Raw genomic sequence first — 54,895 nt, forward strand, 5'->3', positions numbered from 1 at the left:
TTCCTGGCGTTCCTTGAACTCCGGTGACGCGGCGACCTTGAAGGCCACGGCCTTGCCGGCGATGACGTGCTCGAGCGGGCCGCCCTGCTGGCCCGGGAACACGGCCGAGTTGATCTTCTTGGCGATGTCCGCGTCGTTGGAGAGGATGATGCCGCCGCGCGGGCCCGCGAGGGTCTTGTGCGTCGTCGACGTCGTTACGTGCGCGTGCGGCACCGGGGACGGGTGCAGCCCCGCCGCCACGAGCCCGGCGAAGTGGGCCATGTCCACCATCAGGTACGCACCGACCGAGTCGGCGATCCGGCGGAACTCCGCGAAGTCCAGTTGCCGGGCGTACGCGGACCAGCCGGCCACGATCAGCTGCGGTTTGTGCTCGTGGGCGAGGCGTTCGACCTCGGCCATGTCGATGCGGTGGTCATCCTCGCGGACCTGGTACGGGATGACGTTGTAGAGCCGGCCGGAGAAGTTGATCTTCATCCCGTGGGTCAGGTGACCGCCGTGGGCCAGGTTCAGTCCCATGATGGTGTCGCCCGGGCGGATCAGGGCGTGCATGACCGAGGCGTTCGCCTGCGCGCCGGAGTGCGGCTGGACGTTCGCGAACTCCGCACCGAAGAGGGCCTTGACCCGGTCGATCGCGAGCTGTTCGACGACGTCGACGTGCTCGCAGCCGCCGTAGTAGCGCTTGCCCGGGTAGCCCTCGGCGTACTTGTTCGTCAGCACCGAACCCTGCGCCTGCATCACGGCCCGGGAGGTGTGGTTCTCCGAGGCGATCATCTCCAGGCCGTCGCGCTGGCGGCCCAGTTCGGCGTCGATCTGCGCGGCGATCTCCGGGTCCAGGGCGGACAGGTCAGCGTCCAGCGACGGGGACACGACCTGCTCGAACACTGCGGTGTTGGTGCCTNTCGGCGTCGATCTGCGCGGCGATCTCCGGGTCCAGGGCGGACAGGTCAGCGTCCAGCGACGGGGACACGACCTGCTCGAACACTGCGGTGTTGGTGCCTGCGGCCGCGGCGCCGCTCACAGCTCGCCGCCGTTTTTGGAGGCGTAATCCTGGGCGGAGAGCAGCGGACCCTCGGATACGGCGGCCACTTTGAAGAGCCAGCCGGCGCCGTAGGGGTCGCTGTTGATCAGCGCCGGATCGGACACGACGGCGTCGTTGATCTCGGTGACCTCGCCCGTGACCGGGGCGTACAGGTCCGAAACGGACTTCGTCGACTCGACCTCACCGCAGGTCTCGCCCGCGGTCACCGCGGAGCCGACCTCGGGCAGGTCAACGTAAACGATGTCACCCAGCGCGTCCGTGGCGACCGCCGAGATGCCGATGGACACGACGTCCGATCCGGCATCCCGGGCAACCCACTCATGCTCGTCGGAATACTGAAGTTCGGGAGCTACTTTTGCCATGAAATTTCCTAAGTTCTAGAGGGTTAAAAAAGACTGAAGTGATCCGGGAGGTGCGAGACGCGCGGGGGCGGCCCGCCGTAGTTTTCGAAAGCGTGCGTCAAAGCGACGGAGGAGCAGCACGCGTGAAAACTAGGGCGCGCCGCCCCCGAAGCCAGCCACAGACCGGGGACGGCAGACGCCGAGCTACTTCTGGCGCTTGTAGAACGGCAGCGCCACAACCTCGAACGGTTCGGGCTTGCCGCGGAGGTCGATGTCCAGGGCAGTGCCGGGCTCGGTGAAAGCGACATCGACGTAGGCCATCGCGACCGGGTAGCCCAGCGTCGGGGACGGCTGGCCGGAGGTGACCTCGCCGACGACGTTGCCGTCCTTGAGGACCGGGTAGTGGCCGCGGCCGGCCCGGCGCCCGAGGCCCTTGAGCCCGACGAGCCTGCGTCCGGTGCTGGTGCCCGCGCCGGCTTCCTTCTTGGCGGCCAAGGCCGCCTTGCCGACGAAGTCGCCTTCCTTGGACAGCGCGACGACGGGGCCAAGCCCGGCAGCGAACGGGTCGCCCTCGAGGGAGAGCTCGTTGCCGTAGAGCGGCATGCCGGCCTCAAGGCGCAGCGAGTCGCGGGAAGCGAGCCCGGCGGGGGTCAGCTCGCCCTCCTCGGCGATGGCGATGAGCGCCTGCCAGAGGGCGGCGGCGTCGTCGTTGGCGACGAAGATTTCGAAGCCGTCTTCCCCGGTGTAGCCGGTGCGCGCCAGGAGGAGGTCCTTGCCGGCGCCGCCGACCATGAACGGGACCTCGACGGCGGCGTAGTACTTCAGGCCGGTGACCAGTTCGTGCTGGGCGGCCGGAACCAGACGGAGCAGGATGGCCTCCGCCTTCGGGCCCTGCACCGCGACCAGCGAGATCTCGGCGGAGGCGTCCTGGACCGTGACGTCGAAGCCTGCGGCGCGTTCGGCCAGTTCCGCGGCCACGACCTTGGCGTTGCCCGCGTTGGGGACCACGAGGAACTTGTCGGTGCCGTCGGCGGCCGCCGGGCGCCGGTAAGTGATGAGGTCGTCGATGATTCCGCCGTCCTCGTTGCAGATCAGCGAGTACTTGGCCTTACCGACCGCCATCGCGGAGATTTTTCCGACGAGGGCGTAGTCAAGGAACGCTGCGGCGTCCGGGCCGGTGACCCAGACCTCGCCCATGTGGGAGAGGTCGAACAGGCCCGCGGAGGTGCGGACGGCATGGTGCTCGGCGAGCTCCGAGCCGTACTTCAAGGGCATCTGCCAGCCGCCGAAGTCCGTGAAGGAGGCGCCGAGCTTCTTGTGCTCTTCGTAGAGCGCGGTGTAGTTCTCAGTCATCGTTGGCTGTCCTTAATTGGCAGAGTCTGCGGAGTCGTCGGAGTGATCTTCGAAGGCCTCGAGCGGCGGGCAGGAGCAGATCAGGTTCCGGTCGCCGGCGGCGCCGTCGATCCGGCCGACCGGCGGGAAGTACTTGTCCTGCTTGAGCGTGTGGACGGGGAAGACTGCCTGGGACGGGGAAGACTGCCTGTTCGCGGGAGTAGCCGCGCTCCCAATCGGTGCTGATCACTGCGGACGCGGTGTGGGGTGCGTTGCGCAGCGGGCTGTGCTCCACGGTGAAGTCGCCGTGTGCCACCTGGTCGATTTCCTTGCGGATGGTGATCATGGCGGTGATGAACCGGTCGATCTCGCCGAGGTCCTCGGATTCCGTGGGCTCGACCATCAGGGTCCCGGCCACCGGGAACGCCAGCGTCGGGGCGTGGAAGCCGTAGTCGATCAGGCGCTTGGCGACGTCCTCGGCGGTCACGCCGGTCTTGGCCGTGAGCTCGCGCAGGTCCAGGATGCACTCGTGCGCCACGAGCCCGCCCTCACCGGTGTAGAGCACCGGGAAGTGGTCGTTGAGGCGGGCCGCGATGTAGTTCGCGGCGAGCAGCGCGGACTTGGTGGCTTCGGTCAGGCCCTGCCCGCCCATCAGCTTCACGTAGGCCCAGGAAATCGGCAGCACACCGGCCGAACCGTAGCGGGACGCGGAAATCGGGGTGCCCTCGGCGCCGTTCGCCGGGTCGGCCGCGTTGCCGGGCATGAACGGGGCCAGGTGCGCCTTGGCCGCAACCGGGCCCACGCCNGCGGAAATCGGGGTGCCCTCGGCGCCGTTCGCCGGGTCGGCCGCGTTGCCGGGCATGAACGGGGCCAGGTGCGCCTTGGCCGCAACCGGGCCCACGCCGGGTCCGCCGCCGCCGTGCGGGATGCAGAAGGTCTTGTGCAGGTTCAGGTGCGAGACGTCGCCGCCGAACATGCCCGGCTGCGCCAGGCCCACGAGGGCGTTGAGGTTCGCGCCGTCAATGTAGACCTGGCCGCCGGCGGCGTGGATGGCGTCGCAGACCTCACGGACGTCGGCGTCGTACACCCCGTGCGTGGACGGGTAGGTGATCATGATCGCCGAGAGGGCGTCCTTGTGCTGCTCGATCTTGNGCGTCGCAGACCTCACGGACGTCGGCGTCGTACACCCCGTGCGTGGACGGGTAGGTGATCATGATCGCCGAGAGGGCGTCCTTGTGCTGCTCGATCTTGGCCTGCAGGTCGGCGTGGTCGATCGTGCCGTCGGCGGCGGTGGCCACGACGACGACCTTCATGCCGGCCAGGACCGCGGAGGCGGCGTTGGTGCCGTGCGCGGAGGCCGGGATCAGGCAGATGTTGCGCTGCTCGTCGCCGCGGGAGAGGTGGTAGCCGCGGATCGCGAGGAGTCCGGCGAGCTCACCCTGGGAGCCGGCGTTCGGCTGGATGGAGACCTGGTCGTAGCCGGTGATCTCGGTCAGGTCAGCTTCCAGGCCCTCGATCAGCTCGCGCCAGCCGGCGGTCTGCGATTCCGGGGCGAAGGGGTGGATGGAGGCGAACTCGGGCCAGGAGATGGCTTCCATCTCGGCCGTGGCGTTCAGCTTCGGCGGTCTGCGATTCCGGGGCGAAGGGGTGGATGGAGGCGAACTCGGGCCAGGAGATGGCTTCCATCTCGGCCGTGGCGTTCAGCTTCATGGTGCAGGATCCGAGCGGGATCATGGTGCGGTCCAGGGCCAGGTCACGGTCCGAGAGGCGGCGGATGTAACGCAGCAGCTGGGTCTCGGAGCGGTGGGTGTTGAAGACCGGGTGCTGGAGGTAGTCGGAGGTGCGTTCGACGGCGGTGTCCAGGGCGAAGCCTTCAGAAGTGTCCGCGACGGTGGCACCGAAGGCGGCGGCGACGTCGGCGACGATAGCCGCCGTCGTGGCTTCATCGGCCGAGATGCCGACAGTGTCGGCGTCGATGGCGCGCAGGTTGATGCCCTTGGCGTCGGCGGCGGCGATGATCTCGGCGGCCTTGCCCGGGACGGACACGGTTACGGTGTCGAAGAACGAGGTGTGCAGGACCTCCAGGCCGGCTGCTTTGAGCGAGGCGGCAATGGTCCGGGCGTGGCCGTGGACGGTCTCGGCGATGGCCTTCAGGCCGTCCGGGCCGTGGTAGACGGCGTAGAAGGAAGCCACGATCGCCAGCAGCGCCTGGGCGGTGCAGATGTTGGAGGTGGCCTTCTCGCGGCGGATGTGCTGTTCGCGGGTCTGCAGCGCGAGCCGGTAGGCGGGGACGCCGGCGTTGTCCTTGGAGACGCCGACGAGGCGGCCGGGCATGGAGCGTTCCAGGCCCTTCTGGACGGCCATGTACGCGGCGTGCGGGCCGCCGAAGAACAGCGGGACGCCGAAGCGCTGGGCGGAGCCGACGGCGATGTCGGCCCCCTGTTCGCCCGGGGAAGTGATCAGGGTCAGGGAGAGCAGGTCCGCGGCGACGGTGACGAGCGCGCCGCGCTCCTTGGCCTCGGCGATGACGGCGGAGTGGTCGAAGACCCGGCCGGAGGCGCCGGGCTGCTGCAGCACGATGCCGTTGATGTCGCCGCCGGGCAGGCCCTGGGACAGGTCGGCGACCTCGACCTCGAAGCCGAGCGCCTCGGCGCGGCCCTTGACGATGGCGATGGTCTGCGGGAGGCAGTCGGCGTCGAGGACGGTTTTGCCGTCGTGGGCCGTTTTGTTCTTGTTGGCCCTCCGCATCATCAGCACGGCCTCGGCGACGGCGGTGGCTTCGTCCAGCAGCGAGGCGTTGGCGATGGGCAGGGCGGTCAGGTCCTGAACCATGGTCTGGAAGTTCAGCAGCGCCTCGAGCCGGCCCTGCGAGATTTCCGGCTGGTAGGGCGTGTAGGCGGTGTACCAGCCCGGGGCCTCGAGGATGTTGCGGCGGATCACGGCGGGCGTGACGGTGTCGTAGTAGCCCTGGCCGATCATCTGCACGGCAGTCTTGTTCTTGGCGGCCAGCTTGCGCAGTTCGGCGAGCACTTCGACTTCGCTCAGGGCTGCGGCGAGCGCGAGGTCGGAGTCCTGCCGAATGTCCTTCGGCACGGCGGTGTCCACGAGCGCATCGACGGTGTCGTAGCCGACAGCCTTCAGCATGGTGTCGATGTCGGTCTGGCGGCGGGCGCCGATGTGCCGGTCGACGAAGGACGTGGAGGCTGAGGTAACAGTCACAAGGAACTCCATAACTAAGGCGGCGCAGGGTACGCCACATTGATTCGGGTTCCTCCCCGCTCTGTATTGGACCTGAGAGTTTCCGCGCAGCCGCTTTCGCGAGGCTCCGCTTGCACCGTCGGTGAGCACAGCGCGCTACATGGCGCGCTTGCTGCTTTCCAGAGTTGCCTTGCCGCGGCGGTACATGGGCCTGAGAGATTCCTGGGGAGGGTTTGCTCCTACGGCGCCTGCGTGTACCTACTGGCAGGACTCTCCCGCCGCAGATCAGAGGCTATTCAATTACTCGTGACCACAGTCACAGCCTCCATTGTCCTATGCCGGAGGCGCGTCCGCAAACCCCATTTCTCCAGCGCGGCCTCTCCGCCCCCAGACCCCGCCGCCCCCTCCGACGCTCCCTCACTTCCGGCGCGGTTTTCCCCGACACTCCCTCACCTTCGGCGCGAATTTCCCCAACACTCCCTCACCTCCGGCGCTTTTTTCGAAACGCCCCCTCACAGGATGTGCGGGAGGGTCCCCGGAAGGGCACCGGATCTGCGGGAGCGCCCCGGAAGGGCACCAGACGTGATGGAGCGTCCGCCGAAAGCGCACCGGACCTGAGGGAGGGTGCTGCGGGACGGGAGGGCGGAAGGTTAGTTGCGCAGGCGCTCGACGGCGGCGAGCAGGTCCTCGACGCCGCCGGCAAGTTCCGGAGCCGAGCCGCCGGGTCCGCGGTCGAGCATGGCGTTGAAGTAGAGCCCGTCCCCCATGTAGAGCACCGGCCGGGCCATGGCCGGTCCGACGTCGGCCGCCAGCAGCGCCAGCCAGCTCGCCTGAACCCCGGCCATCCGCCGCAGGGTTTCGGCGTGGGCGACTTCGGCCAGCCGGGTGGCGGCCACGAAGACACGGTCCAGCGGGGTATCCGCCCAGACCGAGGAGCGGATGAAGTAGGCCGCAGCCCCCTCGGGCGCGGCGGCCATGGCGGCGAGGTCTTCGGCCAGGAGGCGGTCGAGGCGCTCCAGGAGCACCGCGATCATCGCTTCCTTGTTCGGGAAGTGGTAGAGCAGGCCGCCCTTGGAAACCCCGGCGCGGGCGGCCACGGCATCCAGCGTCGCGGCCCGCTCCCCCTCGGCAATGAGCAGCGCTTCGAAAGCATCGAGGATCGCCTCGCGGGCTACCGGTTTTCTGGCCATGGCTTCCATCATGCCTTCTCACGGGCGAACTTCTTAACTGTACCGTCCAGACGGTACAGTTATTTTATGCGCAGCGCACCCCAGACCTCGCCCCTCCGGTCCGCCAGCCCTCCCCGGGCACCATGGCGTGACTGGCTGGCGCTCTCGCTGCTGATGTTTCCGGTACTCCTCGTCGCGGTGGACAACACCGCGCTAACGTTCGCACTCCCGGCCATCGCCAGCAGCCTGGACGCCACCGGAGTGCAGCTGCTGTGGATCGTGGACGCCTACCCGCTGGTGTTGGCCGGGCTGCTGGTGGCGATGGGCAGCCTGGGCGACCGGATTGGTCGGCGCCGGCTGCTCTTTATCGGCAGCACCGGTTTCGCCGCCGTCTCGGCCGTGACGGCGTTCGCCCCGGCAGCCGAATGGCTGATTGCCGGCCGGGCGGGGCTGGGCTTCTTCGGAGCCATGCTGATGCCTTCAACCCTCTCCCTGATCCGGAACATCTTTCCCCAGCCCAACCGGCGGCGGCTCGCGGTGGCTATCTGGGCGGCGGGCTTCTCCGGCGGCGCCGCCCTGGGCCCGATCTTCGGCGGCTGGCTCGTGGAACACTTTTGGTGGGGCGCGGTCCTGCTGGTGGCCGTGCCGATCATCCTGCCGCTGCTGGTCCTGGGCCCCACGCTGATCCCGGAGTCGCGGGACCCGAACCCCGGCAGGGTGGATGCGCCCAGCATCGCCCTGTCCCTGCTGGCCATGATTCCTGCGGTCTACGGCATCAAGCTGTTCGCCACCCACGGCGTGGCACCGGAGCCGCTGGCTGCCCTGGCGGCAGGCCTGGCAGCGGGATACGCCTTCGTCCGCCGCCAGCGGGCGCTGGCCGCCTCGGCTTCCGCCACTCCCCTACTGGACCTGGGCCTGTTCGCCAACCCCGTATTCAGCACCGCCATTACGGCCAACGTCCTGGCCCTGTTCTCCTACAACGGCTTCATCCTGTTCCTCGCCCAGCACCTGCAACTGCTTGAGGGACAGAGCCCCTCGGAGTCCGGACTGGCAATGGTTCCGGCCCTGGTTGCCACCGTCGTCGCCGGCCTGCTCGTGGTGCCGCTGGTACGCCGGGTCCGCCCCGGGTTCGTCGTGGCGGGCGGCCTGCTCCTGAGCGCGGCCGGCTATGCCGTCGTAGCGCTGGGCGACCACAGCGGCGGCCCAGGCCTGCTGCTGGGCGCCCTGCTGGTGCTATGCCTGGGCGTCGGCGCGGCCGAGACGATCTCCAACGACCTGATCCTGGGCGCGGCGCCGGCGGCGAAATCCGGCGCAGCCTCCGCCATCTCGGAAACGGGCTACGAGGTCGGCTCGCTGCTCGGCACCGCGATCCTGGGTTCGATCCTGACCGCGTCCTATCAGCGCAACCTGCAGCTTCCCGCCGGACTGGCCGGAGCGCCGTCGAACGCCACAGCCCAGGCCGGCGAAACCCTCGCGGGCGCCTCCGAACTGGCCCAGGCCCTGCCGGCCCCGCTGGCAGAGGCGGTGATGACCGCCGCCCGGGCCGCTTTCGACTCGGGCGTCCACATCACCGCCGCGATCGCATTCGCCCTGATGGCCGGCGCCGCGGTGCTGGCCGGCGTCGTCCTGCGAAAGGTGCCGACGGCGGCCTGACCTACCGGCTGGGTCCCCGCCAGGCCGGGAATCCCAGCCACCCGAAGCCGTCGAGGGTTAAACGGCAAACGTCCGGCGCCGGGAAATCCTGGCGCCGGACGTTTGGAAGAGGTACTGCTACTTCTTGGGCTCCGCGGTGGTGACGGAGGCCGAGGCGCGCATGGTTTCGGCGTTGACCATCCAGGCGTACTGCTCAAACTTGGCGATGAACGCGTGCAGCAGGTCGGCCGTGGTGGGATCTTCCTCGTCCACCTCGTCGTGCACCTTGCGCATGGTGCCGACGGCGGCCTCCAGGGCGGCGACGATCTTGTCGATGGCGTCCTTGGTGTTGATCAGGCCGGTGGGGAATTCGGCGAGTGCCGTGGTCTTGGAAACCGTGGAGCTGCGGCCGTCAGGCAGGGCGTGCAGGGCGCGCATGCGCTCGGCCATCTCGTCGGCGAAACCTCGGGCGGCCTCGATGATCTCGTCAAGCTGCAGGTGCAGGTCGCGGAAGTTAGTGCCCACGATGTTCCAGTGCGCCTGCTTGCCCTGAACGTGGAGTTCGATCAGGTCCACGAGAACGGCCTGCATGTTGCTCGCCAGGGTAGGTGATGCTTTCATGAATCCTCCTTGATAGGAACGTCTGGATGGGCGTTATGCCTCAGACGCTACCCCAGGGAGGAGGCGGCGGGCGACGGTCCGGTGCGAATTTCACGATCAGCTTACTAAGCGAGCTTACTAAGCAGCCGTGACACCTAAACAGCCTGGTTCAGCACCGGTCCTTGCGGGAAGATGGCCCGGGTGATGCCGCCGGCCGTAGCCTGCGACAACTGGGCGAGGTAATCGTTGCGTCGGCGCGGGGTAATCCGCGACTGCGGCTCAAAGCCCTGGTCCGGGTCGTCCGCGTAATGGGCCGTGAGCCCGTCGCGCATCAACCGGATGGCCTCCGCGCGTTGCTGCGACACGGCGGCGTGCGTGGAGCCCAGTTCCGCGGCGAGGTCCTTAACGGTCCGGTCACCAAAGTAGATTTCTTCGACGACGTAGCGCATCCGCTCCGGCAGGGATTTCACAGCCGCCCGGAGGTACTGCAGGCGCTCGTCGGCGAGGACCGAGCTTTCCGGCGACAGCGTTTCGGCGGCCAGCGTGTCGACGACGGCGTCGTCCAGGGGGGTGAGGGTGCGGGAGGCGTCCGCGAGGGCAGCTTCGACGACGCTTTGCTGGACGCCCAGCGCCGAGGCGATCTCCTCCACGGACGGCGTGCGGCCGAGTGCGGCCGCCAGGGTTTCCTGCACCGACATGGTCTCTTTGATCCGCCGTCGGGCCGAGCGCGTGGCCCAGTCACTGGCGCGCATCTCGTCGGCGAAGGCACCGAGGATGCGGCGGCGGGCGAAGGCGCCGAAGGGCACGCCGAGGCCGGGATCAAAGGAGTCGGCCGAGGTAATCAGGGCCACGGCGCCAGCCGACGCCAGATCATCGCGCGAGAGGTGGGACGCCTTCGAGCACAATTCTGAGACGAGGTAGCCGACCAGCGGAAGATGCTGGATGACCATCTCGTTGCGTTCCACGCGATTCAATAGTGTTGTCCCCCCATGAGACCGGATCAGGAGTTTTAAAACCCTGAGAGCCGCACCCTCAAACGGTCCCGCACTCCCCCCATGGGAGGCGGTGTTCGAAGCCCGGGCGCAGCACCCAGAACGAAACCTATCACCTGATCCGGAATCTGCGTGTACCCTCAGGGAAAAGCTTGGCGGAAAATGCGGAAAGCCGTAATTTGGCCGGGATGACGGGGGAAATTGGGCCCATGGGTGCAGGGGATCTTTCGGCGGCGCTGTGGCAGGAACGCCGGCAGCTCGAGCTGCTGCTGTTCCGGCTGGAAACCCAGCGCCTTCACCTCACCGCCGGCAACATCGAATGGTTGTCCTTTACCGCCTCGGAGGTGGAGTCCGTCCTGGACCGGCTGCGCTTCGAGGCGCTGGCCAGAAACGTCGAATCGGCGGCGGTTGCGGCCGAGTGGGGGCTGCCGGCGCAGGCGACTCTGATCGAATTGATCGCCGCGGCACCGCCGGGCGCCTGGCCGGATGTCCTGCGGGACCACCTCGAGGGACTGCGTGCCCTGCTCATCCGGCTCGAGGACGCTGCTGCGGCCAGCGAGCGCATGATCCTGGGACTGGAGCTGCCGGCCGGCACGGGCGACCCGGCCGCGATGGTCGAGCAGCTGACGATGGCCGGGAACGTCGAACGCGCCCTGTCCATCACGCGCCGCGCAGCGCAGCCGTTGTTGATGCAGTACCTGGGCGACGACGCGAACTCGCACTGATTGTCGATGCCGGCGGTGCCGTAGCCGGGACAGCCGGGCGGGGTCAGTCCCGGGCGGGCGGGGGCAGCAGCCCGCGCAGCGCATCCTCGGTGCCGGACCCGGCTTCCGCGCCGGCTTCGGCGGCCGCCAGGTTCGCGGCGGCGATCGCTTCGATGACTTCGCGCCGCTGGATCGGGACGCCGCGGGGCGCTTCGATGCCGATCCGGACACCGTCGCCGCGGCCTTCAAGAACAGTGATGACGATGCCGTCGCCGATCATGATCTGTTCGCCCGGCTTGCGTGTAAGTACCAGCATTCTCTCAATCTACCCTTCGTGGCCGGACGCTGCGGCCCACGGCAACGGACGGGTCGCGGGCCGGCCGTCGATCCAGCCCACCGGCAGGCCCAGGGCCTCGACGCTTTCGGGCGTGCCGGTGTCCGTTGCCCCGACGACGGCGACGGCGGCCACGTCCAGGCGGGAGCGCAGCACGCCGACCCACCGGGCCGTGTCCTCGGTCTTGCGGCCGGCATCCACCACCACCCACAGCTGGTCCGGTGACAGCGAGGCGATCGCCTGCAGCCGGGCCAGGGTGTTGCGGGCCTTGCCCAGCCCGAAAGCGGCCATGACCGTCTGTTCGGTCTCCACGGCGTGCGCACGCGCCGCCGTGGCGCTCTGGCGCCCGTCCAGGTGCAGGTGGCCGTAGGCGCTCAGCTCCCCGGCGGTGCGCACGTCCGCTCCGCCGGCGGCGATGGACATGGCCAGCGCCGTGTCCAGGGCGTCGTCGCCGAGGCCGACCAGCACGACCAGGTCCCCGGTGCCGCGCAGCGGCGCCGGGACGATCTCCTGCAGCGGAACAGGAGCACGCACCGGTGCGGGGGCCGTCCGTGGCTCGGACGGGGAGGCGGCGGACGCCGGCCTGGCGGCGCCGTCGGACTCCCCCGCGGTGGCGGTGGCGGTGGCGGCCACCGTGGCCGGGGCGGGAGCCGCCGGGCGCAGGCCGGAGCCCAGCTGGTCCAGCAGCTCGGCGAAGCCGGGCTTCTCGGTGGAAACCCCGGGGGCGGCGGTCCGGTGCAGGGTCAGCTCGGCGGCATCCGCTTCGGCCAGCAGCGCCGCGATCGCGTCGCCCTGCAGCTCGTGGCCGGGGGCGGCGGCAGTCTTCGGCGCGGCCGCGTTGAGCCGGCGGTTCTGCCCGCTGTCCGCTTTGGCCGCGTCCTCCCCCTCGGCCAGGATGTCGGCGTCGGGCACCACCTCGCCGGTGACGACGTCGTGCGTGGGCTGGACCTCGACGATCGCCTCGTAGCGGTTGGCGGCGAACAGCCCGGCGATGCCGGGGCTGGTCACGCGCTCCGCGGAAACGATCCGCGCCGACGGCCCGTACTGGGCCTCGGCCTTGCTGCGGATTTCCTCCAGTGAGGCTCCTTTAAGCCGAAAGCGGTTCGGCATGGCGCACTACTCCTACTGTTTCGATCCGCACATTGGCGGAAGTGACTTCGCGATAGGACAGCACTGGCAGGGACCCGGGCTGCGACCCGACAAGCCGGTGGATGGCCGGACGCAGCGCGGGGGCGCAGACCAGGACGGCCTGGCGGTTTGCCGCAGCCGCGGAGTCCATGGCGTTCTGCACCGAGCGGAGCACGGCGTCGAGCCGGTCCTGCCCCATCACAATCTGGCTGCCTCCCTCGGCCGGACGCATGTCCTCCAGCATGGACTGTTCCAGCAGCGGGTCGATCATGATGACGTTCAGCACGGGCCCGTCCATGAATTTGGCGGTCAGCGCCGGGCCGAGCGACTGGCGCGCGGCCTCGACCAGCGACTCCGGGTCGGTGGAGACCTTGGCGCGCAGGGTCAGCGCCTCGTAGATCCGGGCGAGGTCGTTGATCGGGACCTGCTCGTCCAGCAGGCCCTGGAGCACGCGCTGCAGCTCGGCGAGGGTGAGCAGGGCCGGGGTGAGTTCGTCGACGGCGGACGGGCTCTGCTTCCGCACGCCCTCGGTGAGCACCCGGACGTCCTCGCGGGAGAGCAGCCGGGCGGCGTTGGCGGTGACGATCGAGGACAGGTGCGTGACCAGCACCGAGACCCGGTCGATCACGGTGGCCCCGGTCATTTCGGCGTTGTGCCGCATTTCCGCCGGAATCCACTTGCCGGCGAGGCCGAAGACCGGCTCGATCATGGCCGCGCCGGGCAGCGAGTCCAGCGCGTCACCCAGGGCCAGCAGCTGCCCGCCCGGGGCGGTGCCGCGGCCGGCCTCCACACCGGCGATCCGGATGGCGTAGGTGGCCGGGGGCAGGTCCACGCTGTCCCGGGTGCGGACCGGCGGGATGACCAGGCCCAGTTCCATGGCGATTTTGTGCCGCAGCGACCGGACCCGGGCCAGCAGGTCATCGGAGGCGCCGGAAACCATGTCGACCAGGTCCGGGGCGAGCAGGATCTCCACCGGGTGGACGCGCATGTCCTCAAGCAGCTTCTCGTTGGGGTCCAGTTCGGGTGCGCCCAGGGCCGCGGCTTCGGCGTCGCGGGCCTGTTCCGCCTGCAGCTGGCTCGCCTTGGTGCGGCGAGAGGCCAGGATCAGTCCGGCGCCCACCAGGACGAACGGAATGGGCGGCATGCCGGGGATGAAGGCCATGGCCAAGGCGGCGACGCCGGCGATCAGCAGGGCGTTGGGTGACTGCAGCAGCTGGGTGGAGGCCGTCCGGCCCATGTCCGCCTCGGCGTTGGACCGGGTGACGATCATGCCGGTGGAGACGGCCATAAGCAGCGCCGGGATTTGGGTGACCAGCCCGTCGCCCATGGTCAGGATGCCGTAGGTGTTCAGCGCGTCGCCGATCTCCATGCCGCGCTGCAGCATGCCGATGGCGATGCCGCCGATGAAGTTGATGATGATGATGATGATGCCTGCGATCGCGTCGCCCTTGACGAACTTGGAGGCACCGTCCATGGCGCCGTAGAAGTCGGCCTCCGCGGAGACCTCGGCACGCCGCTCCCGGGCCTGGGTGTCGGTGATCAGTCCGGCGTTGAGGTCGGCGTCGATCGCCATCTGCTTGCCGGGCATGGCATCGAGGGTGAAGCGCGCCCCGACCTCGGCGACGCGTTCGGCGCCCTTGGTGACCACGACGAACTGGATCACCACGAGGATCAGGAAGACGACTGCGCCGATAATCATGGAGCCGCCCACGGTGACCTTGCCGAACGCCTCAATGACCTGCCCGGCGTAGCCGTTGCCCAAGACCAGCCGGGTGGAGGCGACGTTCAGGCCCAGCCGGAACAGCGTGGCCACGAGCAGCAGCGAGGGGAACACGGAGAAGTCCAGCGGCTTCTTCACGAACATGCTGGTCAGCAGCACCAGCAGCGCCAGCAGGATGTTGCAGACGATCAGGAAGTCCAGCAGCGGCGCGGGCACGGGAACGACCAGCAGCAGCACAATGCCGACAATGCCGATCGGCACCGCCAGCCGGGCAAGCCTGTTGTTCATGATGCGGTCCTTTCACAGACGCTGGTTCGAAGCGGGTTCACAGCGCGGCTCCCGCCATCCGGTGCAGCCCGGCGCCGGCGCCGCGGGCCTTGAGCGACATGACGAACGCCAGCACGGCTGCCACCGCGTGGTAGAAATCCACCGGGATCTCCTGGCCCAGCTCGCACGCGCCGTGCAGCGCCCGGGCGAGCGGGATGTCCTGGACCATGGGGACGTCCCTGGCCTCGGCTTCCTGCCGGATCCGGGCGGCCACGTGGCCGGCGCCCTTGGCGACCACCCGCGGCGCGGACTTCCCGGGTTCGTATTTGAGCGCGACGGCGACGTGCGTCGGGTTGACGAGGACGACGTCGGCGTCCCCGATCGCGGCGATCATGCGGTTCCGGCTCATGGACAGCTGCCGGGCCCGGCGCTGGGACCGGATCAGCGGGTCGCCTTCGCTGCTCTTGTTCTCGTCCTGGACTTCCTTCTTGGACATCCGGGTCTTCTTCCGGTTCCGTCGCATCACCACGAAGTAGTCCACGGCGGCCAGGGCGATGCCGGCGAAAACCGCGAACTGGACCAGGGAGGAGATGCCTCCGCCGGCGGCCGCGACGACCCCGGCGAGCGGGAGGCCGCCCGCGGTGAGCAGGACCGGGACCAGCCCCTGAACGACCGAGTACAGGACGAGGCCGACGACGGTGGCCTTGAGCAGGGCTTTGACGCCGCCCCAGAGCGCCTGGGTGCCGAAGACCCGTTTCAGGCCGCTGAGCAGCTTGAAGTGTTCAAAATCCGCCCGGAACTTCTTCAGGTGGATGCCGCCCTGCAGGGCGGACCCGGCCACCACCACGACAAGGACCACGATCAGCATGGGTGCGAGGATCCCGGCGAGCGAGCCGAGTCCGTCCTCGAGGGCTTTGACGGCCTTCGCCGGGTCCGGCGCCGCCATGACGCCCCGGACGCTGAAGACCTGGTCGGTGGCGGCGTTGGCAGCGCGGTCCACGGTGGCGGGGATCATCACGGCCGCGGCGCCGACGGCGAGCCAGGCGGTGAGGTCCTGCGAGCGGGAGAGCTGGCCCTTGGAACGGACCTCCCGCATGCGTTTGTCGGTGGCTTGCTCGGTTTTTTCCTGTGAATCCGACATCAGCCCACCCCCAGCACTGTCCTGGCGGCCTGGCCGGCGAGCGTGGAGACGATCCTGGGCAGGGCCAGGAAGAGGAACCCGGCGAGAGCCAGGGTCAGCATGATCTTGAGCGGGAAGCCCAGCGAGAACGCGTTCAGGGCCGGCGCCACCCGGGTGAGCAGGCCGAGCCCGACGTCGGCGAGGAAGAGGACCACCAGCAGCGGGCCCGCGATCTGGACGGCGGCGAGGAACATGCCGGTCACGGCGGAGATCATGGCCTGGACGGGCTGGGCGAGGTCCAGTCCCCCGGCCAGCGGCAGCGCGGTGAAGCTGCCGGTCAGGCCGCCGATCACGAGCTGGTAGCCGTCTGAGGCGAACAGCAGGGCCAGGGCGGCCATCTGCAGCAGCCGGGTGAACTGGGCGCCATTGACCATCATCTGGGGATCGAATGCCTGCGCCATCTGGAACCCGCTGAACAGGTCGATCAGGCTGCCGGCGGACTGCACGGCGGAGAAGACCAGCATGACCAGGAACCCCAGGGCCAGGCCCGTGACGAGTTCGAGGACCACCCCGGTGAAGAACCCGGCCGTGTCCCGGGCGGTGTAACCGCCGGCGAGCCGCTGCGAGACTGCCAGGCCCAGCCCGACGCCGAGCATCGCCTTCACCCGGCCGGGGAAGGCGTGGTGCGCGAACGGAGGAGCCACGACCAGGAACGCCGTCATCCGGACGGTGGCCAGCAGGAGGACTTCCAGCCACGTCTGGTCGATCGGGATGCCCACCTCACAGACCTCCGAGCAGGGCCGGAATCTTGGCGAACAGGTCATTGGTGAACGCGACCATTTCCGAGATCATCCAGTGCCCGCAGACCACCAGGGCCACCGCGACGGCGGCCAGTTTCGGGACGAAGGAGAGCGTGGCCTCCTGCAGCTGGGTGATGGACTGCAGCAGCGAAATCGCCAGGCCCACGACCAGGGCCGTCACCAGTACCGGGGCCGAGAGCTTGGCGGCGACGATCATGGCCTGGAGGCAGATGTCCAGGACGGCGTTGGCATTCATCCGGTGCCCGCATAGCTTTGCACCAGCGAGGTGATGATGAGGCCCCAGCCGTCGACGAGGACGAAGAGCAGGATCTTGAACGGCAGCGAGATCATCACCGGCGGAAGCATCATCATGCCCATCGACATCAGGGCCGCGGAGACGACCAGGTCGATCACGAGGAACGGGATGAAGATGACGAAGCCGATGATGAAGGCGGCGCGGAGTTCGGAGATCATGAACGCCGGGATCAAGGTCTGCAGCGGAACGGCCTCGGGCGTGGCCGGGTTTTCCATGCCGGCGGCGCGGGTCATCAGGGCGATGTCCTCTTCCCGCGTGTGGGCAAGCATGAACTGCTGCAACGGGCCGGAGCCGGCGCTGAGGGCGCCGTTGAAGTCGAGCTTCCCGTTCAGGTAGGGCTGCACCCCGAGTGTGTTCATCTCGTTGATGACCGGCCACATGACGAAGATCGAGAGGAACAGCGCCAGCCCGGCCAGCACCTGGTTGGGCGGGATGGAGGGCAGCGACAGGGCGTTCCGGGTCATCGCCAGGACCACGAAGATCTTGGTGAACGAGGTCATCATCAACAGCAGGGCCGGCGCCACTGACAGCAGCGTGATCCCGATGAGGGTCAGGACGGCGGTGGAGGGCTTGCCGTCCATGCCGTTGATCTCGATGTTGACGCTGCCGGTATCCGGGCTGGCCGGCGGGGTCGGCGGCACCGGCGGGATGGGGGCGGCGTGGCCGGCGGAGGCATTCAGCCACAGCAGCAGGACCGCCAGGAGCACGGCGGAAAAGCCGTACGCCAGCACCCGGAGTGTTCTGGAGGTGAGGGGGCGGATCAATTGCGGCGTCCGCTCCTGAGAGCGGCGGCGGCCTGCTTCCAGGTGGAACCGGCCAGGATCGATCCGTGCAGCGGCGGGTGGACCACCGGCTGGCCGGCGCGGCCCGGGGCGGTCCGGGCGTGGGCTTCGCGGTGGATGGAACTGCGGCGGGACAGCGGCCGGTCCGGTGAACCGGTCTCGGCGGCCACGGCGGCAGGGGCGCCGGCGGTCGATGCGCCGGCGAGGGCCTGGGCGAACGCAGCCGCGGCACCGCGCCCGGGAGCCGGCAGCACCGCTTCGACGGCCTCTTCGGGTGCGTCCCCGGTGTGCAGCACATTGACGGCGTGGTCGGTGACGCCGAGCAGGAAGCGCTTGCCGCCGGCGTCGACCACGACCACGGAGGCGCGCTGGCCAACGCTTTGGCGACTGACCACATTCAAGGTGGCGTCAGCACGACGTCGTCCGGTGCCTTTGCCCAGACGGCGCTGCAACAGCCAGATCAAGCCCAGCACCGCGCCCAGGGCTACGGCTACCCGCAGCCCGAGGATCAGCGAGTCCATTCAGCTAAGCCCCTCGGCCACGTCGAGGATGCGGGTGATCCGCACGGCGTAGTCCTGGTCCAGGACCACCACCTCGCCGTGGGCGATCAGCCGCCCGTTGAGCAGGACGTCAGCCGGAGCCCCGGCGGAGCGGTCCAGTTCGATGATTTTGCCCGGCTCCAGCGAGAGCACGTCGCGCACCGACATGCGGGTGCGGCCGATCTCCACGGTCAGGGCCATTTCGATGTTGTTGATCCGGCCGAGCCGGCCGGCCACCGTGTCGCCGCCGCCGAAGGGGTCGCCGCCGCGGTCCTGGCCGGCGCCGTGCTCGCGCAGCCGGACGGCAAACCAGGCCGCCGGGCTGGTGCCGTCGGAAAGTTCGAAGATGGCGGTGTCCGGGTCCGTGAGAAGGCCCGACGCGTCGGATTCGCGCAGGTCGGAGAGCACGCCGGCGCCGAAGACGGAGCTGGCGCTTTCCATCGCCGGGCGGAGCACGTCGGTGACGGAGACGACGCCGAGCTGGCCGCCGGCCATGCCGCCGGCCGCCTCGTCGAGGAAGGTCCGGTCGCTGAGCATGAGGGCCAGATCCGCGGTGACCGACCCGACGAAGGTGGCGGTGACGGCCTGGCGGGCATAGGGGGCGGCGGCGCGGGCCGGGACCAGCGCCTCGACCTTCAGCGCCACCGGGCTGGGCAGCTCCTCAACAAGCCGTGCCGCCGACGATTCGTGCTTGGTCAGGGTGATGCTCATTGGTGGTTCTCCTCGATGGTGACAATGACGGCGGCGGCCCGGGACCCGTTGCGGGCGGGAGCGGCGGTGGCCAGCCGGGTGCCGTCCAGGGTGACGTCGAACGGCCGGTTTTCCAGGTGCGGGAGGGTCAGTACGTCCCCGACCGCCAGGCCGAGCACCTGGCTGGGGGTGACAAACGACGTCGAGAGCCGCACCGAGAGCTCCACCGGGACGCGTTCCAGCTGGGAGCTGACGCGGGCCGCCGCGTTGCCGCGGTCGTCCGTGGGGTTGACCTTTTTCAACCGGCCCAACAGGATGCCGGCCGGCACCGCCAGGGTGGCGGGGGCGCTGATGTCGCCGACGTTGATCGTAAACGCGGCCACGATCATCAGCTCGCTCGGCGGTGCAGCCTGGGCAAACTGGGAATTGTACTGCACCGTGTCCACCCGGATGGTTTCGCTCAGCAGCGGTCCCAGCGAGTAGCCCAGATCCTCGAGGGCCTCGTCCATGAGCCCCTTGACCAGGGCCTGTTCGATCTGGGTGAATTTCCGGTCCGGCATGGTCGTGTCGGCGGAGGCGCCAAGCATGCGGTTGATCCAGCCCAGGGCCGAGGGGGCGGGGAACTGCACCACGAGTTTGGGGTCGTGCGACTCGACCGTGCACAGGACCATGGCCGTGACGGCCGGCAGCGACGCCGCGTACTCGTCGTAGCTTTGCATGCGGACGTCTTCGAGCCGGACCACGGACTTCACGCGGACCTTGGCAGTCAGCTGGGTGCCCCACTGGCGGGCGAAGGTTTCGAAGGCGAGTTCCAGGACGCGGCTGTGTTCCCGAGCCAGCGTCGCGGGACGCCGGAAGTCATAGACGCTGACGGTCCGCTCCCGTGCCACTTCCCGCTCATCCAAAACACTCACGGTTGCCACTATCGGCCGCCGGTCCGACGGCGTAAGCAATCCGGAGCAGGCAGTTCCCGCCGGGTCCCCGCCGTCGTCCTGCCCGGTCGCCTGCCGGGTGCCCGTTGCGGCGGCAGGCCCTATTTCTGGCTGAGCTTCAGTGCCTTCGGGATGAGGGCGCGGACGACGTCGGGCTTGTCCGAGATCACCACAATGTCGACTCTGCGGTTGCGTTCCATAAGCGCCGGCGTCGAATCGTCATTGACCTGGCGGGCGGAGCCGAAAGCGACAGCGCCGATCCGCTGCTGCGGGATCCCGCCGCGGTCCACCATGTAGCGCAGCACGTTGACGGCGCGCGCCGAGGACAGCTCCCAGGTGGACGGGTACGCCGTGACGCCCTTGGCCGCGTGGCCCTCCACCATGATCTCCAGCGCCGCGGGGCGCAGGATCGGCGAAATGATTTGCAGCACCCGGGAGGCGCGGGGGGTCAGTTCGGGCCGGTCGGGGTCGAAGAAGGCCTGCGAGCCGACGAGCTTGACGGTCAGTCCGCGCTGGTCGATCTGGAATTCGACGTTCTGGCTCAGCCCGGCCGCCGCCAGCCCGGCCTTCATCTTCTGCTCCAGGGCCTTGAGCCGGTCGACTTCCTTCTTGGCGGCTTCGAGGGCCGCGTCCTGGGTCTTCTTGTCCTCCGACTGGACGGCGGCGAACGCCTCCAGGTCCTTGTCGACAAACTCGGGCGGGACCACCGTGCCGGAGGCTGTGTCCACGGTTTCCGAGGCGACGGTGCCGAAGCCCGTGGCGAGCGAGTTGCGCAGCTTTTCGAATTTGTTCGCGTCGACCGTGGACATGGCGTAGAGGACGATGAACAGGCACATGAGCACCGTGACCATGTCCATGTAGGAGGCCATCCAGCGTTCGTCGACGTGGTGCGCCTCGGGTTTCTTGCGTGGCCGCCGGCGGCCGCTCACGCGGCTGTGTCCATCGGCTCCGCACGGTCGTCGCCGCCGGGCGCCTTGCGGCCCTTGTCGACGCTCTTGAGCTGGTGCTCGGGGACCATGGAACGGAGCCGCTCGGCCAGCAGCAGCGGCTGGGCGCCGGACTGCACGGCGAGCATCCCCTCCATCACGAGGGTCATGCGTTCGATCTCCAGTTCGGAGAGCCGGGCCAGGCGCGAACTGAACGGCAGCCAGATGAAGTTGGCGGAGAGCAGGCCCCACAGGGTCGCGACGAACGCGGCGGCGATCATATGGCCGAGCTCGTCCGGTTTGGAGAGGTTCTCCAGCACGTGGGTCAGGGAGACCACGGTTCCGACGATCCCGACGGTCGGGGCGTAGCCGCCGAGGCTGGCGAAGAACTTCGACGAGGCGTGGTCGCTGCGGGACTTCGTGTCGATCTCGTCCTCCATCTGCATGCGGAGGTCCTCGGCGTCGGTGCCGTCGGCGATGTTCTGCAGGGCCCGGGCCAGGAACGGGTCCTTGACGCTGGCGGCCTCCTCCTCCAGGGAGAGCAGGCCCTCGGCGCGCGCCTTCTCCGCGAAGCGGACCATCTGGTCGATGCTTTCCTGGGGCTTCGCGGTCTTGCCGACGAACATGGCCGGCACGGACTTGAAGGCCTGGATGACGTCCTTGAGGGTGTTGCCGGCCAGGCCGATAGCCAGGGTGGCTCCGAAGACCAGGATCAGGGGCCCGGGCAGCAGCAGGGCGGTGATGCTGCCGCCTTCAATGAGCACCATGGCAATGACGGAGCCAAAGGCTAGGAGAAGTCCTACGGCTGTTGCGGGATCCATGACTTACTTTCTTGGTGGTTCAGGTGCGGAGGGGTCGACGTCGTCATCCGCCTCGGCCGGCGGGACCAGGCTCAGCGGGAAACCGGTAACCGCTGGAAAGTCCCGGGCTTTGCTGAGCACGTAGGCACGGTAGTCGGCAATCAGCTCCACCACCTCGGCGAGGCTTTCCAGCACCACGTAAGCGGCGCCGTCGAGCGTGACCAGGTGGGTGTCCGGGCTCTCGTGGATCCGTTCAATCAGGTCCGGATTGACCGCGAAGCGCGTTCCGTTGAGGCGAGTGACAACGATCATGGGCCGATTCTCTGGGACTGCCCGGCTGGTTGGCCGGACGACGGGATGGGGGTGTTCTCCCTTTACTGTCGGCCGGCCCGGCGGTTTCGTTAGCCGCCGTGCGACCCGCTCCCCCGTTGCTCTCTCACTTATGCCCGCCCTGAGCCGGAAATGCCATACGGCCGCTGCAACGCCCTGAGCGTTGCAGCGACCGCGGGACTTTTGCCGGCCTGGCCGCGAGGGTTTAGCGCTTGAGGTTGCCCAGTTCCTGCAGGACCTCGTCGGAAGTGGTGATGATCCGGGCATTCGCCTGGAAGCCGCGCTGGGCGACGATCAGGTTGGTGAACTCCTGGGACAGGTCCACGTTGGACATTTCCAGCGAGCCGCCGGCCAGGGTGCCGATGCCGGCGTCGCCCGCGGCACCGAGCTGGACGTTACCGGAGTTGGCAGTGGCGACGTAGGACGAGCCGCCGGCCTTCTCCAGGCCGGCCGGGTTGGTGAACTTGGCGAGGGCGATCTTGGCGAGGACCTGCTTGACGCCGTTGCTGAAGGACCCGATCAGCGAGCCGTCGTTGCCCAGGGTGAAGGACTCCAGCTTTCCCACCGGCGCTCCGTTTTGGCCGGCGACGGTCAGCGAGCTCATGCCGGAAAAAGCGGAGACCTGCGAAAGGTCGACGTTGACGCCGCCGACCGCCAGCGAGGAGCCGGACGTGAGCTTGCCGTTAGCGAAGGTCATGGTCGTCGAACCGGTCGTGGCACCGTCAAGCCCCTCCACGTTCCAGCTGTTGCCGCCGTTGGCGGTGAATTTCAAGGTGATGTCGCGGGCGGCGCCGGTGGCGTCGTAGACCTTGACGAGGCGCTCCAATTGCGTTCCTGCCGCGGCTTCACCGGGCAGGTTTCCGTCCATCGTGACCTGAGTGGTGGGGGTCGCGATCATGGTGTTCGGGTTGAGCGTGATGTCGCCGATGGCGCCCGCCTGGTCCACCTTGCCGTTGTTGTTGGCGGTCCAGCCCTGCAGGATGCCGCCGTCGGGGCTGACGAGCTGGCTGGCGGCGTCGAACGTCATGGACCCGGCCCGGGTGAAGAGCTGCTGCCCGCCCTTGCTGGTGATAAAGAAGCCTTCGCCGGAGATCATCATGTCGGTGGCACGGCCGGTGCTCTGCGAGGAGCCCTGGGCGAAGTTGGTGCTGACGCCGGCGACGCGGACGCCCAGGCCGATCTGTGCCGGGTTGCTGCCACCGGACTCGCCCTGCGGTGCGGAGGCGCCCTGAGTCATCTGCGACAGCGTGTCCTGGAACTGCGTGGAGGACGCCTTGAAGCCGGCCGTGTTGACGTTGGCGATGTTGTTGCCGGTGACATCCAGCATGGTCTGGTGGGCGCGGAGGCCGGAGATACCGGAGTACAGCGAGCGGAGCATGGGAACTGCCTTTCTACGGGAGGAAAACGGCTAGGAAGCGGCCGGTGCGGTGAGGCCGCTGATGGAGTCGAGGGGAACGGAGAGCTCGCCGACCTTGACGGTCGGCACTGCGCCGGCGAAGGAGACCGAGCTGGCGATCCCGGTGCCGGTGGTGCCGTCGGGGAGGGTGTAGTCGACGGAGTGGCCGATCAGCTGTGCCGCGGCGGAGCGCATCTGCAACGAGAAGCCCTCCTTGCTGTTGCTGGTGAGCTCGGTCATTTTTTCCATCATGGACAGCTGGATGGTCTGGGCCATCATCTGGTTGGTGTCCATGGGGGCACTGGGATTCTGGTTCTTCAGCTGGGCCACAAGGAGCGACATAAAGACGTTGGCGTCCATGGTCTGCACGGGCGCCCGGACGGCTGCAGCCTCCGGGGTCGTCCCCGCGGCCGTCACCGGCTGGGGGGCGATGGGCTGGATAGTCATGAGTCGGGTTCCTTTGGTCAGACGAGAATGTCGAGGGTGGTTTGCGGGCCGTTGAGGATCCTGGCGGTGCGCAGCGATGACTGGTCCGCCAACTGGTCCCAGCGGTGTCCGGGCCGGGATTCCCCGCGCCCGTCCTGGCTGCCGCTTCCGGAACCGCTCCGGGCGCCGCTGCCGGTGTCGGCACGTTCTGCCGCCCGCGCGGAGGCGTCCTGTCCCCCGCCGGAGGGGCCGCTGTGGTCGGAGACGTCCAGGCTGGCCCCGAATCCCGAATCCGCAAGCTCCTTGCGAAGGTCGGGCAGGATTGCCCGCAGCGCCTCGCGGCCGGTGTCCGCAGGGGCGAAGAGTTCGATTCTGACACCTGCGCCGTCGATGTGGGCGCGCACTGTCAGCGGGCCAAGGTCTTCCGGGCTGACCTTCAGGGTCATGACGTGCTGGCCCTGCGGCGCGGCCGCCAAGGTGAAGAGCGGTTTGGCCAGCTGCGGCTGGAGTGCCGGCTGCGGCGAGGACGCCGGGGACGCGGGCGCCCCGGCGGGCGTACCGGGTCCGGGCGTCACGGGTGCGGGGGCCGGGCCGGGTGCGGCCAGGGCCGATGCGCCGGCCGCGGCGAGTCCATCGGCCGGGACGGCCGTCAGCGGGAGGGCTTCCGTGGCCCGACCCGTGGGGCCGGCAGGTTTGTTCACGCCGCCGCCGGCCGTCGCGACGCCGGCGGGCGTGGCGGTCGGCGCGCTGGACGCGTTGAAGGTCCCGGGCATCCCGGGCAGGGCGACGGCAGGCGCAGCCGGGGCTGGCGCAGACGGGCCGGGCTGTCCGACGGCCGGCGCCGTTGCTGGGTCGGGGGCGGATGATGCGGCCTGAACGCCGTTCGACACTGAAGCGACGGCCGACGACGCTGCCGGCGGAACCGACGTAACGTCCGCCGACACCGCCGTTGTGGGGGCGGTCTGCAGGGCGGCCGCGGACCCAGCAATACCCGGCGGTACAGGGCTCGAACCCATCGGAGCGCCGGCAGGTGTGGCTGCCGGGCCGCTCACTCCCTCCGCTGTTACCGCACCGGCGGCAGCCGCAGCGGCGCCGCGAGCTGCGGCCGCGCTGCCGTATGCGCCGGGATTCATCCAGCCCAAAGCGGCAATAGCGTTGGCGGTGGCGAGGGAGGCCGACGCGGGATCTGCCGTCGACGTGTCGACCGGCGCGGGGCCTGACTGGGTCGCGTCCGTCGTCGTCTCAGTGCCGTCTGCGGAGGCCGGGGCCGGATTCGCCGGAGGCACGAGGCTGGAACCACCCAAACCTGAGGGAGTGTTGGGTACGGAAGCAGCCGAACCTGAGGGAGCGTTGGTGCTTGAAGGCACCAGACCTGAGGGAGCGTCGGTGGTGGAAGGCACCAAAGCTGAGGGAGCGTCCGGAGTGGGAGCCTCAGGGGTGGGGGCCGGGGTTGCGGAGGCGCCGACGGCGTCGCTCAGGACGGCACCGAAGGCACCGGCGTCGGACGCCCCGCCCTCGGCACGGCCGCGGCTGCCCTGCCCCGCACCCCGGGCCGGCGCCAGCGCAGTCGCCAGGTCCGGCCCGGCTACGCCCTTCACGCTCCGCCTCCAGCCGGGACGATCCGTCGGATGGAGGTCAGGTTGGAGTGCTGTTCCCAGGCATCGCGGATTTGGATGGTTTTGCCGGGCACCGGGGCGTCGATCGCCTTGCCGTTGCCGAGGTAGATGGAGATGTGGTTCCCGCCGAAGCTGATCAGCAGGTCCCCGGGCTTGGCCTCCGCGAGGGACGCCACCGGGGTGCCCTGCTTCATCTGGTCGCTGACAACGCGGGGAAGCTCGACGCCGAGGTCCTTGAAGACACGCTGGGTGAAACCGGAGCAATCCATGCCGGTGGCCGGGTTGGTGCCGCCCCAGACGTACGGCACGCCGATGTACTTCTTCGCCATCGCCACCACGTCGGTACCGGTGGCGGTCCCGGCAGCGACGGGCCGGGCGACGGCGGACGGGGCAGTGAGCCCGGCGAGCCCGCCCAGGCCGAGGCCTTTGCCTAGGCCCCCGCCCAGGCTGCTGGCGAGCGTGCCGGCGTCCGGGCCGGCCGAGGAGCTTCCGCCGAGGGCTGCGGTCAGCGCCTCGGTGAAGGAGCCGGTGTCACCCGTTCCGGTGGCGAGGGAGGCCGTGGCAGCGGACTGCAGCGCCGCGGTCTTGCTCTCGGCCTGGGCCGGCCTGGTCAGTTCGGCGATCATCGACTGGATGCCCTGGATTCGGCCCAGCGCTTCGGTCATGCTCATGGGCGCACCTGCTGGTCATCGCGGTGCCAACTGGTCGAGGAGATCTCGTCGAGGGTGGACTGTTCGGCGCGCAGGTCCGCGGTGCTGACCTCGGCGTGGTGCCGCGCCTGCAGCTTTTCCAGGCCGGTGGAGCGGGTACGCGCGGCGATGAATTCCTCGCGCGCAGCTGCCTCGTCGGTCTCGGCCAGCCGGGCCAGGCCCTGCAGGTCCGCGAGCATGCTGTGGGACGCGGACCGGGCCGCGGCCACGGCGCGCAGCGACGCGGTGCTGTCGATGTCCCCGTCCGTGGCGGCCAGCTGCCGGCGGGCGGAGGATTCCCGGGCCCGGACGGAACTGGACCGCGAGCGGGCGCGGGCCAGCCCGGAGGCGGCCTGGTCCTGCTGGATCTGGCGGAGGCGCAGCAGCCCCGCGAGCGAGAATTGCCGGTTCATGCGGCGGCTCCCAGAGTTGAGGTGAGGTAGCCCAGCTGGCGCCAGGACTCGTGGTGCGGGGTGGATTCCTCCATCGGCTGCTGCAGGAAGGCGCTGACGGCGTCCTCGTGCGCCAGGGCGGCGTCCACCAGGGGGTTGGTTCCGGCCTGGTAGGCGCCGACATCGATCAGGTCCTGGGCTGCCTTGCGGGCCGCGAGCACCTTGCGCAGCGCGGAGGCGGCGGCCAGGTGCGGGCCGGCGTTGACCTTGGACGCGACGCGGGACACCGAGCCGAGCACATCCACCGACGGGAAGTGGCCCGTGACGGCGAGCTTGCGGTCCAGTACGACGTGGCCGTCCAGGATGGACCGGGCGGCGTCGGCGATTGGTTCGTTATGGTCGTCGCCGTCCACCAGCACGGTGTAGATGCCGGTGACGGATCCGGTCTCCGCTGTGCCGGCGCGTTCCAGCAGCCGCGCCAGTACGGAAAAGGTCGACGGCGGGTAGCCGCGGGTCGCGGGCGGCTCGCCGGCGGAGAGGCCGATCTCGCGCTGGGCCATGGCCACACGGGTGAGCGAGTCCATCATCAGCACCACGTCCTTGCCCTGGTCGCGGAAGGATTCGGCGATCCGGGTGGCGGTGAAGGCGGCGCGCATACGCATCAGCGCGGGTTCGTCGGAGGTGGCCACGACGACGACGGAGCGCGCCAGCCCGGCCGGGCCGAGGTCGTCTTCAAGGAACTCGCGTACTTCGCGGCCGCGCTCCCCCACCAGGGCGACGACCGAGACCTGGGCGTCGGTGCCGCGGGCGATCATGGACAGCAACGAGGACTTGCCGACGCCGGAGCCGGCGAAGAGGCCCATGCGCTGGCCCTTGCCCAGGGTGGTCATGGTGTCCAGGACCCGCACGCCGGTCTGCAGCGGGGTGTTGATCCGCGCGCGCTTCATGGCGTTGGGCGCCTCGTTGTCGATCGGCACGCGGGGGCCGCTGAGCAGCGGGCCCTTGCCGTCGATCGGCCGGCCCAGGCCGTCGAGGACGCGGCCGAAGAGCCCCGTCCCGGTCGGGACCAGGACAGTGCCGCCCTTGGCACGGACCGGGTCGCCGGCGGCGATTCCGGCCAGGCGTCCCAGCGGCATGCAGCGCACGGCGCCGTCGTTGGCGGCGACCACTTCGGCGTCGAGCCCGGGGTTCTCCCCCACCGTGATGAGGTCACCGAGCGCGCAGTCCAGGCCGGAAACCTCCAGGCCAAGACCCATCACGGAGGTGACGGTGCCGACGCGCTGGGGTGCGGCGGCGGCGAGTGCCGCGGCGAAGTCCCCGCCCTTGGGGCGCCACTGGGTGATCATGGCTGACCGCCTGAGGGGGTGCCGGGCGCGTCCGTCCACTGGTCGCCCAGCAGGGCCGCCTTCGCGCGGGCCAGGGCGCTGCCGAGACTGGCATCCAGCCACCCCTGCTGGTATTCCACCTTCGCGTCGCCGCGCTGCAGGGTCGGGTCGGCGAGCAGCGGAAGGCCGGCCGGCTCGTCCTGGCCTTCGCGGGCGAGCACGTCGATGTCAGCAGGGTGCAGCCGGATGGCAAGCACGGTCGCGGCGTCGCTGCCGGACAGCGCCCGGGCCAGTGCGGCGCGCGCCGTGCGGGTTCCCTCGGCCAGTTCATAGCCCAGGATGGCTTCGGCCAGCTCCAGGGCGGTGCGTGCCAGCACCTCTTCGGCGTCGGTCAGGGCCTGGACGTTGCGGTGTGCGAAGTCGGTCCGGGCCACCGTGAGCGCGCGAACGGCACGGTCCAGGTCCTGCTGCCCGGCGGCGAGCGAGGCGGCCTGCTCCGCGGCCATCCGGTCCCGCCAGCGGCGCTGTTCCTTGGCCGCGGCGCGCACGCCCGCGGCGTAGCCGGCGGCGTGGCCCTCGGTGTAGCCGGCCTGTTCGTTCGCCGGCCCGGTGGAGCGCAGCGAGGGGAAGACGATGCGGGCCGGGACGCCGTCGGCGACGGCGGCCCCGCTGAACGCGCGGTCAGTAGACATAGTCTTCTTCGTCCCCGCGCTGGATGGTGATCTGGCCGTCGGCCTCGAGCTCGCGGATGGAGCGGACGACGGCGGCCCGCGCCTCCTCGATCTGGGAGGCGCGCAGCGGTCCCAGCGCCGCGATCTCGGATTCGAGGATTTCCAGGTTGCGGCCGGAGACGTTGGTCGTGATGGTCTCCAGGACCTGCTCGGAGGCGCCCTTCATGGCGACGGAGAGCACGGAGGCGTCCAGGCCGCGCAGCACCAGCTGCACGTCGCGGCGTTCCAGCTTCACGATGTCGTCGAACGTCACCATCTGGGCGCGGATTTCCACGGCGAGGTCCGGGTCCAGCAGGTCCAGGCCGTCCAGGACGGAGCGCTCGGTGCCGGCGTCGGTGCGGTTGATGATCTCCAGCAGCGGCTGGATGCCGCCGACGACCTTGGATGCCTGCTGGGAGACGGCGGCGCCGCCGCGGAGCTTCAGCGTGTCGGCGACGATGCCGATCGCTTCCGGCGCGCCGGAACCCATGGTGGCGATGCTGAGCGCGACGTCGGCGCGGAGCGAGCCGGGCAGCCCGGACATCACGGCCGAGGCCTTGCGCGGGCTCAGGTGCGCGAGGACCAGGGCGATGGTCTGCGGCAGTTCGCCGTCGATCAGCGCCAGGATCTGCACCGGCTCAATGTCCTCGAGGAACTCGAAGGACTTGCCGGCCATGTTGACGGTGAGCCGGTTGATCAGGCCCGCGGCCTTCTCCGAGCCGAAGGAGGCCTCGAGCAGGCCCTCGGCGAGCTCACGGCCGCCGCGCGCCTGCCGCTGGCTGCTCAAGGCGGCCTCGTGGAAGTCCTTCATGATCTGTTCGGACACTTCTGGATCGACCCTGCGGAGCCGGACGATCTCGGCGGCGATTTCCTCCGCTTCCGAGTCCGTGAACTGCGCCATGACGAGGGCGGCGTTCGGCGGGCTCATCTGCATCAGCACGACGGCGGCGCGCTGGGTGCCGGTCAGGGTCGAGTCGGCAAGTTTCATACCGGCTGCCTGTCATCCATCAGGCTGCGGAGGTAGTCCGCCGCCTTCTCCGGGTTGGCCGCGACCATGCTGTCGATCTCCTGCATGCGGCGTTCGGCCTCGAGGACCTCCAGCGGCGGGGCCGGCAGCGGCTGCGGCGGCAGGGCGGCCAGCGGGATGGCCGACGTCGCCGGGGCCGGGTCGATGGCCGTGACGGCGGGGATCACCGGAAGCATGTCCAGGCGTTCGCCGAGGTCCACGGGTTCGCGCTTCTGGCGGCGGCGCAGGATCACGGTGATGACTAGGGCCAGGATCAGTAGTCCGAGCAGGATGCTGCCGGCCGTGACCAGGGTGCTGAAGAAGGCCTGCTGCTTCTGCGCTTCGAGTTCGGCCTTGGCTGCCTCGAGGGAGGCGTTGGCCTGGTCCGCGGCAGCCGTGCTGAACGGGATGACCTCGACCGTGACGACGTCGCCGCGGGCCTTGTCCACGCCGGCGGCGGAGGTGACCAGGGCGGTGAGCGAGCCAAGGTTCAGCCCGCCCGCGGCGGTCTGGCTGACGGCCACCGAAATGGTCTGGCGCTTGACCGCACCCGGCGGGATGACCCGGTCCTCGGTGACCTTGTTGACGGCGTTGTTCTTGGTGGCGGTGGTGGAGTCAAAGTTGCCGTTGCCGCCGGTGTCGCCGGGCACGGCAATGTTGTCCGGACCCAGGACACCGGCCCCTCCCCCGCCGGAGCCGGAGTACTTCTCCGTCTTGGAGGACTCACTCAGCGGCAGCGCGCCGGGGGTGTTGGAGAAAGTTTCGCTCTTCTGCTGGGCGGATTCGCCGGTGATGTCCGCAGCGACCGCAACAGTGGAGTTGCCGGGGCCGACGACGCGGTCCAGCACTGCGCGAACGGCGTCGCCGGTACGCTGCTGGTAGTCGGAGGCCTGCTTCGAGGCGGAGCCCGCGGCGCCGCCTCCGACGGTGGAGAGCACGTTGCCCTGCGAGTCGACCACGGACACGTTGGCCGGTTTGAGGTTTTCGATCGCGGCGGAAGTCAGGTGCACGATGGCCTGGACCTTGTCCCCGGAGAGAGTGACGCCGGGCGCGGTCTCGACGAACACCGATGCGGTGGTGTCCGGGGTCTTGGAGACGAACACGGTCTTCTCCGGGATGGCGAGGCGGACCGCCGCGGTCTTGACCCCGTCCATGGCGCCGATGGTGCTGGCGAGTTCGCCTTCCAGGGCGCGCTTGTACGTCACGGACTGCTGGAACTCGGAGGACGTGACGCCCATTTTGTCCAGCAGCGAGTAACCGGTCGCCGCCGCCGTCGGAAGTCCTGCGGCGGCGGCCTTGAGCCGTTCGTCGTAGACCTTGTCCTGCGGCACGAGGATGGTGGAGCCGCCGTCGCTGAGCTCGTAGGGGACGTTGTCCTTGCGCAGCTGCTCGACGATCCCGTTCGCGTCGGTGTCTTTCAGGCCGGAGAACAGCGGGGCCAGGGTGGGACGGCTGAGCCAGGCGGTCAGCGCGATGATGCCGACCACCAGCAGGGCAGCGCCGATCGCGGCGAGGGTGCGCTGGCCGGTGGTGAAGCCCTTGAGGCCGTCGCCGAAGCGCTGGAAGAAGACGGTTATCTGCGGAGGCATCAGGCCTGCATCCTCATGATCTCGTTGAACGCGTCAACGCCCTTGTTCCGGACGGTGGCCACGAGTTCGAGCGTGATCTGGGCGCGGCTCGCGGCGAGGGTGGCGTTGTGGATGTCATCCAGGTTGCCGGTGACGGCCGAGACCGCGAGCTGCTTCGACGTCGACTGCAGCTGCTGGAGGTTATCGACGGCGCCGGTGAGCGAGGAAGCAAAGGAGGACCCGTCCGTGGCGGGGACCGCGGCGGCGCCGGAAAGGTAGTCGGTGGGCAGGACACCCTGGACCGGGGCGATGGGGGAAACGGGCATCAGGATCTTCCAATCTCAAGGGCGGCGAGATAGGTCTCGCGGGCGCGGTCCACAACCTGGGCGTTGGCCTGGTAGCCGCGCTGGGCGATGATCAGGGCGCCCATTTGCTCTGCCATGTCGATGTCCGGGTATTTGACGTTGCCGTCGGCGTCGGCCAGCGGGTGGTCCGGCTGGTACACGACGCGGCCTGCGCCGTCGCCCAGTTGCGTGCTCTTGACGTACACGCCGGTCCCCTCGGCGCCCTCGGCGGCCTCGACGTACTTGGCACGGAACGCCGGGCCGGACGTGGCGGAGGCGTTGTTCATGTTGGCGAGGTTGTCCGAGACGGCGTCGAGCCACTTGCGGTGCACGGTCAGGGCAGTACCGGCGATGCCGATCGCGTCAAATGTCATTAGTTCGTCCTCAGCGCGGAACGGACGGCGGTGAATTCCCCGCCGATGGCCCGGGCGGCGAACTGGAAGCGCAGCACGGTGTCGATGTTGGACAGGGTTTCGGTGTCCAGGTTGACGTTGTTCCCGTTGAGCTGGGTGGGCTCCAGCGACGCCGCGATGGTTGCCTGTGCGTGGCCGTCGCCCGACTGCACGGAAGCGGCGAGGGCATCCTCGAAGCTGACCCGCTTGGCGTGGTAATTCGGGGTGTTGACGTTGGCGATGTTGTTCGCGATGGTGCGCTGGCGCAGCGCCAACCCGTCCATGGCGCTGGCCAAGGCGGCGGAAGTCACGGATTCGAGCACAGAGTCCTGCCTGGGAAATTTGTGGGGTGGCCGATCCGTGGCCGGTAAACGAGCGATCCGTGCTCTTACTGTGGTTATCGGCACAGTTCAGCGCCGCGTTAGCAAAAAGTGTGAAAGGTTTCTTGGGGTTCTTCCTACGTACCCCTCCGGGCGTTGTCAGCCGTTGACGTCGAGGTAAATCGCGCCCGCGGGATCGCCGACGCCGGGCACCGAGCTGACCGCCTGCAGTTGCCGCCCGACGTCGTGCTTGGCCGCTTCCAGGCGCCGGGCCACCCGCTCCTGCGCCGCGGAGAGGGCCATGGCCCGGCGTCGCGCCTCGGGCGGCAGCGGGGTGTGCAGTGAGGGCGGCGACCAGCGCTCCACCGGGAGGGCGGCGACCGGCTGCGCGACCGCGGACAGCGGTCCCAGCGGATCCTTCAGAGTTTTTTCGGCCGCCACGACGGCCATCTCCAGTACGTCCAACACCAGCATCCAGGCGGCCAGTGCGGGATCTGCCCCGGCCGGCTCTGCGCTGCGGTTCCCCCAATGAGCCTGCTCAGCCAAAGCCCAGGCTCCCGCTGCCGGCACCGGTTTGGGCGTTCCAGGCTCCGGCTGCCGCAAACGCCGACGCCGGGGCTGCCGCCGGGGCTGGCTGGGTGGCCGGCGCGACCGGGATGGACGCGGCGGCTTCGTGCCAGGCCTGGCGCAGCGGCTCCAACAGCTCGATCGCTTCGCGGGTCAGGGCGGCGTCGCGCTGGATGTTGGCGTTGACGAGGGCGGTGAAGGCGTAGTTGTACAGGCCCAGCAGCCCGTCCGCGCCGTCCCACGCGTCCGTCTTGAGCGAGGAGATCAGTTCGGCGATGATGGCCTGGCCGTGGAGCAGGTTCTCGGAGGCGACCGGCCAGTTGCCGGTCTGTTGCGCGGTCTCGGCGCGGCCGAGGTCCAGCAGCAGCCGGTCGTACAGCATGGTCAGCAGGCGGGCCGGAGGTGCCGAGAGCACCGAGTCGGCGAGGTACTGGTTCCGCTGGGCGGCGCCGCCGAGGCCGCCGCCGTAGCCGAAGGGGGTGCTGGTCATTACTGGGCGCTCCCGCCGGAGAGGCCCGCGAGCTGCGAGGTGAGCCAGGACTGCTGCGCTTTCATGTTGCTCAGCGCCACCTCCAGGCCGGAGTAGGTGCTCTGCAGGGTGGCTTTGCGGGAGGCGAGCCGGAGGTCCCAGTCGCTGATCCTGTCGGCGAGGTCCCGGACCTCGGACTGCTGCCCGGTGATCTTGGTGGTCAGGGTGCCGGTGTACTTGTCCGAGGCGTTGGTGGCTGCGGTGGCGATCCGGCCGGCCAACTCCTGCACCTTGGCGGCAGTTCCCGCCGGGTCCGCGGCGAGGGCGGCGCCGAACTTGGTCGCGTCGAACTCCATGGTGCCGGTCTTGGTGATGCTGATCCCGATTTCCGAGGGCGAGCGGGGCGGCGTTCCTACCGGCAGCGATGCTGCGGAAAGGATGCTCTGGTTCACTGAACGCACGGTGCTGTCCCCGGCGAAGACACCGGCGGAGACTTTGGTGCCGCTGGTGTTGGTGGTGGTGCTGACGGCCGTCTTGTTCGCCACCAGCGAGAAGATGCCGTTGACGCCGTCCACCAGGTCGGATGCCAGCTTGGTGATGCCGGCGTCGTCGCGGGAAACGGTCAACCTCACCGGAGCGGCAGTGACGTCCTTGGCGGTGACGGAGACGCCGGGCAGCAGGTTCGTAAAGGTGTTCGTGGAGGACGTTACAGTCTGCGCGGCGGTGGTGCCCGGCCAGAGCGAAATCTCAGCGTCCTGGGCGTCCTTGACGTTGGTGTAGGTGGTTCCGGCGTCCGTGATGGTGAAGGCGCCGGCGGCGCCGGATTTGGTGGCGGTGAACTGGAGGCGGAAGTCTCCGCCGCCGACGTCGACCTTGGTGGCAGTAACGCCCGCCCCGGCGGCGTTGACCGCGGTGACGACGTCGTCAAGGTTGTTGGATGCCGGGGTGATGGTGAAGTTTTGGCCGCCACTGTTGATGGTCATGGTGGTGTACGGCCAGCCAGTCACGGCGTTGACCTTGGGCGTCACCGTCACCTGGGTCTGGGCCAGCTTGGTCACCTGGAAGTCGAGTGAGCCTGTTTTAGCCGCCGCGGTGGTGGTCGCGATGACCTTGTCGCTGGTCGTGGTGGCGGTGGTGAGGTCCAAGGCGCCGGGTATAGCCTCGGCGGTCGCCTGCGTTGCCAGCGCTGCGACCTTGCTGTTGAGGCCCTGCAGGGCGGAGACCATGGATTGCAGGTCGTAGGACTTGTTCTTGAGCAGGGTCTGCGGCAGGGCTTCCGACTGCATGATGGAGCTGATGAGGGCGGTGGTGTCGAGCCCGCTGGCCAGTCCGTCGAGTGAGATTCCCATCGCTGCCTTTCAGTGCTGTCGAAATGTGCTGTCCAGAATGTGCTGGCAAGAATGTTCCGTACCGCTGGGTGCGGCATCAGTGTTGCACGTAAGGGCCGGACGATGGTTTCGCCATCGTCCGGCCCTTCCGCCGTTTAGTGATCGGGGGTGTCTCTTCGTCCGATCACGGTGGCAGCCGTACAGTCCTACTGCTTGAACTGCCGGCCTACCGGATCCGGACTAGCGCAGGAGCGAGAGAACGCCCTGGCTGGACTGGTTGGCCTGCGCCAGCATTGCGGTGCCGGCCTGGGACAGGATGTTGGCCTTGGTGAACTTGACCATTTCCGAAGCCATGTCGACGTCGGCGATGCGGGACTGAGCGGCCTGCAGGTTTTCACCGGCAACGTTCAGCGACTTGATCGTGTGCTCGAGGCGGTTCTGGGCAGCACCCAGATCTGCGCGGGAAGCGGACACGGCGCCAATGTGCGTGTCCACGGTGGCGATCGCTGCTGCCGACGTGGTGGCGTCAGTGAAGGTCAGGCCCTTCACGGCGGTGGCGATTGCCTTGACGTCCATGCCTGCAGAGTTGGTGGAAACAGTGATCTGGTTGTCAGCAGTGGTGGAACCGGCACCGACCTGGAAGGTCATCTTGCCCGTACCGTCGCCTGAGGTGGCGCCGGAGAGGAGCTTGATGCCGTTGAAGTTGGTCGCCGAGCTCATGCGGTCCAGCTCGTCGCCGAGAGCCGTGACTTCCTTGCCGATCGCCGTGCGGGCGGCGGCGTTGTTGGAGTCGTTGCCGGCCTGGACGGCGAGGTCACGCACACGCTGCAGGATGGAGTGGACCTCGGTCAGGGCGCCTTCAGCGGTCTGGATGACCGAGATGCCGTCCTGGGCGTTGCGGGCGGCCTGGGCCGAGCCGGTGACCTGGGACTTGAGGCCCTCGGAGATGGACAGACCTGCTGCGTCATCGCCGGCGCGGTTGATGCGAAGGCCGGTGGACAGCTTCTCCAGGGACTTGGAGAGGTCGGTCTGGGTGGAGTTGAGGTTGCGGTACGAGTTGTTCGCCGCGAGGTTGTTGTTGATAACGAAGCCCATGGTATTTCCTCCGTGAGTTGGGACTGTAAGCGATGGCCCGTCCGTGGGCCTTCAGCAGTAGCTATCGCCACCCGAGCGGCATAGGTAAGGAGAAATCCAAAATTCTTTTCTGAGTTCCGGGCCGCCCATACTCCGCCTGTTATCAGCCTTATTTCCGCTAACGGGTGCGGAAATCCTGCCGATAGTTTGTACGAACCCTGCTGCTGGCTGCATCGTCCGCACGATGAATTTGCGCCTCGGCACCGCCGCACCACTCGCACCTATAAAGGGAGCCGTCCGAACCATGGCCATCCACGAACTTTCCGCCCTGCTGTGGCGGGAGCGTGAACTCCTGGACGTTCTGACCTTCAAGCTGGAGGAAGAACAGCTGCTGCTCACCGCCGGCAAGTCCCGCTGGCTGCCGCACGGCACCAAGGAAGTCGAACAGGTCCTGGGCCACCTCTCCCAGGCGAGCCTGGCCCGTACCATCGAAGCCGCCGTCGTCGCCGAAACATGGGGCCTGCCCACCGATGCCACCCTCGGCGAGCTCGCGGACGCCGCGCCGGAAGGGGCCTGGGCCGAAGTGCTCCGGGCGCATCTTGCAGCACTCACCCGCCAAACCGCCCTGATCAAGGAACTCCGCGACTCCAACGAGCAGTACCTGCGCACCGCTGTCCGTTCCACCCAGGAATCCCTCGCGGACCTGCGTCCTGCCGCCGCCGGGACCTACGACGCCCACGGCAGGACCGGGGATACCGCCGGCTCCCGCATCTTCGACCAGCAGTTCTAAGGAAGCGACCATGAGCACCTTCGGCGCCCTGAATACCGCCTACCGCGGACTGACCGCCGCCCAGCAGGGTATGAACGTGGCCGGGCAGAACATCGCCAACGCCGCCACGGAGGGCTATACCCGCCAGCGCGTCCAGCAGTCCGCTATTGGCGCCCCCGCTCCGGGGATGTTCAGCAACGGCATCGCGCAGACCGGCCAGGGCGTCTCAGTGGACGCCATCGCACGGCTGGGCAGCACCGTCCTCGACGCCGGCGTCCGCAGCGCCGCCGCCCAGGCCGGGTATGCCGGCATCCGCTCCACCGCTTTCCAGGGCGTCGAAGGCATCCTGCAGGAGCCGGGCGACAACGGCATCTCCGCCGCGCTCCAGGGCTTCTGGTCCGCTTGGCAGGGCGCCGCGAACCAGCCGGACGACGACGGGCCAAAGGGGCTCCTGCTGAACGCGGCCACCTCGCTGACGGAAAAGATTTCCTCCGCCTACCAGTCCCTGCAGGGTCAGTGGAGCAGCGTTCGCGCCCAGGCCGCCGACGCCGTCGACGTCGTCAACGCGGCAGCCAGCCAGGTCGCCGCCTATAACGCCACCATTCGTTCCACGCTGGCCGCCGGGGGCTCCGCCAACGAACTGATCGACGCGCGGGCCAAGCTCACCGAGACCATCTCCCGGCTGGCGGGCGGCACCGTCCGCGAACAGGCCGACGGCACCGTCGATGTGCACATCGGCGGCAACGCCCTGGTGATGGGCACTTCGGTCCGCGGCCTTGAACTCTCCGGCAATCAGGCATCCAACACCCTCGGTTCCACCGTGCAGCTGCTGTGGAAGAACCCGGCGGGGGTGGCCTCGGCCGACGGCGGGGAGATCGCCGGCGCACTCTCGGTGCTGGCCCCCGCCTCTTCCGGCGGCGCCATCGCCTCCGCCGCGGAGTCCTACAACACGCTGGCCACGGCCCTGGCTACGGCTGTGAACACCGTGCACCGCACCGGCGAAACCGGAACCGGCGCCACCAACGTCGACTTCTTCACCTTCGGCGCCGCCGTTCCGGCCGCGCTCGGTCTCAAGGCCCCAACCAACACCGCCGACATTGCCCTCAAGGCACCCGGCAAGGGCGCCCTGGACACCAGCATCGCGGACCAGATCTCGCAGCTCGGCACGGCTGCGGACTCGCCGGACAAGCTCTGGTCCGGGATCGTCACCGGCATCGGCGTCGAATCCCGCGGCGCCCAGCAGCGTGAGGCGCTGACCCAGGCGGCCCAGGCCTCCGCCGTGACCAGCCGCGCCTCGCAGGCGTCGGTAAGCCTGGATGAAGAAAACGTCAACCTGCTCACCAACCAGCACGCCTACCAGGCGGCCGCCCGGGTGATGACCGCCGTTGACGAGGCACTGGACGTCCTGATCAACCGCACCGGACTGGTAGGAAGGTAGCCATGCTGAACCGCGTAACGAACCTCACCATGAGCGCGGCCGCGCAACGGACCCTGCAGACGCAGCAGGCCAAGCTGGCCGAGCTGCAGGATAAGGCCACCTCGCTGAACAAGATCTCGCGCCCCTCCGACGACCCCGCCGCCACGGCCCAGGCCCTGGCCACCCGCTCGCTGCAGGCGGCCAACGCCCAGTACGGCCGGAACATCGGTGACGGTAACGCGTGGCTCGCCGCCGCGGACTCCGCGCTGGAACAGGCCACCAATGTGATGCGCCGGGTCAAGGACCTCACCGTGATGGCCGGGAACGATTCGCTGCCGCAGTCCGGCAAGGACGCGATCGCCGCAGAGCTGGAATCCCTGAACCAGGATCTGATCTCGATTGCCAACAGCCAGCACCTGGGTCGGAACATCTTTGCCGGGAGCTCGGACGCCGCCGGCGCGTTCACCCGGGGAACACCCCGCGATCCCAACGTCCCCGGCGACACCGGCACCCCGCCCACGTACAACGGGACGGGCTATAACCCCGTAGAGCGGCGGATCAGTGCCACCCAGACCATGCGGGTGGACGCGGACGGCGCCGGGATCTTCGGCAACGGCAACGGCTCCGTTTTCGACGTCGTGAGCAAGTTGGCTGCGGACCTAAGGACCGGGGTGGACGTTTCACCGCGGGTCGCCGACGTCGACACCGCGTTTAAGAACATCGTCAACGGCCGTGCTGAAATTGGAACACGGCAGGCACAGCTGGAACGTGCCGGCAACGTCAACACCGAAATGGAGGCATCCTTGGACGCCCAGCGGACCGGCATCGAAAAAGCTGACCTCGGCAGCGTGATCATGGACCTGAAGCTGCAGGAAACGAACTACCAGGTGGCCCTCGCCGCCACGGCCCGGGTCCTGCAGCCGACCCTGATGGATTTCCTGCGATGAACTCCGTCCTGAGCAGCATTCCGGTGACGTTCACCGCCCCGATGCCGGGGCTGGAAATGGTCGAGGACTTTGCCCTGCGCAGCATCGACAGCGCCCCCGGGCTGTTTGCCCTGGAGTCGGGGTCCGGGCCGGTGCGCCTGTTCCTCGCGGATGCCGCCCTGTTCGTCCCCGGGTACAACCCGCCGCTGCCGGCCGCGGCGCGGGAGGCGTTGGAGCTCGGTGACGGCGAAGGACCGCAGTTGCTCGTCGTGGTCAACCACTCCCCCAGCGCCACCACGGTGAACCTCATGGCGCCGATCGTACTCAACCCCGCTTCCCGGCGCTGCACCCAGCTGGTGCTGGACGGTAAGGAGTATCCGCTGCGCGCGGAGCTTGGCGCCGCCTAGCCAGAACCCGGGCACAGTCCCGGAGACAGCAAAGCGCCGGACCCCGCGGGGTCCGGCGCTTTGCTTTAACTCTGTGTAAATCCGTGGAATCAGCCCGTTAGCCGGGCGGCCGGGAGGGGAAGACTTAGCCTTCGCAGTCGCGGCAGTACTTCAGGCCGTTCTTTTCCTTGGCGACCTGGGACCGGTGACGGACCAGGAAGCAGGACGAGCAGGTGAATTCATCGGACTGTTCGGGAACAACAATGACGGTCAGTTCTTCGCCGGAGAGATCGGCGCCGGGGAGGTCAATGCCCTCTGCGGTGTCGTTCTCGTCGACGTCGATAACAGCAGTCTGGGCACCGCCGCCACGGGATGCCTGAAGGGCCTCCAGCGATTCAGCGGGAGACTCTTCTTCTGTCTTGCGTGGGGCGTCGTAATCGGTAGCCATAGCGGGGTTCACTTTCGTTGCTGCACAGCGCCATTTCAGGCACCTCAGTGAAGCAGTTTAGGGCATGATGCTGGGAGTTAGAGAATAGTGTGCTTAAAGCGACATTCCGCGTCGCGCGTCGAACGAAACCGGAGGCAAACGATGGCTACGAAACTGAACAAGCAGGCGCTTTCCCACGCCCGTCAACTGATCAAAGACGGCAAGGTTCAGCGCGACACCCGGGACGACTGGAGCGAGCACGCCCCGTCGGCTGAGCAGGAGAACAAGTTCATCGAAAAGAACGGCTTTACCGAGTTCTCGCACTGGCACCTGGGCCTGGATGCTGAGGCGTCGAAGGAAACCAAGGGCAGCGTGACCTTCCCCTTTGGCGACTTCAAGAAGGTCCACCGCTGCGCCGTCGTTTCGCTTGAGAGCCGGGCCGCGCAGCACGGCCACGACGACATTGCCCAGGCGGCCAAGAAACTCCTCGAGGAGATCGACGCCGACTAGCCCCGTGTCCGCGAGGGGCCGCGCCGGGCGCCGGCTCAGGAGACCGGCCAGACCACCAGGGTCTTCCAGACTGCCGGGTCCGGTTCTTTGGCCGGGTCGCTGAGGTAGTACTCCCACATGGCTTCTCCCGGAGTCAGCCCCTCGGCCTGCATTTTCGCCATCACGGCACCGTAGGTTTCCGGCAGGGTGTCATAGGGGCCCACATGCATCGCCTCGAGGGCGCGGCCTGCGGGAAGCACGCCGGCCCTCACCCCGGGGGCGTCCCCGCCGGGATAGGCGGCCGCCAGCGGGAAGCCGGCTTCGACGTCGACGACGTCGGTGGGCATCCCCCGGTACATAGCGAACGGCGGACCGGCCAGCTGGACGTTCTGTTGCTCCACCGCGGTCATCACCGACTTATAGGCGCGGTCAAAGAATTCCCGCAGCGCATTCATGGGCACCGTCTCACGCAGCACCGCAGTGGGCTGCTCCGCCAGGTCGGTGGTCTTGATCTCCCGCTTGGTTTCCGGATTCGAATCAGTCATAGCGCAAGGCTCCGCCGTGGCCGCGGAGTGGTCAAGGGGCTCTTGGCCCCGGACCGGGCCGGTCCCCGGAGCAGCAGCGCCGCCGCGCCGCCGGGCCGGGGCCGGGGTCAGCGGCTGATGATGACGTCGAGACGGCGCGGGCCGTGCACGCCTTCGACGCGTTCGAGTTCAATGTCGCTGGTGGCGCTCGGACCACTGATCATGGTCAGCGGCCGGATGCCGTCGATGCGGCGCAGCGCCTCCGGCAGGATTCCGGCGATGTCCGTGGCAGCCACGATACAAATGTGGTGGTCCGGCACCAGGCTGATCGCGCGCCGGCCCTGGTTCGGGCTGCCGTCCAGGATGATGGTTCCCGTCTCGGCGACGGCCACCGCGCTGGCGGTCACGACGGCGTCGATGCCGTCCAGTTCCGCAACCCCCAGCGGCGCGCCGGCTGCGTCCACCCGGCGCCGTTCCGTGCCAGCGCCTGCGGCGCGGCCGGTGGAGGTGCCGTCGTCGACGGCGGCCAGCCAGCCGGCGTCGAGCCCGGCAGGCACCACGTAGCTGCGCGCCTCGGCGAGCAGTTCGGCGACCCGCGCCGGAACCTCGGCGGCGGGTACCACGGAGACCTGCGCCTTGTAGTCGACCAGCCGGTCCACCAGCAGAAGGATCAGGGCTTCCTCATCCAGCTCGGAGGTGGTCCGGTACTCCCGCGGAACCGGAGGCGCCGCCGGGGCGTCGCTCAGTGCGGAGCGGATGCGGCCGAGGATGTCCTCGCGAGCGCTCATGCCTGCCCTTCTTTCCCTTGCGTCGCAGTCTCCTGCGGCGGGACAACGCCATCGTTCGGATTCCCGTGCTCCCTCGCCCACCAGCTGCGGAAGGATTCCGGCGGCGGGGCGGGGATGTCGCGGCTTTGGGTCCAGCCCGCGGCGATGCCGGGCAGCTTGCTGATTTTCTTGTCCGGCCCGGCCGCGAGGCGGCCCAGGGGAAGGCCCTTCTCCACCAGGCCCAACCGCTTGCCGGAGGACAGCGCCCAGGACGCGGCCTTCATGCCCACGTCCATCTGGCTGGGCAGCTTCTTGGTGCCGCGCTTGCTGTCCACATCCTTGCTGCGCAGGTGCACCAGGATGTCCGGGATGTTGATCTTCACGGGGCACGCGTCGTAGCAGGCACCGCAGAGCGAGGAGGCGTAGGGCAGGGAGCTGTTTTCCTCCGCTTCGATGCCGGTCAGCAGCGGCGAGAGGATGGCGCCGATCGGGCCGGGGTAGGTGGAGCCGTAGGCGTGGCCGCCGGTCCGCTCGTAGACCGGGCAGACGTTCATGCAGGCACTGCACCGGATGCAGTGCAGCGCGGAGCGGCCCATCTCATCGGCGAGCGCGGCGCTGCGGCCGTTGTCCAGCAGCACCAGATGGACGTTCCGGGGTCCGTCTCCCTCCGTGACGCCGGTCCATAGCGAGGTATAGGGATTCATCCGCTCGCCGGTGGAGGAGCGCGGCAGCAGCTGCATGAACACCTCCAGGTCCCGCCAGCCCGGCAGCAGCTTCTCGACGCCCATCACGGTGATGAGGGTCTCCGGCAGCGTCAGGCACATTCGGCCGTTGCCCTCGGATTCGACGACGGCGAGTGTCCCGGAGTCGGCTAGCGCGAAGTTGGCCCCGGAGACGGCCACCTTGGCGGTCAGGAACTTCCTCCGCAGGTGGGCGCGGGCGGCCATGGCGAGCACCGCCGGGGAATCGGTGAGTTCCGGGTCGGCGTCGGGCATCTCGCGCAGGAAGATGTCCCGGATCTGGGTGCGGTTCTTGTGGATGGCCGGGACCAGGATGTGGCTGGGCTTGTCGTGGTCCAGCTGGACGATCAGCTCGGCGAGATCCGTTTCGAAGGCCGCGATTCCCTGTTCCTCGAGGTATTCGTTGAGCCCGATTTCCTGGGTGGCCATCGACTTGACCTTGACCACCTCGGTCTCGCCGGTATCGCGGATCAGCCCCGCCACAATCGCGTTGGCCTCATCGGCGTCGCGGGCCCAGTGAATCACCCCGCCGCGGGCGGTGAAGTTCGCCTCAAACTGCTCCAGCAGCTCGGGCAGGCGCGCCATCACGTTTTCCTTGATCGCGGAGCCGGCGTCGCGCAGCTGTTCCCAGTCCGGCAACTCCGAGACCACCTGGAGTCGCTTGTCCCGGATGGTGTGCGTGGCGTGGCCAAGGTTGGCGCGCAGCTGGGCGTTGCCCAGTTCGCGGTGCGCAGCCTTGGGGAAGGATTCGGCGGCGTGCAGGTTGCCCGAGCCGAAGACCGGCAGGGAGGGCATGCCCAGGAAGGTACTCATCGGCTGGCCTTTCCGGTGGTGACGCGGACGTCCCCGGTCACGGAGGCCGGCGCTTCTAACGTACTGGCCAGGATCTCGGCCAGGTGCAGGGTGGTCGCGGCGCTGCCTTCGCGGGAGAGGCCGCCGCCAATGTGCATCAGGCAGGAGGCGTCCCCTCCGGTGCACAGGGCGGCGCCGGTGGAGCGGATGTTGGCCGTCTTATCCGCCAGCATCGCGGAGGAGACGTCCGCGTTCTTCATCGAGAACGTGCCGCCGAAGCCGCAGCACTGGTCGGCCTCGGGCAGCTCGGCAAGGTCGATGCCGGCGACGCTGCGCAGCAGCCGGGCCTGCCGGTCGCCCAGCCGGAGAAGGCGCATGCCGTGGCAACTGGGGTGGTAGGTGACCCGGTGCGGGAAGTAGGAGCCCAGCTGGGCGGCGGCGTCGGTCACCCCCAGCACGTCCACCAGCAGCTCGGAGAGCTCGTAGGTTTTGGCGCCGACGGCGGTGGCCCGGGCTTCCAGGGCGGTGTCGCCGCAGGAGCGCGCCACCATGGGGTGCTGGTGCTTCACCGAGGCGACGCAGGAACCGGAAGGGGCGACGGCGACGTCGTAGTCTGCCGAATCGAAGGCGGCCACGTGGTTGGCGACGACGGGGACCGCCTCCTTGAGGTAGCCGCTGTTGACGTGCATCTGGCCGCAACAGGCCTGCCCGGCCGGGAACACGACCTCGTGCCCGAGCCGTTCGAGTATGCTCACGGTGGCCTGGGCGGTGCGCGGATACATCGCATCGACGATGCAGGTGGCGAATAATGCGATTCTCATGACAGCCTTCCGGGGCCCGCTGGACGTGTGGTCTGACCAAAGTAAAGCACGTGGCCACCGTCACCCACAACAGACAGCCGCCGCGTGAACGCGCTCACATGAGAGTGAGATGTAGGCTACACTCTCATGGTCCGACCACAGTGGTCAGACCAAAGCCGTCGTCTCTCAACGCAGAGGAACTTCCGTGGACCACTTCACTCCCACCACCGATCCGGTGCTCAACAGCGTGGCCTGGTCGGCCATCGTCGGCCTGTTGCCGCTGCTGACCTTCTTCATCCTCCTGGCCGTCGTCAAGACCAAGGCGCACGTGGCCGGAGCCGCAGCCCTGCTGGTGGCGCTGTTCGTCGGTATCGCCGCCTTCCACATGCCTGCCGGCCTGGCCATCCTGTCCGCGACCCAGGGCGGCGTCTTCGGCGCCTTCCCCGTGCTGTGGATCGTCGTCATGGCCGTCTGGCTCTATCAGGTCACGGTCCTCAGCGGCCGGTTTGAGGACCTGCGCCGGGTGTTCGACGCGATCGGCGGCGGCGACGTGCGGCTGCAGGCCGTCCTGGTGGCGTTCTGCTTCGGCGGGCTGCTCGAGGCCCTCGCCGGGTTCGGCGCCCCGGTCGCGATCACCGCCACCATGCTGCTCGCGCTGGGCCTGCCGCCGCTGCGGGCGGCCGCCGCGGTCCTGGTGGCCAACACGGCCCCTGTCGCCTTCGGCGCCATGGCCATCCCGATCACCACCGCGGCCGGGCTGACCGGGCTGCACGCCACGGACGTTGCCTCCATCGTCGGCCGCCAGGCCCCGCTGCTGGCGACCTTCGTGCCGCTGATCCTGCTGTTCATCATCGACGGCCGCCGGGGCCTGAAGGACTGCTGGCCGGCCGCCCTCGTGGTGGGCGCGTCGTTCGCCGTCGCCCAGTTCCTCTGCTCGAACTACTTCTCCTACGAACTCACGGACATCCTCGCCTCGCTGGTGGGCCTCGGCGCCGCCGTCGTCTTCTTCCGCCTCTGGAAGCCCAAGGGCAGCGAAGCGGCGCGCGGGCGGCTGGGTGACGCCGCCGTCGCTGCCGGCACCGCGGCCGGTGGCCGCGACGACCACCGCGGCAACGCAACTGTCGCCACCGTCGAGAAGACCGCGGACGGGGGGCTGACGCCGTCCCGCACCTGGCTGGCGCTGTTCCCGTACTTCCTGGTGATCGTGGTGTTCGGCATTGCCAAGCTCTGGAAGCTGGGCGTGGACCTGCCGGCGTTCCTCGCCGCCACGGACGTCAAAATCCCTTGGCCGATCCTGCACGACGCCCTGGTTAACGCCGAGGGCAAGCCGGTGTCCTCCACCGTCTACTCGTTCCAATGGCTCTCCAGCCCGGGCACGCTGCTGCTGATCACGGGCCTGTTGGTCGCACTGGTGTACTCCAAGTACGACGACGGCGGCCGGTTCCGCCTCTCGGTGGGCGACGCGGTCCTGGAGATCGGCCGGACCATCGTCAAGATGCGCTGGGCCGGGCTGACCATCATCACGGTCCTCGCCCTGGCGTACGTCATGAACAACTCCGGCCAGACCGTCTCGATCGGCACCTGGCTGGCCGGTACCGGCAGCTTCTTCGCCTTCCTCTCCCCGGTGCTGGGCTGGCTGGGCACCGCCGTGACCGGGTCGGACACCTCGGCCAACGCCCTGTTCGCCAAGCTGCAGCAGACCGCGGGCATGAAGGCCGGCATCGATCCGAACCTGCTGGTGGCCGCCAACACCTCCGGCGGCGTCGTGGGCAAGCTGATCAGCCCGCAGAACCTCGCCATCGCGGCGACCGCGGTCAACATGGACGGCCAGGAATCGGTGATCCTACGTAAGGTAGTCGGATGGAGCGTGGCTCTGCTGCTGGTGCTGTGCACCCTGGCCTTCCTGCAGTCCACCCCTGTCCTCGGCTGGATGCTGCCGTAGCCTCCCGCCCCGCCCACTTCCGGAGTGCGGGCCGCCAGCGGCCCGCACTCCCCCGCCCGGAAGGAATCCGCCTGTGACCAGCGCCGCAGCAGGAGCCGCCCCCCGCCGTCGTACCTATGACGCGCTCCTGCAGGACATCGAGGCAGACCTGCGGTCGGGCAAGATCAAGCTCGGCGACCGCCTCCCGGGTGAACGCACCCTGGCGGAGAACTACGGCATCTCCCGGGCCTCGGTGCGCGAAGCCATCCGGATCCTTGACGCCATGGGCGTGGTGCGCAGCTCGGTCGGTTCCGGCCCCACCTCCGGCGCCATCGTCATCTCCGACCCGTCCGCGGGCCTGTCCTCGGCGCTGCGGCTGCATGTGGCCAGCAGCCGGCTCCCGGTCGAAGACATCGTGCAGACCCGCATCCTGCTGGAAACGTGGACCGCCCAGGCGGGCGCTGCCCGCAGCGGCGGCGAGGCGGAACTGGAGCAGGCCGCCCGGCTGCTGGAGGCCATGGACGACCCCGCTATCGACCGGGCCACCTTCCACGAGCTCGACGCACGGTTCCACGTGGCCCTCAGCTCGCTGGCCGGAAATGCCGTGGTAGCCACCATGATGGAGTCCCTCAGCGGGTCGATCGTCGGCTACGTCAAAGGCGCCATGGACGCGATGGAGTCCTGGCCCGAGGTCCTGGCGGTGCTCCGGAGCCAGCACCACGGCATCTTCGACGCCGTCGAGGCGCGCGACGGCGAACTCGCGGCCCGCCGGCTGCGCGAACACATCGAATGGTTCTACCAGCGGGCACGCGAAGCCGTCCCGCCCCTCCCCACCCCCTAACACCACGCACGACCCTGGAGCAGCGCATGACAGCCACGGCAGCCGCCACATCCCTGATCGACCAGCTGGACCCGGAAACCGTCAGCAGCCGGGACCTGGACCGGCGGGCCATGGCGCACGACGCCTCGCATTACCTGCTCATCCCGCAGGGCGTCGCCACTCCCCGCAGCGCCGACGACGTCGGGCGCATCCTGCGGCGCAGCCGCGAACTCGGCCTCCCCGCCACCTTCCGCTCCGGCGGCACCAGCCTGTCCGGCCAGGCCGTCAGCGACAGCCTGCTCATCAACACCCGCCAGCACTTCCGCGGCATCGAGGTCCTCGACGGCGGCGCCCGCGTCAGGGTCCAGCCCGGCGCCACCGTGCGCAGCGTCAACGCCCGGCTGGCGGCCTTCGGACGCAAGCTTGGGCCCGACCCGGCCAGCGAAATCGCCTGCACGGTGGGTGGCGTCATCGCCAACAACTCCTCCGGGATGGCCTGCGGTACCGAGTTCAACACCTACCGGACGCTGGAGTCGATGGTGCTTGTGCTGCCCTCGGGCACAGTGATTGACACCGGCGACACCGACGCCGACACGCGGCTGCGAGCCCTCGAACCCGACCTCCACGAAGGCCTGCTCCGGCTCCGCCGCCGGGTGGCCGGAAACGCGGACTCGGTGCGCATCATCACCTCGCTGTTCTCGATGAAAAACACCATGGGCTACGGGATCAATGCCTTCCTCGACTACGAACGCGCCGTCGACATCCTGATGCACCTGATGATCGGCAGCGAGGGCACTCTCGGCTTCGTCGCGGAGGCGGTCTTCCGGACGGTCGAAGTCAAGCCCGCCGTGGCCACCGGGTTGCTGGTCTTCAACGCCCTCGACGCCGCCACGGCCGCGCTGCCCGACCTGGTGGCTTCCGGCCTGGCGACCATCGAGCTGATGGATGCCGCCGCACTGAAGGTCGCCCAGCTCGCCGCGGACGCCCCCGCGGCCATCCGTTCGCTGCCGGTCCGCGGGCACACGGCGCTGCTGGTCGAGCACCAGGGCGCGGACGCCGCGGAGCTGTCCGCCCGGCGGCAGGACTCCGAGCCGCTGTTCGGGTCGCTGGACCTGGCCGCGCCGTTCGCCCTGACCACGGACCCCAAGGACCGGGCCGCGCTCTGGCACGTCCGCAAGGGCCTTTACACCACCGTGGCCGGCGCCCGGCCGTCGGGCACCAACGCGCTGCTGGAGGACATCGTGGTGCCGGTCCCGGCGCTGGCGGACACCTGCAGCGAACTGACCCGGCTGTTCACCGAGCACCGCTACGAGGACTCTGTGATCTTCGGCCATGCCAAGGACGGGAACGTCCACTTCATGCTTAACGAGCGCTTCGACGACCCGGACCAGCTGCTGCGCTACCAGGCCTTCACCGACGACATGGTGGACTTGGTCCTCGGCGCAGGCGGGTCGCTCAAGGCCGAACACGGCACCGGGCGGATCATGGCGCCGTTCGTCCGCCGCCAGTACGGCGACGAGCTGTACGAGGTCATGCAGGAAATCAAGCGGCTGATCGACCCGGCCCGCCTGCTTAACCCGGGCGTGCTGCTCGCGGACGAGCCGTTGTCCTACATCGAAAACCTCAAGGTGGCGCCGACCGTGGAGGAAGAGGTGGACCGCTGCGTCGAGTGCGGCTACTGCGAACCGGTCTGCCCGAGCAAGGACATCACCCTCACGCCGCGGCAACGGATCGTGCTGCGGCGCGAGATCGCCGCCGCGGAGCAGCGCGGCGACGACGCCCTCGCCACCCGGTTGCGGAAGGATTACGACTACGACGGCGTGCAGACCTGCGCGGCCGACGGCATGTGCGTCACCGCGTGCCCGGTGCTGATCAATACCGGAGACCTGGTCCGGCGGCTGCGCCAGGAAAATGCCAACACCGTCGCCGCGGCCGGCTGGAGCGCTGCCGCGGACCGCTGGGGCGCTGTCACCGCCGGCGGCGGCCTCGCCCTGACCGTGGCGAAGAAGGTGCCGGCACCACTGGCCAAGGCCGCGACCGCCGTCGGCCGGGCGGTACTGGGCGCCGAGACCGTCCCGGCGTACGACGCCGTCCTGCCATCCGGCGGTTCGAGGCGCCGGTCCCGGCAAGACCCGGACAGCGTCGCGGTGTTCTTCCCGGCCTGCATCGGGACCATGTTCGGCCCGGCCGACGCGCCGGGCAGCCCACCCGGCGGGTCCGGCGGGGCTGCCAAGGGCTCCGCCCAGGCCTTCCTGGACCTCTGCGAGCGCGCAGGGGTCGCCCTGACCATCCCGGAAGGCATCGGCAGTCTCTGCTGCGGCACCCCCTGGAAGTCCAAAGGTTTCTCCGAGGGCTACGCGGCGATGTCGGTCAAGGTCCTCGACCGCCTGTACGAGGCCAGCGGACAGGGCAGCCTGCCCGTGGTGTGCGACGCCGCGTCCTGCACCGAAGGCCTCGAAACGATGAAGCGGCTCGCGGCCGAATCCGCGGAGCGCTACGCCGGGCTGCGGTTCGTGGACTCGGTGGAGTTCGTGCACCAGCACGTGCTCGGGCAGCTGACCGTCACCGCGCCGGTGGGGTCGATGGCCCTGCACCCCACCTGTTCCTCAACGCAGCTGGGCACCAATGGCGCGCTGATGGACATCGCCCGGGCCGTGGCCGGGGACGTGTTTGTGCCGCTGAACTGGGGCTGCTGCGCCTTTGCCGGCGACCGCGGCCTGCTGCACCCCGAGCTGACGGATTCCGCCACCCGCACCCAGGCCGCCGAAATCAACGAGCGCGACTTCGAGGCCTACGCCTCGACCAACCGCACCTGCGAACTGGGCATGTCCAAGGCCACCGGCCGGCCCTACCGGCACCTGCTGGAAATCCTTGAGGAGGCCACCCGGCCGGTGGGGTGAGCGCGGCCCGCTTGCCTTCCGGCGGGTGGTCCGTAGACTCGGCGCATGTCTATTCTTGGGGGAATGACGACGGCGCGTTGGACAGCGGCGCTGGCCGCTTGCTTGGTGCTGGGACCCGCGCTGACCGGTTGCGCCTACGAGGACGACGCCGGCCCCCGCCCCTCGGCGGCCGGCTCCAGCGGCCGGCCGGGGTTCACCGTCCCGGCCAAGGACCCTGACGTTTTGTCTGTCGAAACCCGCAACTACGCGGAGCTGGAGCGGCGCCTGGCCATAGCACCCGGAGAGGCTCTGCTGGCGGATTCAGGTCCCGCCGACGGCCCGGGTGTCGGCTTCCAGAAGTCAGGCACGGTCAAGACGGCCGGGCCCCACTCCGTCACGGCGGCCTGCGTCGGCCTCCCGCACGCCCAGATCTACCTCACCCAGAACATCTCTGGCGGAAACCAGTACACGGTCCTTGAGATCGACTGCTCGGAAACCCGGACCCAGGTCGTTGAGCTGGCTGCGGGGCCCGTCGGCGCCCAACTCACCCGCGTTCACCTAGGCGGCGCCTGGACCGGAGCGGTTGCCGGGCTCAGGATCACCGCCGAATGAAGCTTATGGGCTGGCATGTGGCGGTTCTACTGTCCCCCACTCCAGCCCTCCGGGGCGCCTTCGGGCCCGGTTCGGCGTCTTCAGGCCTGGAGACCCGGCGTGTCCGCGTCAAAGTGCCCCCGGACCGCCGCGGGCAACTTCGCGAGGAAGAGCAAAAAACCCCTCCGCCCCGGGCAGAATCACCGGAACGGAGGGGTTCGTGGAGCCCCCTGTCGGATTCGAACCGACGACCCCCGCTTTACAAGAGCGGTGCTCTGGCCAACTGAGCTAAGGAGGCAATCCGCCGTCGTCCGCTGGCCTCGTGAAGGGCCGGACGCTGGGCGCTAGACAAGGGTAGCCCACGGAAGCCTGCCGGTAAAAAATGCCGGCAACGCACCGGCAACGCAACAGCCCGGCCCGGAAAACCGGTGCCGGGCTGTTGGCGTGCGGCGCCGGTTACTTCTTGGCGTCGACCGCTGCCTGCAGGAACTGCTCGAACGGGGTCTGGGCGCTGGCGCCCTTGCCCCACTGCTTGCCCTCGACGAAGACCGTCGGGGTGCCGGTGACGCCGATCGCCGCGGCCTCCTGGGTCGTGTACTTCACGTACGGGCGGTAGGTCTTGTCATCCACGCACTTGTCGATGCTCTTGGCGCCGATGTCGGTGGCCATCTTCTTCAGCTCGTTATCGGAGAGGCCGGCACCGCCCTCGGCAGGCTGCTTGGCGAACAGCTCGTCCACGAACGCGGAGTACTTCTCCGGCGATTCGTTCACGACGCAGGCGGCGGCGTTGGCCGCGCGGGAGGAGTAATTGGTGCTGGAACGGCTGTCCAGGAAGCCCAGCGGACGGTACTCGACCGTGATCTTGCCGGCGTTGCGCAGCTCGGTGAGGGTGCTGTTGTACTGCGCTTCGAAGTTCTTGCAGACCGGGCAGATGAAGTCGATGTAGAGGACCACCTTGACCGGCTTGCCGGCCTCGGCCTCGGCGCCCGGGGCCTTGATGTCCGCCGGCGGCGTGGCCGCGGGCGAGGGCAGGTCCGCGACGTTGACGGTGGCCGGTTCGGTCTTGGCTACCTCTGTGTTGGCCAACAGGGTGACGCCGCCGTGGACATTGCCGTTGGCCGGCGTCGGGCCGGAATCCGCCACGGGGGCGTTGTTCTTGATGTTGGAGGTAACCACCAGTGCCACGATCACCACGATGGCGACGACGGCGGCGACGATGCCCCAGCCGATCAGCAGCTTGTTGCGCTTTTCCTTCTTCAGCTGGGCTTCGCGGATCTCTCGGGCTTTTTCGCGTGCCGCGGCGGTGCGTTCCGCTTTGGACTGACGGGGTTCGTTTGCGGGGCTCATTAGTTCCTCGTGTCGATCGGCCTGGGATGGTCCACTGGGTGGCAACTTCATCATTTTAGGGGAGAAACCCGGGAGCTTGCGCTTTCAAGTTTCCTCCGTGTGCCCAACGGACGAATAGCACGGAAGATTCCGCGCGGCTAGGGTGGACAAGAGCCACAAGCGACCCAGGGGGCACCAATGCAAGCAACGGAGCGCGCCGAGCAGAGCGCCGAGCAAGAACCTGCACAGACAGCTGACGGAGGGCCGCACGCCGAGCCCGCCGCCGACAAGCATACCGACGCATCGGAACCAGGGGCCACCTTCGACTTCATGGTGGTTTCCAACCGGATGCCGGTGGACCGCTGCTCGCCTGACGAGCCGGGCTGCGAGGACGGCTGGCGCCGCTCCCCCGGCGGGCTGGTGACCGCCCTGGCGCCGATGATGACCAAGACCGACGGCGCCTGGGTGGGCTGGCACGGCGCCCCCGACGAGCACCTCGAACCATTCAGCCACGGCGGCATCGACCTCATTCCCGTCCAGCTAAGCACCCGCGACGTCGAGCTCTACTACGAGGGCTTCTCCAACGCCACCCTGTGGCCGCTGTACCACGATGTGATCGCCCCGCCGGAGTTCCACCGCGCCTGGTGGGACACGTACCGGAAGGTCAACAAGCGGTTCGCCGACGCCGTCGTCCGCTACGCCGCGCAGGGCGCCACTGTCTGGGTGCAGGACTACCAGCTCCAGCTGGTGCCCAAGATGCTCCGCGAGGCACGACCGGACCTGACGATCGGCTTCTTCAACCACATCCCCTTCCCGCCGCCGGAGATCTTCGCGCAGCTGCCGTGGCGCCGCGCGATCATCGACGGCCTGCTCGGCGCGGACCTGGTCGGATTCCAGCGCAGCAGCGACGCCGGCAACTTCATGCGCTCCGCCCGCCGTTTCCTCGGCGCCAGCGTCAAGCAGCAGCAGGTCCACGTCAAGGGCGCCGACGGCGAAACGACCCACATCGCCCGCGCGCAGGCGTTCCCGATCTCCATCGACGTCAAGCAGATCAGCGAACTAGCCCAGCGCCCGGAGATCATCGAGCGGGCCAAACAGATCCGCCGGGACCTGGGCAACCCCAAGACCATCCTGCTGGGTGTGGACCGGCTGGACTACACGAAGGGCATCCGGCACCGGCTCAAGGCCTACGAGGAGCTCCTCGAGGACGGCAAGGTCACGGTGGAGGACGCGTCCCTGATCCAGGTCGCCAGCCCCAGCCGCGAGCGCGTCGAACAGTACCGGCTGCTGCGCGAGGAGGTGGAGGGCACCGTCGGGCACATCAACGGCACCTTCGACACCATGCAGAACACGGCCGTGCGCTACCTGCACCACAGCTACCCGATCGAGGAGATGGTGGCCCTGTACCTGGCCGCCGACGTCATGCTGGTCACCGCCCTGCGCGACGGCATGAACCTGGTGGCCAAGGAGTACGTCACGGCCCGGACCAACAACGACGGCGCCCTGGTGCTTAGTGAGTTCGCGGGCGCGGCCGACCAGCTCAAACAGGCCCTGCTGATGAACCCGCACGACATCGACGGGCTCAAGGACACCATCATGCGCGCGGTCAACATGCAGCCCGCGGAAGCCGCGCGGCGAATGCGTGCCATGCGCAAGCAGATCCTGACCAACGACGTCGACCTCTGGTCCGCGGACTTCCTGAGCGCGCTCAAGGAAAAGGTGGTCCGCGATGACTCCTGATCCCAGCACCCCCGGAACCGACGGCCCGCTCTCCCCCGAACTGCTCGCCGCCGTCCGCCGCGTCGCCGGCACGGACCAGCTCCTGGTGGCGATGGACTTCGACGGCACCATGGCCCCGCTGGTGGACCACGCGGAGGACTCGCGGGCGCTCCCCCGCTCCGCCGCCGCATTCGCCGCCCTGGCGGAGCTGCCGCGGACGACGACGGCGCTCATCTCGGGCCGGGCGCTGGACAGCCTGCGCGCGGTCGCCCTGCCCCCGGAGCGGACGCTGCTGATCGGCAGCCACGGCGCCGAGGTGTGGATGGGTCCCGGGTCCGCCGAAATCGAGCTCGACGCAGGACAGCGCGAACTTCTCGCCGAGGTGCGGCGCGTTTTGGCGGAGATCGTGGACGTCGCCCCCGGCACCCTGCTGGAGGACAAGCCGGCCGGCGTCGTGCTGCACACGCGGCTGGCGGCGGACGACGTCGCCGAGGATGCGGTGACGGCGGCCAAAGCCGTGCTGCAGGACCGCCCCGGCGTCTTCCTGAAGACCGGAAACCGGGTGCTGGAGACGTCGGTGATCCACGCGTCCAAGGGGGAGGGCGTGTCCTTCCTGCGGCAGGCGACCGGCGCCACCGCCGTCGTCTTCGCCGGCGATGACACCACCGATGAGGATGCCTTGGGCAGCCTCATCCGCGGCGACCTCGGCGTCAAGGTCGGCCAGGACTTTACCCAGGCCGAATTCCGGGTGCAGGACTGCGAGCAGGTGTCCGATTTCCTCGAGGCGCTCCTGCGCGAGAGGACAAACGCCGTCGGCGGCTAAGCGGCGGACTCGGGTTCGTAACCGATCAGCCAGTGCAGCCCGTGGCGGTCGATGACCTGGCCGTCGGAGGCGCCCCACGGCTTCTCCGCGAGGGGGTCCACCACGCGGCCGCCGTCGGCAAGCTTGTCGAACCACTCGTGCAGGACTGCCGGTTCCGCGGCCCCCAGCAGGGAGAGCATCAGGCCCTCGAACCGGACGGTCTTCTCCCCCGCCGGCGCATCCGAGCCCGCCAGGCCCACGACGCCGCTCAGTTGGCCATGCGCGATGGCATCCGGCGGACCGTCCGTGCGGTTGAACTCTTCGTAGCTGAACAGGGCAAGGTCGCCGCCGAAAACATCCGCGTAAAAGCCCAGGGCTTCACGCGCGGTACCGGGGAAACTGACGTAGATCTGCAGTGAGGTCATGGGCACAGCCTACAGACGCCTCATCCGCGGACGAAGGGCCTCCGGTTAGGCGGATCACACGTGAGATCCGTAACGTTTCGACCCCAAACCGAAAAATCTGACATACTCTGTATGTGATGTGGCGCACAGCTACCGCGCGGCGTCGCGGCTGCTCCTCGGCTTCGGCCGGGGAGCACGCGCATCCGCTGAGCGGATGCCACAACTGAATACAAAGAACCATTCACTACGGATCGTCCGGCACGTACCTGCCGGTGAAGGGATGATAACTGTGGCAACAGTTACTTTTGACAACGCTACGCGTCTGTACCCGGGCACAGAGAAGCCCGCTGTTGACAAGCTCAACATTGAAATCGCCGACGGCGAGTTCCTGGTCCTCGTTGGACCCTCCGGCTGTGGAAAGTCCACCTCGCTGCGCATGCTCGCAGGTCTCGAGGATGTGAACTCCGGCCGGATCCTGATCGGCGACCGCGACGTCACCGATGTTCCGCCGAAGGACCGTGACATCGCCATGGTCTTCCAGAACTACGCGCTCTACCCGCACATGACGGTCGCCGACAACATGGGCTTCGCCCTGAAGATTGCCGGCGTCAGCAAGGAAGAACGCGCCGAGCGCGTCCGCGAAGCCGCCAAGCTCCTGGACCTCGAGCCGTACCTGGACCGCAAGCCGAAGGCCCTCTCCGGCGGCCAGCGCCAGCGCGTCGCCATGGGCCGCGCGATCGTGCGTAACCCGCAGGTCTTCCTGATGGACGAACCGCTTTCCAACCTCGATGCCAAGCTCCGCGTGCAGACCCGCACCCAGATCGCGTCGCTGACCCGCCGCCTCGGCGTCACCACTGTCTACGTCACCCACGACCAGGTGGAGGCCATGACCATGGGCGACCGCGTCGCCGTGCTCAAGGACGGCCTGCTGATGCAGGTAGACACCCCGCGCAACCTGTACGACAAGCCGAAGAATGTCTTCGTCGCCGGCTTCATCGGCTCCCCCGCCATGAACCTGCTGGAGCTCCCCGTCGTCGACGGCGGCGTGCAGTTCGGCGGGACCGTCTACCCGGTGCCGCGCGA

56 protein-coding genes, 1 tRNA gene, 3 pseudogenes and 1 riboswitch (1 of these 61 only partly in view) are annotated in these 54,895 nt (G+C 68.8%); of the genes and pseudogenes, 14 read left to right on the forward strand and 46 right to left on the reverse strand.

Features of this window, described 5'->3' with window-relative positions:
• The 7 genes and pseudogenes from glyA to ASG71_RS15905 form a co-directional block, all read right to left on the reverse strand.
• Positions 1 to 882: serine hydroxymethyltransferase (glyA, locus tag ASG71_RS15885; RefSeq protein ID WP_321164508.1), on the reverse strand; the 882-nt coding region annotated here is incomplete at its 3' end.
• 132 nt (positions 883 to 1,014) lie between these two features.
• Positions 1,015 to 1,401 (reverse strand): glycine cleavage system protein GcvH, encoded by a 387-nt coding sequence (gene gcvH / locus ASG71_RS15890; protein ID WP_056741120.1) that lies wholly within the window; start codon positions 1,399 to 1,401, stop codon positions 1,015 to 1,017.
• Between the two features lie 183 nt (positions 1,402 to 1,584).
• Entirely contained in the window at positions 1,585 to 2,733 is a 1,149-nt protein-coding gene (gene gcvT, locus ASG71_RS15895; RefSeq protein ID WP_056741121.1) for a glycine cleavage system aminomethyltransferase GcvT, read from the reverse strand.
• 12 nt (positions 2,734 to 2,745) lie between these two features.
• Positions 2,746 to 3,517 (reverse strand): annotated as a pseudogene (locus ASG71_RS17055) (glycine dehydrogenase (aminomethyl-transferring)); the annotation flags it as partial.
• Between the two features lies 1 nt (position 3,518).
• Positions 3,519 to 3,799 (reverse strand): annotated as a pseudogene (locus ASG71_RS17060) (hypothetical protein); the annotation flags it as partial.
• Positions 3,800 to 3,864: 65 nt separating this feature from the next.
• Positions 3,865 to 5,931, reverse strand: a pseudogene (locus tag ASG71_RS15900) (glycine dehydrogenase (aminomethyl-transferring)); the annotation flags it as partial.
• A gap of 168 nt (positions 5,932 to 6,099) precedes the next feature.
• Positions 6,100 to 6,198, reverse strand: a riboswitch (glycine riboswitch).
• 362 nt (positions 6,199 to 6,560) lie between these two features.
• Complete coding sequence (locus tag ASG71_RS15905) at positions 6,561 to 7,100, reverse strand: TetR/AcrR family transcriptional regulator (protein ID WP_056741235.1); 540 nt, start codon at positions 7,098 to 7,100, stop codon at positions 6,561 to 6,563.
• 66 nt (positions 7,101 to 7,166) lie between these two features.
• On the opposite strand from ASG71_RS15905, the gene ASG71_RS15910 reads away from it, so the two are divergent.
• Positions 7,167 to 8,732 (forward strand): MFS transporter, encoded by a 1,566-nt coding sequence (locus ASG71_RS15910; protein WP_056741123.1) that lies wholly within the window; start codon positions 7,167 to 7,169, stop codon positions 8,730 to 8,732.
• Positions 8,733 to 8,849: 117 nt separating this feature from the next.
• Here ASG71_RS15910 and ASG71_RS15915 read toward each other — a convergent pair whose 3' ends face one another.
• Complete coding sequence (locus ASG71_RS15915) at positions 8,850 to 9,332, reverse strand: Dps family protein (protein ID WP_056741125.1); 483 nt, start codon at positions 9,330 to 9,332, stop codon at positions 8,850 to 8,852.
• Positions 9,333 to 9,466: 134 nt separating this feature from the next.
• Positions 9,467 to 10,285 (reverse strand): sigma-70 family RNA polymerase sigma factor, encoded by an 819-nt coding sequence (locus tag ASG71_RS15920; RefSeq protein ID WP_056741127.1) that lies wholly within the window; start codon positions 10,283 to 10,285, stop codon positions 9,467 to 9,469.
• Positions 10,286 to 10,512: 227 nt separating this feature from the next.
• On the opposite strand from ASG71_RS15920, the gene flgN reads away from it, so the two are divergent.
• A complete protein-coding gene (gene flgN / locus ASG71_RS15925) occupies positions 10,513 to 11,028 on the forward strand; it encodes a flagellar export chaperone FlgN (protein WP_056741129.1) in 516 nt (171 codons plus the stop codon).
• A 43-nt stretch (positions 11,029 to 11,071) separates the two neighbouring features.
• Here flgN and ASG71_RS15930 read toward each other — a convergent pair whose 3' ends face one another.
• From ASG71_RS15930 to ASG71_RS16070, 29 genes are all read right to left on the reverse strand, one after another.
• Positions 11,072 to 11,323, reverse strand: coding sequence for a carbon storage regulator (locus ASG71_RS15930; RefSeq protein WP_056741131.1), 252 nt, complete (start codon positions 11,321 to 11,323; stop codon positions 11,072 to 11,074).
• 9 nt (positions 11,324 to 11,332) lie between these two features.
• On the reverse strand, positions 11,333 to 12,451 hold the full coding sequence (locus ASG71_RS16765; protein ID WP_056741132.1) for a hypothetical protein: 1,119 nt from the start codon (positions 12,449 to 12,451) through the stop codon (positions 11,333 to 11,335).
• Positions 12,429 to 14,477 (reverse strand): flagellar biosynthesis protein FlhA, encoded by a 2,049-nt coding sequence (locus tag ASG71_RS15940; protein ID WP_056741133.1) that lies wholly within the window; start codon positions 14,475 to 14,477, stop codon positions 12,429 to 12,431. Before ASG71_RS15940 ends, ASG71_RS16765 begins: the two co-directional genes overlap by 23 nt.
• A gap of 37 nt (positions 14,478 to 14,514) precedes the next feature.
• Complete coding sequence (locus tag ASG71_RS15945; protein WP_056741135.1) at positions 14,515 to 15,597, reverse strand: flagellar biosynthesis protein FlhB; 1,083 nt, start codon at positions 15,595 to 15,597, stop codon at positions 14,515 to 14,517.
• Positions 15,597 to 16,355, reverse strand: a complete 759-nt coding sequence (locus ASG71_RS15950) for a flagellar biosynthetic protein FliR (RefSeq protein ID WP_056741137.1) — start codon at positions 16,353 to 16,355, stop codon at positions 15,597 to 15,599. Before ASG71_RS15950 ends, ASG71_RS15945 begins: the two co-directional genes overlap by 1 nt.
• Position 16,356: 1 nt before the next feature.
• Positions 16,357 to 16,632, reverse strand: a complete 276-nt coding sequence (gene fliQ, locus ASG71_RS15955; protein WP_056741139.1) for a flagellar biosynthesis protein FliQ — start codon at positions 16,630 to 16,632, stop codon at positions 16,357 to 16,359.
• Positions 16,629 to 17,456, reverse strand: a complete 828-nt coding sequence (fliP, locus tag ASG71_RS15960; protein ID WP_414826681.1) for a flagellar type III secretion system pore protein FliP — start codon at positions 17,454 to 17,456, stop codon at positions 16,629 to 16,631. Before fliP ends, fliQ begins: the two co-directional genes overlap by 4 nt.
• Complete coding sequence (gene fliO / locus ASG71_RS15965; protein WP_056741141.1) at positions 17,453 to 17,995, reverse strand: flagellar biosynthetic protein FliO; 543 nt, start codon at positions 17,993 to 17,995, stop codon at positions 17,453 to 17,455. Before fliO ends, fliP begins: the two co-directional genes overlap by 4 nt.
• Complete coding sequence (gene fliN, locus ASG71_RS15970; protein ID WP_056741143.1) at positions 17,996 to 18,724, reverse strand: flagellar motor switch protein FliN; 729 nt, start codon at positions 18,722 to 18,724, stop codon at positions 17,996 to 17,998.
• Complete coding sequence (locus ASG71_RS15975; RefSeq protein ID WP_235564172.1) at positions 18,721 to 19,617, reverse strand: flagellar motor switch protein FliM; 897 nt, start codon at positions 19,615 to 19,617, stop codon at positions 18,721 to 18,723. Before ASG71_RS15975 ends, fliN begins: the two co-directional genes overlap by 4 nt.
• Before the next feature lie 119 nt (positions 19,618 to 19,736).
• A complete protein-coding gene (locus ASG71_RS15980; RefSeq protein WP_056741146.1) occupies positions 19,737 to 20,564 on the reverse strand; it encodes a flagellar motor protein MotB in 828 nt (275 codons plus the stop codon).
• The gene (locus ASG71_RS15985; RefSeq protein ID WP_056741148.1) at positions 20,561 to 21,382 is read right to left on the reverse strand and encodes a motility protein A; all 822 of its coding nucleotides are present in this window, start codon (positions 21,380 to 21,382) and stop codon (positions 20,561 to 20,563) included. Before ASG71_RS15985 ends, ASG71_RS15980 begins: the two co-directional genes overlap by 4 nt.
• Positions 21,383 to 21,385: 3 nt before the next feature.
• On the reverse strand, positions 21,386 to 21,673 hold the full coding sequence (locus tag ASG71_RS15990; protein WP_056741150.1) for a flagellar FlbD family protein: 288 nt from the start codon (positions 21,671 to 21,673) through the stop codon (positions 21,386 to 21,388).
• Positions 21,674 to 21,896: 223 nt separating this feature from the next.
• Positions 21,897 to 23,069 (reverse strand): flagellar hook protein FlgE, encoded by a 1,173-nt coding sequence (locus ASG71_RS15995; RefSeq protein ID WP_056741152.1) that lies wholly within the window; start codon positions 23,067 to 23,069, stop codon positions 21,897 to 21,899.
• A gap of 30 nt (positions 23,070 to 23,099) precedes the next feature.
• Positions 23,100 to 23,534, reverse strand: coding sequence for a flagellar hook assembly protein FlgD (locus ASG71_RS16000; protein WP_056741154.1), 435 nt, complete (start codon positions 23,532 to 23,534; stop codon positions 23,100 to 23,102).
• Positions 23,535 to 23,551: 17 nt separating this feature from the next.
• Positions 23,552 to 24,286: a flagellar hook-length control protein FliK gene (locus tag ASG71_RS16005; protein WP_056741156.1), complete on the reverse strand. Its 735-nt coding sequence runs from the start codon at positions 24,284 to 24,286 to the stop codon at positions 23,552 to 23,554.
• Positions 24,287 to 25,107: 821 nt separating this feature from the next.
• A complete protein-coding gene (locus ASG71_RS16010) occupies positions 25,108 to 25,800 on the reverse strand; it encodes a C40 family peptidase (protein ID WP_056741157.1) in 693 nt (230 codons plus the stop codon).
• Positions 25,797 to 26,231, reverse strand: a complete 435-nt coding sequence (locus ASG71_RS16015) for a flagellar FliJ family protein (protein WP_056741159.1) — start codon at positions 26,229 to 26,231, stop codon at positions 25,797 to 25,799. Before ASG71_RS16015 ends, ASG71_RS16010 begins: the two co-directional genes overlap by 4 nt.
• Positions 26,228 to 27,556: a FliI/YscN family ATPase gene (locus tag ASG71_RS16020; protein WP_056741161.1), complete on the reverse strand. Its 1,329-nt coding sequence runs from the start codon at positions 27,554 to 27,556 to the stop codon at positions 26,228 to 26,230. The genes ASG71_RS16015 and ASG71_RS16020 overlap by 4 nt, the downstream gene beginning before the upstream one ends.
• A complete protein-coding gene (locus tag ASG71_RS16025) occupies positions 27,553 to 28,227 on the reverse strand; it encodes a FliH/SctL family protein (protein ID WP_056741164.1) in 675 nt (224 codons plus the stop codon). Before ASG71_RS16025 ends, ASG71_RS16020 begins: the two co-directional genes overlap by 4 nt.
• The gene (fliG, locus tag ASG71_RS16030) at positions 28,217 to 29,233 is read right to left on the reverse strand and encodes a flagellar motor switch protein FliG (RefSeq protein WP_056741166.1); all 1,017 of its coding nucleotides are present in this window, start codon (positions 29,231 to 29,233) and stop codon (positions 28,217 to 28,219) included. Before fliG ends, ASG71_RS16025 begins: the two co-directional genes overlap by 11 nt.
• The gene (fliF, locus tag ASG71_RS16035) at positions 29,230 to 30,840 is read right to left on the reverse strand and encodes a flagellar basal-body MS-ring/collar protein FliF (RefSeq protein ID WP_056741168.1); all 1,611 of its coding nucleotides are present in this window, start codon (positions 30,838 to 30,840) and stop codon (positions 29,230 to 29,232) included. The genes fliG and fliF overlap by 4 nt, the downstream gene beginning before the upstream one ends.
• A complete protein-coding gene (gene fliE, locus ASG71_RS16040) occupies positions 30,840 to 31,145 on the reverse strand; it encodes a flagellar hook-basal body complex protein FliE (RefSeq protein WP_056741170.1) in 306 nt (101 codons plus the stop codon). Before fliE ends, fliF begins: the two co-directional genes overlap by 1 nt.
• Entirely contained in the window at positions 31,145 to 31,537 is a 393-nt protein-coding gene (locus ASG71_RS16045; protein ID WP_056741172.1) for a flagellar basal body rod protein FlgC, read from the reverse strand. The genes fliE and ASG71_RS16045 overlap by 1 nt, the downstream gene beginning before the upstream one ends.
• Positions 31,537 to 31,878, reverse strand: coding sequence for a flagellar basal body rod protein FlgB (locus tag ASG71_RS16050; protein WP_056741174.1), 342 nt, complete (start codon positions 31,876 to 31,878; stop codon positions 31,537 to 31,539). The genes ASG71_RS16045 and ASG71_RS16050 overlap by 1 nt, the downstream gene beginning before the upstream one ends.
• A 156-nt stretch (positions 31,879 to 32,034) precedes the next feature.
• Positions 32,035 to 32,421, reverse strand: a complete 387-nt coding sequence (locus ASG71_RS16055) for a hypothetical protein (protein WP_157366507.1) — start codon at positions 32,419 to 32,421, stop codon at positions 32,035 to 32,037.
• The gene (fliS, locus tag ASG71_RS16060; protein WP_056741179.1) at positions 32,414 to 32,932 is read right to left on the reverse strand and encodes a flagellar export chaperone FliS; all 519 of its coding nucleotides are present in this window, start codon (positions 32,930 to 32,932) and stop codon (positions 32,414 to 32,416) included. Before fliS ends, ASG71_RS16055 begins: the two co-directional genes overlap by 8 nt.
• Positions 32,932 to 34,260, reverse strand: coding sequence for a flagellar filament capping protein FliD (gene fliD / locus ASG71_RS16065; protein ID WP_056741180.1), 1,329 nt, complete (start codon positions 34,258 to 34,260; stop codon positions 32,932 to 32,934). Before fliD ends, fliS begins: the two co-directional genes overlap by 1 nt.
• A 219-nt stretch (positions 34,261 to 34,479) precedes the next feature.
• Positions 34,480 to 35,334, reverse strand: a complete 855-nt coding sequence (locus ASG71_RS16070; protein WP_056741182.1) for a flagellin — start codon at positions 35,332 to 35,334, stop codon at positions 34,480 to 34,482.
• 283 nt (positions 35,335 to 35,617) lie between these two features.
• Here ASG71_RS16070 and ASG71_RS16075 point away from each other — a divergent pair, with 283 nt between their 5' ends.
• The 4 genes from ASG71_RS16075 to fliW are packed head-to-tail and all read left to right on the forward strand — an operon-like array spanning position 35,618 to position 38,832.
• Entirely contained in the window at positions 35,618 to 36,103 is a 486-nt protein-coding gene (locus tag ASG71_RS16075; RefSeq protein WP_056741184.1) for a flagellar protein FlgN, read from the forward strand.
• A 10-nt stretch (positions 36,104 to 36,113) separates the two neighbouring features.
• Entirely contained in the window at positions 36,114 to 37,520 is a 1,407-nt protein-coding gene (gene flgK, locus ASG71_RS16080; protein ID WP_056741186.1) for a flagellar hook-associated protein FlgK, read from the forward strand.
• Between the two features lie 2 nt (positions 37,521 to 37,522).
• Positions 37,523 to 38,446 (forward strand): flagellar hook-associated protein FlgL, encoded by a 924-nt coding sequence (gene flgL, locus ASG71_RS16085; protein WP_056741188.1) that lies wholly within the window; start codon positions 37,523 to 37,525, stop codon positions 38,444 to 38,446.
• On the forward strand, positions 38,443 to 38,832 hold the full coding sequence (fliW, locus tag ASG71_RS16090) for a flagellar assembly protein FliW (protein WP_056741190.1): 390 nt from the start codon (positions 38,443 to 38,445) through the stop codon (positions 38,830 to 38,832). The genes flgL and fliW overlap by 4 nt, the downstream gene beginning before the upstream one ends.
• A 124-nt stretch (positions 38,833 to 38,956) precedes the next feature.
• Here fliW and ASG71_RS16095 read toward each other — a convergent pair whose 3' ends face one another.
• Positions 38,957 to 39,259, reverse strand: a complete 303-nt coding sequence (locus ASG71_RS16095) for a DUF4193 domain-containing protein (RefSeq protein ID WP_056741192.1) — start codon at positions 39,257 to 39,259, stop codon at positions 38,957 to 38,959.
• 141 nt (positions 39,260 to 39,400) lie between these two features.
• Between ASG71_RS16095 and ASG71_RS16100 the strand changes: the two genes are divergently transcribed.
• Positions 39,401 to 39,748 (forward strand): hypothetical protein, encoded by a 348-nt coding sequence (locus tag ASG71_RS16100; RefSeq protein ID WP_056741194.1) that lies wholly within the window; start codon positions 39,401 to 39,403, stop codon positions 39,746 to 39,748.
• A 35-nt stretch (positions 39,749 to 39,783) separates the two neighbouring features.
• On the opposite strand, the gene ASG71_RS16105 is transcribed toward ASG71_RS16100, so the two are convergent.
• From ASG71_RS16105 to ASG71_RS16120, 4 genes are all read right to left on the reverse strand, one after another.
• Entirely contained in the window at positions 39,784 to 40,272 is a 489-nt protein-coding gene (locus ASG71_RS16105) for a GyrI-like domain-containing protein (protein ID WP_056741196.1), read from the reverse strand.
• 107 nt (positions 40,273 to 40,379) lie between these two features.
• Positions 40,380 to 41,039, reverse strand: a complete 660-nt coding sequence (locus tag ASG71_RS16110) for a LutC/YkgG family protein (protein ID WP_056741198.1) — start codon at positions 41,037 to 41,039, stop codon at positions 40,380 to 40,382.
• Complete coding sequence (locus ASG71_RS16115; protein WP_056741200.1) at positions 41,036 to 42,571, reverse strand: LutB/LldF family L-lactate oxidation iron-sulfur protein; 1,536 nt, start codon at positions 42,569 to 42,571, stop codon at positions 41,036 to 41,038. Before ASG71_RS16115 ends, ASG71_RS16110 begins: the two co-directional genes overlap by 4 nt.
• Positions 42,568 to 43,371 (reverse strand): (Fe-S)-binding protein, encoded by an 804-nt coding sequence (locus ASG71_RS16120; RefSeq protein ID WP_056741202.1) that lies wholly within the window; start codon positions 43,369 to 43,371, stop codon positions 42,568 to 42,570. Before ASG71_RS16120 ends, ASG71_RS16115 begins: the two co-directional genes overlap by 4 nt.
• Positions 43,372 to 43,555: 184 nt before the next feature.
• Between ASG71_RS16120 and ASG71_RS16125 the strand changes: the two genes are divergently transcribed.
• The 4 genes from ASG71_RS16125 to ASG71_RS16140 all read left to right on the forward strand — a co-directional run bounded on the left by ASG71_RS16125 (position 43,556) and on the right by ASG71_RS16140 (position 49,582).
• On the forward strand, positions 43,556 to 45,292 hold the full coding sequence (locus tag ASG71_RS16125) for an L-lactate permease (protein WP_056741204.1): 1,737 nt from the start codon (positions 43,556 to 43,558) through the stop codon (positions 45,290 to 45,292).
• A gap of 73 nt (positions 45,293 to 45,365) precedes the next feature.
• Positions 45,366 to 46,112 carry a FadR/GntR family transcriptional regulator gene (locus tag ASG71_RS16130; protein ID WP_056741206.1) on the forward strand — a complete coding sequence of 249 codons (747 nt, stop codon included), beginning with the start codon at positions 45,366 to 45,368 and terminating at the stop codon, positions 46,110 to 46,112.
• Positions 46,113 to 46,138: 26 nt separating this feature from the next.
• A complete protein-coding gene (locus ASG71_RS16135; protein WP_056741209.1) occupies positions 46,139 to 48,991 on the forward strand; it encodes an FAD-binding and (Fe-S)-binding domain-containing protein in 2,853 nt (950 codons plus the stop codon).
• A 45-nt stretch (positions 48,992 to 49,036) separates the two neighbouring features.
• Entirely contained in the window at positions 49,037 to 49,582 is a 546-nt protein-coding gene (locus ASG71_RS16140; protein ID WP_056741211.1) for a hypothetical protein, read from the forward strand.
• A 200-nt stretch (positions 49,583 to 49,782) separates the two neighbouring features.
• On the opposite strand, the gene ASG71_RS16145 is transcribed toward ASG71_RS16140, so the two are convergent.
• Together ASG71_RS16145 and ASG71_RS16150 are read right to left on the reverse strand one after the other, a co-directional pair.
• Positions 49,783 to 49,859: transfer RNA gene (locus ASG71_RS16145), tRNA-Thr, on the reverse strand.
• A 158-nt stretch (positions 49,860 to 50,017) separates the two neighbouring features.
• Positions 50,018 to 50,908 carry a DsbA family protein gene (locus ASG71_RS16150; protein WP_056741213.1) on the reverse strand — a complete coding sequence of 297 codons (891 nt, stop codon included), beginning with the start codon at positions 50,906 to 50,908 and terminating at the stop codon, positions 50,018 to 50,020.
• Between the two features lie 177 nt (positions 50,909 to 51,085).
• Between ASG71_RS16150 and ASG71_RS16155 the strand changes: the two genes are divergently transcribed.
• Together ASG71_RS16155 and otsB are read left to right on the forward strand one after the other, a co-directional pair.
• Positions 51,086 to 52,627, forward strand: a complete 1,542-nt coding sequence (locus ASG71_RS16155) for an alpha,alpha-trehalose-phosphate synthase (UDP-forming) (protein WP_056741215.1) — start codon at positions 51,086 to 51,088, stop codon at positions 52,625 to 52,627.
• Complete coding sequence (gene otsB / locus ASG71_RS16160) at positions 52,617 to 53,429, forward strand: trehalose-phosphatase (protein WP_056741218.1); 813 nt, start codon at positions 52,617 to 52,619, stop codon at positions 53,427 to 53,429. Before ASG71_RS16155 ends, otsB begins: the two co-directional genes overlap by 11 nt.
• Here otsB and ASG71_RS16165 read toward each other — a convergent pair.
• Positions 53,426 to 53,833, reverse strand: a complete 408-nt coding sequence (locus tag ASG71_RS16165) for a glyoxalase (RefSeq protein WP_056741220.1) — start codon at positions 53,831 to 53,833, stop codon at positions 53,426 to 53,428. The genes otsB and ASG71_RS16165 overlap by 4 nt on opposite strands.
• A gap of 268 nt (positions 53,834 to 54,101) precedes the next feature.
• Here ASG71_RS16165 and ASG71_RS16170 point away from each other — a divergent pair, with 268 nt between their 5' ends.
• On the forward strand, positions 54,102 to 54,895 hold the 5' portion of the coding sequence (locus ASG71_RS16170) for an ABC transporter ATP-binding protein (RefSeq protein ID WP_056741222.1). It continues 289 nt past the right edge of the window; 794 of the gene's 1,083 nt are visible here — the first part of the coding sequence; its start codon is at positions 54,102 to 54,104; the stop codon falls past the right edge of the window.

Source organism: Arthrobacter sp. Soil763, assembly GCF_001428365.1.
Classification (GTDB): domain Bacteria; phylum Actinomycetota; class Actinomycetes; order Actinomycetales; family Micrococcaceae; genus Arthrobacter.

Bases quoted from the DNA above. Each gene is read 5' to 3' on its own strand.
- gcvH (WP_056741120.1), bottom strand. From the start codon at position 1,401: ATGGCAAAAGTAGCTCCCGAACTTCAGTATTCCGACGAGCATGAGTGG.
- gcvT (WP_056741121.1), bottom strand. From the start codon at position 2,733: ATGACTGAGAACTACACCGCGCTCTACGAAGAGCACAAGAAGCTCGGC.
- ASG71_RS15905 (WP_056741235.1), bottom strand. From the start codon at position 7,100: ATGGCCAGAAAACCGGTAGCCCGCGAGGCGATCCTCGATGCTTTCGAA.
- ASG71_RS15910 (WP_056741123.1), top strand. From the start codon at position 7,167: ATGCGCAGCGCACCCCAGACCTCGCCCCTCCGGTCCGCCAGCCCTCCC.
- ASG71_RS15915 (WP_056741125.1), bottom strand. From the start codon at position 9,332: ATGAAAGCATCACCTACCCTGGCGAGCAACATGCAGGCCGTTCTCGTG.
- flgN (WP_056741129.1), top strand. From the start codon at position 10,513: ATGGGTGCAGGGGATCTTTCGGCGGCGCTGTGGCAGGAACGCCGGCAG.
- ASG71_RS15930 (WP_056741131.1), bottom strand. From the start codon at position 11,323: ATGCTGGTACTTACACGCAAGCCGGGCGAACAGATCATGATCGGCGAC.
- ASG71_RS16765 (WP_056741132.1), bottom strand. From the start codon at position 12,451: ATGCCGAACCGCTTTCGGCTTAAAGGAGCCTCACTGGAGGAAATCCGC.
- ASG71_RS15940 (WP_056741133.1), bottom strand. From the start codon at position 14,477: ATGAACAACAGGCTTGCCCGGCTGGCGGTGCCGATCGGCATTGTCGGC.
- ASG71_RS15945 (WP_056741135.1), bottom strand. From the start codon at position 15,597: ATGTCGGATTCACAGGAAAAAACCGAGCAAGCCACCGACAAACGCATG.
- fliQ (WP_056741139.1), bottom strand. From the start codon at position 16,632: ATGAATGCCAACGCCGTCCTGGACATCTGCCTCCAGGCCATGATCGTC.
- fliO (WP_056741141.1), bottom strand. From the start codon at position 17,995: ATGGACTCGCTGATCCTCGGGCTGCGGGTAGCCGTAGCCCTGGGCGCG.
- fliN (WP_056741143.1), bottom strand. From the start codon at position 18,724: ATGAGCATCACCCTGACCAAGCACGAATCGTCGGCGGCACGGCTTGTT.
- ASG71_RS15985 (WP_056741148.1), bottom strand. From the start codon at position 21,382: ATGGATCCCGCAACAGCCGTAGGACTTCTCCTAGCCTTTGGCTCCGTC.
- ASG71_RS15990 (WP_056741150.1), bottom strand. From the start codon at position 21,673: ATGATCGTTGTCACTCGCCTCAACGGAACGCGCTTCGCGGTCAATCCG.
- ASG71_RS15995 (WP_056741152.1), bottom strand. From the start codon at position 23,069: ATGCTCCGCTCGCTGTACTCCGGTATCTCCGGCCTCCGCGCCCACCAG.
- ASG71_RS16000 (WP_056741154.1), bottom strand. From the start codon at position 23,534: ATGACTATCCAGCCCATCGCCCCCCAGCCGGTGACGGCCGCGGGGACG.
- ASG71_RS16005 (WP_056741156.1), bottom strand. From the start codon at position 24,286: ATGCCCGGGACCTTCAACGCGTCCAGCGCGCCGACCGCCACGCCCGCC.
- ASG71_RS16010 (WP_056741157.1), bottom strand. From the start codon at position 25,800: ATGAGCATGACCGAAGCGCTGGGCCGAATCCAGGGCATCCAGTCGATG.
- ASG71_RS16015 (WP_056741159.1), bottom strand. From the start codon at position 26,231: ATGAACCGGCAATTCTCGCTCGCGGGGCTGCTGCGCCTCCGCCAGATC.
- ASG71_RS16020 (WP_056741161.1), bottom strand. From the start codon at position 27,556: ATGATCACCCAGTGGCGCCCCAAGGGCGGGGACTTCGCCGCGGCACTC.
- ASG71_RS16025 (WP_056741164.1), bottom strand. From the start codon at position 28,227: ATGTCTACTGACCGCGCGTTCAGCGGGGCCGCCGTCGCCGACGGCGTC.
- fliG (WP_056741166.1), bottom strand. From the start codon at position 29,233: ATGAAACTTGCCGACTCGACCCTGACCGGCACCCAGCGCGCCGCCGTC.
- fliF (WP_056741168.1), bottom strand. From the start codon at position 30,840: ATGCCTCCGCAGATAACCGTCTTCTTCCAGCGCTTCGGCGACGGCCTC.
- fliE (WP_056741170.1), bottom strand. From the start codon at position 31,145: ATGCCCGTTTCCCCCATCGCCCCGGTCCAGGGTGTCCTGCCCACCGAC.
- ASG71_RS16045 (WP_056741172.1), bottom strand. From the start codon at position 31,537: ATGACATTTGACGCGATCGGCATCGCCGGTACTGCCCTGACCGTGCAC.
- fliS (WP_056741179.1), bottom strand. From the start codon at position 32,932: ATGACCAGCACCCCCTTCGGCTACGGCGGCGGCCTCGGCGGCGCCGCC.
- fliD (WP_056741180.1), bottom strand. From the start codon at position 34,260: ATGGGAATCTCACTCGACGGACTGGCCAGCGGGCTCGACACCACCGCC.
- ASG71_RS16070 (WP_056741182.1), bottom strand. From the start codon at position 35,334: ATGGGCTTCGTTATCAACAACAACCTCGCGGCGAACAACTCGTACCGC.
- ASG71_RS16075 (WP_056741184.1), top strand. From the start codon at position 35,618: ATGGCCATCCACGAACTTTCCGCCCTGCTGTGGCGGGAGCGTGAACTC.
- flgK (WP_056741186.1), top strand. From the start codon at position 36,114: ATGAGCACCTTCGGCGCCCTGAATACCGCCTACCGCGGACTGACCGCC.
- flgL (WP_056741188.1), top strand. From the start codon at position 37,523: ATGCTGAACCGCGTAACGAACCTCACCATGAGCGCGGCCGCGCAACGG.
- fliW (WP_056741190.1), top strand. From the start codon at position 38,443: ATGAACTCCGTCCTGAGCAGCATTCCGGTGACGTTCACCGCCCCGATG.
- ASG71_RS16095 (WP_056741192.1), bottom strand. From the start codon at position 39,259: ATGGCTACCGATTACGACGCCCCACGCAAGACAGAAGAAGAGTCTCCC.
- ASG71_RS16100 (WP_056741194.1), top strand. From the start codon at position 39,401: ATGGCTACGAAACTGAACAAGCAGGCGCTTTCCCACGCCCGTCAACTG.
- ASG71_RS16105 (WP_056741196.1), bottom strand. From the start codon at position 40,272: ATGACTGATTCGAATCCGGAAACCAAGCGGGAGATCAAGACCACCGAC.
- ASG71_RS16110 (WP_056741198.1), bottom strand. From the start codon at position 41,039: ATGAGCGCTCGCGAGGACATCCTCGGCCGCATCCGCTCCGCACTGAGC.
- ASG71_RS16115 (WP_056741200.1), bottom strand. From the start codon at position 42,571: ATGAGTACCTTCCTGGGCATGCCCTCCCTGCCGGTCTTCGGCTCGGGC.
- ASG71_RS16120 (WP_056741202.1), bottom strand. From the start codon at position 43,371: ATGAGAATCGCATTATTCGCCACCTGCATCGTCGATGCGATGTATCCG.
- ASG71_RS16135 (WP_056741209.1), top strand. From the start codon at position 46,139: ATGACAGCCACGGCAGCCGCCACATCCCTGATCGACCAGCTGGACCCG.
- ASG71_RS16140 (WP_056741211.1), top strand. From the start codon at position 49,037: ATGTCTATTCTTGGGGGAATGACGACGGCGCGTTGGACAGCGGCGCTG.
- ASG71_RS16150 (WP_056741213.1), bottom strand. From the start codon at position 50,908: ATGAGCCCCGCAAACGAACCCCGTCAGTCCAAAGCGGAACGCACCGCC.
- ASG71_RS16155 (WP_056741215.1), top strand. From the start codon at position 51,086: ATGCAAGCAACGGAGCGCGCCGAGCAGAGCGCCGAGCAAGAACCTGCA.
- otsB (WP_056741218.1), top strand. From the start codon at position 52,617: ATGACTCCTGATCCCAGCACCCCCGGAACCGACGGCCCGCTCTCCCCC.
- ASG71_RS16165 (WP_056741220.1), bottom strand. From the start codon at position 53,833: ATGACCTCACTGCAGATCTACGTCAGTTTCCCCGGTACCGCGCGTGAA.